The 57,671-nt window shown below is 39.1% G+C and carries 46 protein-coding genes, 2 tRNA genes and 3 pseudogenes (1 of these 51 running past the window's edge); 29 read left to right on the top strand and 22 right to left on the bottom strand.

Annotation, left to right across the window (positions count from 1 at the left end; genetic code table 11):
• The first annotated feature begins 278 nt into the window (after positions 1-278).
• The 5 genes and pseudogenes from ACERCG_RS07325 to ACERCG_RS07345 form a co-directional block, all read left to right on the top strand.
• Positions 279-464 (top strand): filamentous hemagglutinin, encoded by a 186-nt coding sequence (locus tag ACERCG_RS07325; RefSeq protein WP_373611389.1) that lies wholly within the window; start codon positions 279-281, stop codon positions 462-464.
• A 150-nt stretch (positions 465-614) separates the two neighbouring features.
• Positions 615-857, top strand: a complete 243-nt coding sequence (locus ACERCG_RS07330; protein WP_373611390.1) for a hypothetical protein — start codon at positions 615-617, stop codon at positions 855-857.
• A 468-nt stretch (positions 858-1,325) separates the two neighbouring features.
• Entirely contained in the window at positions 1,326-2,024 is a 699-nt protein-coding gene (locus ACERCG_RS07335; protein ID WP_373611391.1) for a hemagglutinin repeat-containing protein, read from the top strand.
• A gap of 59 nt (positions 2,025-2,083) precedes the next feature.
• Complete coding sequence (locus ACERCG_RS07340) at positions 2,084-2,398, top strand: hypothetical protein (protein ID WP_373611392.1); 315 nt, start codon at positions 2,084-2,086, stop codon at positions 2,396-2,398.
• A pseudogene (locus ACERCG_RS07345) lies at positions 2,394-2,571 on the top strand (IS481 family transposase); the annotation flags it as partial. The gene ACERCG_RS07340 and the pseudogene ACERCG_RS07345, both read left to right, overlap by 5 nt.
• Before the next feature lie 136 nt (positions 2,572-2,707).
• Here the strand turns inward: ACERCG_RS07345 and ACERCG_RS07350 are convergent.
• Positions 2,708-3,223: a single-stranded DNA-binding protein gene (locus ACERCG_RS07350; protein WP_006253491.1), complete on the bottom strand. Its 516-nt coding sequence runs from the start codon at positions 3,221-3,223 to the stop codon at positions 2,708-2,710.
• A 158-nt stretch (positions 3,224-3,381) separates the two neighbouring features.
• Between ACERCG_RS07350 and uvrA the strand changes: the two genes are divergently transcribed.
• Together uvrA and ACERCG_RS07360 are read left to right on the top strand one after the other, a co-directional pair.
• Complete coding sequence (uvrA, locus tag ACERCG_RS07355) at positions 3,382-6,210, top strand: excinuclease ABC subunit UvrA (RefSeq protein ID WP_373611393.1); 2,829 nt, start codon at positions 3,382-3,384, stop codon at positions 6,208-6,210.
• A gap of 184 nt (positions 6,211-6,394) precedes the next feature.
• On the top strand, positions 6,395-7,420 hold the full coding sequence (locus ACERCG_RS07360) for a virulence RhuM family protein (RefSeq protein WP_373611394.1): 1,026 nt from the start codon (positions 6,395-6,397) through the stop codon (positions 7,418-7,420).
• A gap of 74 nt (positions 7,421-7,494) precedes the next feature.
• Here the strand turns inward: ACERCG_RS07360 and cls are convergent, their stop codons facing one another.
• The 3 genes from cls to msrB all read right to left on the bottom strand — a co-directional run bounded on the left by cls (position 7,495) and on the right by msrB (position 10,342).
• The gene (cls, locus tag ACERCG_RS07365; protein WP_373611395.1) at positions 7,495-8,976 is read right to left on the bottom strand and encodes a cardiolipin synthase; all 1,482 of its coding nucleotides are present in this window, start codon (positions 8,974-8,976) and stop codon (positions 7,495-7,497) included.
• A gap of 29 nt (positions 8,977-9,005) precedes the next feature.
• Positions 9,006-9,860, bottom strand: coding sequence for an endonuclease/exonuclease/phosphatase family protein (locus ACERCG_RS07370; protein WP_373611396.1), 855 nt, complete (start codon positions 9,858-9,860; stop codon positions 9,006-9,008).
• Between the two features lie 86 nt (positions 9,861-9,946).
• On the bottom strand, positions 9,947-10,342 hold the full coding sequence (gene msrB, locus ACERCG_RS07375) for a peptide-methionine (R)-S-oxide reductase MsrB (RefSeq protein WP_373611397.1): 396 nt from the start codon (positions 10,340-10,342) through the stop codon (positions 9,947-9,949).
• A gap of 222 nt (positions 10,343-10,564) precedes the next feature.
• On the opposite strand from msrB, the gene gap reads away from it, so the two are divergent.
• The gene (gene gap / locus ACERCG_RS07380; RefSeq protein ID WP_373611399.1) at positions 10,565-11,569 is read left to right on the top strand and encodes a type I glyceraldehyde-3-phosphate dehydrogenase; all 1,005 of its coding nucleotides are present in this window, start codon (positions 10,565-10,567) and stop codon (positions 11,567-11,569) included.
• Positions 11,570-12,478: 909 nt separating this feature from the next.
• Here gap and ACERCG_RS07385 read toward each other — a convergent pair.
• The 10 genes and pseudogenes from ACERCG_RS07385 to seqA all read right to left on the bottom strand — a co-directional run bounded on the left by ACERCG_RS07385 (position 12,479) and on the right by seqA (position 24,081).
• The gene (locus tag ACERCG_RS07385) at positions 12,479-12,658 is read right to left on the bottom strand and encodes a ribbon-helix-helix protein, CopG family (RefSeq protein WP_373611400.1); all 180 of its coding nucleotides are present in this window, start codon (positions 12,656-12,658) and stop codon (positions 12,479-12,481) included.
• A gap of 278 nt (positions 12,659-12,936) precedes the next feature.
• A pseudogene (locus tag ACERCG_RS07390) lies at positions 12,937-13,924 on the bottom strand (site-specific integrase).
• A 237-nt stretch (positions 13,925-14,161) separates the two neighbouring features.
• Positions 14,162-14,247, bottom strand: a tRNA-Leu gene (locus ACERCG_RS07395).
• 19 nt (positions 14,248-14,266) lie between these two features.
• A complete protein-coding gene (secG, locus tag ACERCG_RS07400; protein ID WP_373611401.1) occupies positions 14,267-14,593 on the bottom strand; it encodes a preprotein translocase subunit SecG in 327 nt (108 codons plus the stop codon).
• 105 nt (positions 14,594-14,698) lie between these two features.
• On the bottom strand, positions 14,699-16,618 hold the full coding sequence (locus ACERCG_RS07405; protein ID WP_373611402.1) for a DNA topoisomerase III: 1,920 nt from the start codon (positions 16,616-16,618) through the stop codon (positions 14,699-14,701).
• 63 nt (positions 16,619-16,681) lie between these two features.
• The gene (mepA, locus tag ACERCG_RS07410; RefSeq protein ID WP_373611403.1) at positions 16,682-17,509 is read right to left on the bottom strand and encodes a penicillin-insensitive murein endopeptidase; all 828 of its coding nucleotides are present in this window, start codon (positions 17,507-17,509) and stop codon (positions 16,682-16,684) included.
• A gap of 89 nt (positions 17,510-17,598) precedes the next feature.
• Entirely contained in the window at positions 17,599-18,681 is a 1,083-nt protein-coding gene (gene aroC / locus ACERCG_RS07415; RefSeq protein WP_373611404.1) for a chorismate synthase, read from the bottom strand.
• A gap of 2 nt (positions 18,682-18,683) precedes the next feature.
• On the bottom strand, positions 18,684-22,067 hold the full coding sequence (gene mscK / locus ACERCG_RS07420) for a mechanosensitive channel MscK (RefSeq protein WP_373611405.1): 3,384 nt from the start codon (positions 22,065-22,067) through the stop codon (positions 18,684-18,686).
• Positions 22,060-23,490: an o-succinylbenzoate--CoA ligase gene (gene menE, locus ACERCG_RS07425; RefSeq protein WP_373611435.1), complete on the bottom strand. Its 1,431-nt coding sequence runs from the start codon at positions 23,488-23,490 to the stop codon at positions 22,060-22,062. The genes mscK and menE overlap by 8 nt, the downstream gene beginning before the upstream one ends.
• A 21-nt stretch (positions 23,491-23,511) precedes the next feature.
• Positions 23,512-24,081: a replication initiation negative regulator SeqA gene (gene seqA / locus ACERCG_RS07430; protein ID WP_373611406.1), complete on the bottom strand. Its 570-nt coding sequence runs from the start codon at positions 24,079-24,081 to the stop codon at positions 23,512-23,514.
• A gap of 118 nt (positions 24,082-24,199) precedes the next feature.
• Between seqA and ACERCG_RS07435 the strand changes: the two genes are divergently transcribed.
• The 4 genes from ACERCG_RS07435 (at position 24,200) to ACERCG_RS07450 (ending at position 27,465) form a co-directional block, all read left to right on the top strand.
• Positions 24,200-24,982, top strand: coding sequence for an alpha/beta fold hydrolase (locus tag ACERCG_RS07435; protein ID WP_373611407.1), 783 nt, complete (start codon positions 24,200-24,202; stop codon positions 24,980-24,982).
• Positions 24,983-24,985: 3 nt separating this feature from the next.
• Positions 24,986-25,714, top strand: a complete 729-nt coding sequence (gene cmoA / locus ACERCG_RS07440; protein ID WP_373611408.1) for a carboxy-S-adenosyl-L-methionine synthase CmoA — start codon at positions 24,986-24,988, stop codon at positions 25,712-25,714.
• 127 nt (positions 25,715-25,841) lie between these two features.
• Positions 25,842-26,858: an HTH-type transcriptional repressor PurR gene (gene purR / locus ACERCG_RS07445; RefSeq protein WP_373611409.1), complete on the top strand. Its 1,017-nt coding sequence runs from the start codon at positions 25,842-25,844 to the stop codon at positions 26,856-26,858.
• 1 nt (position 26,859) lies between these two features.
• Positions 26,860-27,465 carry a DedA family protein gene (locus tag ACERCG_RS07450; protein ID WP_373611410.1) on the top strand — a complete coding sequence of 202 codons (606 nt, stop codon included), beginning with the start codon at positions 26,860-26,862 and terminating at the stop codon, positions 27,463-27,465.
• 56 nt (positions 27,466-27,521) lie between these two features.
• On the opposite strand, the gene ACERCG_RS07455 is transcribed toward ACERCG_RS07450, so the two are convergent.
• From ACERCG_RS07455 to ACERCG_RS07465, 3 genes are all read right to left on the bottom strand, one after another.
• Positions 27,522-27,598 (bottom strand) — tRNA-Val (locus ACERCG_RS07455).
• A gap of 63 nt (positions 27,599-27,661) precedes the next feature.
• Positions 27,662-28,474 carry a bis(5'-nucleosyl)-tetraphosphatase (symmetrical) ApaH gene (gene apaH, locus ACERCG_RS07460; protein WP_373611411.1) on the bottom strand — a complete coding sequence of 271 codons (813 nt, stop codon included), beginning with the start codon at positions 28,472-28,474 and terminating at the stop codon, positions 27,662-27,664.
• 53 nt (positions 28,475-28,527) lie between these two features.
• Positions 28,528-30,504, bottom strand: a complete 1,977-nt coding sequence (locus tag ACERCG_RS07465) for an exoribonuclease II (protein ID WP_373611412.1) — start codon at positions 30,502-30,504, stop codon at positions 28,528-28,530.
• Between the two features lie 159 nt (positions 30,505-30,663).
• Between ACERCG_RS07465 and ACERCG_RS07470 the strand changes: the two genes are divergently transcribed.
• Complete coding sequence (locus ACERCG_RS07470; protein ID WP_006248149.1) at positions 30,664-30,942, top strand: Bor family protein; 279 nt, start codon at positions 30,664-30,666, stop codon at positions 30,940-30,942.
• 24 nt (positions 30,943-30,966) lie between these two features.
• On the top strand, positions 30,967-31,263 hold the full coding sequence (locus tag ACERCG_RS07475; protein ID WP_373611413.1) for a Bor family protein: 297 nt from the start codon (positions 30,967-30,969) through the stop codon (positions 31,261-31,263).
• Positions 31,264-31,327: 64 nt separating this feature from the next.
• On the opposite strand, the gene ACERCG_RS07480 is transcribed toward ACERCG_RS07475, so the two are convergent.
• Positions 31,328-32,116: an enoyl-ACP reductase gene (locus ACERCG_RS07480; RefSeq protein WP_373611414.1), complete on the bottom strand. Its 789-nt coding sequence runs from the start codon at positions 32,114-32,116 to the stop codon at positions 31,328-31,330.
• Positions 32,117-32,260: 144 nt separating this feature from the next.
• Complete coding sequence (locus tag ACERCG_RS07485; RefSeq protein WP_373611415.1) at positions 32,261-33,034, bottom strand: FNR family transcription factor; 774 nt, start codon at positions 33,032-33,034, stop codon at positions 32,261-32,263.
• A 226-nt stretch (positions 33,035-33,260) separates the two neighbouring features.
• Between ACERCG_RS07485 and ACERCG_RS07490 the strand changes: the two genes are divergently transcribed.
• The 5 genes and pseudogenes from ACERCG_RS07490 to galU all read left to right on the top strand — a co-directional run bounded on the left by ACERCG_RS07490 (position 33,261) and on the right by galU (position 39,061).
• Entirely contained in the window at positions 33,261-33,686 is a 426-nt protein-coding gene (locus ACERCG_RS07490) for a universal stress protein (RefSeq protein WP_373611416.1), read from the top strand.
• 195 nt (positions 33,687-33,881) lie between these two features.
• Positions 33,882-36,506: an alanine--tRNA ligase gene (gene alaS / locus ACERCG_RS07495; protein ID WP_373611417.1), complete on the top strand. Its 2,625-nt coding sequence runs from the start codon at positions 33,882-33,884 to the stop codon at positions 36,504-36,506.
• An 82-nt stretch (positions 36,507-36,588) separates the two neighbouring features.
• Complete coding sequence (gene csrA / locus ACERCG_RS07500) at positions 36,589-36,771, top strand: carbon storage regulator CsrA (protein WP_373611418.1); 183 nt, start codon at positions 36,589-36,591, stop codon at positions 36,769-36,771.
• Positions 36,772-36,818: 47 nt separating this feature from the next.
• Positions 36,819-38,074 (top strand): annotated as a pseudogene (locus ACERCG_RS07505) (phosphomannomutase CpsG); the annotation flags it as partial.
• Positions 38,075-38,173: 99 nt separating this feature from the next.
• Positions 38,174-39,061 (top strand): UTP--glucose-1-phosphate uridylyltransferase GalU, encoded by an 888-nt coding sequence (gene galU / locus ACERCG_RS07510; protein ID WP_373611419.1) that lies wholly within the window; start codon positions 38,174-38,176, stop codon positions 39,059-39,061.
• A 38-nt stretch (positions 39,062-39,099) separates the two neighbouring features.
• Here galU and priC read toward each other — a convergent pair whose 3' ends face one another.
• The gene (gene priC / locus ACERCG_RS07515; protein ID WP_373611420.1) at positions 39,100-39,630 is read right to left on the bottom strand and encodes a primosomal replication protein PriC; all 531 of its coding nucleotides are present in this window, start codon (positions 39,628-39,630) and stop codon (positions 39,100-39,102) included.
• A gap of 501 nt (positions 39,631-40,131) precedes the next feature.
• On the opposite strand from priC, the gene ACERCG_RS07520 reads away from it, so the two are divergent.
• From ACERCG_RS07520 to ACERCG_RS07560, 9 genes are all read left to right on the top strand, one after another.
• Positions 40,132-41,232, top strand: a complete 1,101-nt coding sequence (locus ACERCG_RS07520; RefSeq protein ID WP_373611421.1) for a porin — start codon at positions 40,132-40,134, stop codon at positions 41,230-41,232.
• A 173-nt stretch (positions 41,233-41,405) separates the two neighbouring features.
• Positions 41,406-42,488, top strand: coding sequence for a 3-phosphoserine/phosphohydroxythreonine transaminase (serC, locus tag ACERCG_RS07525; protein WP_373611422.1), 1,083 nt, complete (start codon positions 41,406-41,408; stop codon positions 42,486-42,488).
• Positions 42,489-42,986: 498 nt separating this feature from the next.
• Positions 42,987-44,705 carry a PhnD/SsuA/transferrin family substrate-binding protein gene (locus tag ACERCG_RS07530; RefSeq protein ID WP_373611423.1) on the top strand — a complete coding sequence of 573 codons (1,719 nt, stop codon included), beginning with the start codon at positions 42,987-42,989 and terminating at the stop codon, positions 44,703-44,705.
• 51 nt (positions 44,706-44,756) lie between these two features.
• Complete coding sequence (locus tag ACERCG_RS07535) at positions 44,757-45,353, top strand: response regulator (protein ID WP_373611424.1); 597 nt, start codon at positions 44,757-44,759, stop codon at positions 45,351-45,353.
• A 145-nt stretch (positions 45,354-45,498) separates the two neighbouring features.
• Positions 45,499-46,842, top strand: a complete 1,344-nt coding sequence (gene mukF / locus ACERCG_RS07540; RefSeq protein WP_373611425.1) for a chromosome partition protein MukF — start codon at positions 45,499-45,501, stop codon at positions 46,840-46,842.
• Between the two features lie 50 nt (positions 46,843-46,892).
• Entirely contained in the window at positions 46,893-47,615 is a 723-nt protein-coding gene (gene mukE / locus ACERCG_RS07545) for a chromosome partition protein MukE (protein ID WP_373611426.1), read from the top strand.
• A 51-nt stretch (positions 47,616-47,666) separates the two neighbouring features.
• The gene (mukB, locus tag ACERCG_RS07550; RefSeq protein WP_373611436.1) at positions 47,667-52,097 is read left to right on the top strand and encodes a chromosome partition protein MukB; all 4,431 of its coding nucleotides are present in this window, start codon (positions 47,667-47,669) and stop codon (positions 52,095-52,097) included.
• 204 nt (positions 52,098-52,301) lie between these two features.
• A complete protein-coding gene (locus ACERCG_RS07555) occupies positions 52,302-53,519 on the top strand; it encodes an ATP-binding protein (protein ID WP_373611427.1) in 1,218 nt (405 codons plus the stop codon).
• A 65-nt stretch (positions 53,520-53,584) separates the two neighbouring features.
• Complete coding sequence (locus ACERCG_RS07560) at positions 53,585-54,763, top strand: sugar transporter (RefSeq protein ID WP_373611428.1); 1,179 nt, start codon at positions 53,585-53,587, stop codon at positions 54,761-54,763.
• A 148-nt stretch (positions 54,764-54,911) separates the two neighbouring features.
• Here ACERCG_RS07560 and ACERCG_RS07565 read toward each other — a convergent pair whose 3' ends face one another.
• Both ACERCG_RS07565 and ACERCG_RS07570 read right to left on the bottom strand, forming a co-directional pair.
• The gene (locus ACERCG_RS07565) at positions 54,912-56,648 is read right to left on the bottom strand and encodes a DUF3413 domain-containing protein (protein WP_373611429.1); all 1,737 of its coding nucleotides are present in this window, start codon (positions 56,646-56,648) and stop codon (positions 54,912-54,914) included.
• A 5-nt stretch (positions 56,649-56,653) separates the two neighbouring features.
• Complete coding sequence (locus tag ACERCG_RS07570) at positions 56,654-56,875, bottom strand: DUF1414 domain-containing protein (protein ID WP_373611430.1); 222 nt, start codon at positions 56,873-56,875, stop codon at positions 56,654-56,656.
• 317 nt (positions 56,876-57,192) lie between these two features.
• Between ACERCG_RS07570 and ACERCG_RS07575 the strand changes: the two genes are divergently transcribed.
• On the top strand, positions 57,193-57,671 hold the 5' portion of the coding sequence (locus ACERCG_RS07575; RefSeq protein WP_373611431.1) for a TetR/AcrR family transcriptional regulator. Its footprint extends 190 nt past the window's final position; 479 of the gene's 669 nt are visible here — the first part of the coding sequence; the start codon lies at positions 57,193-57,195; the stop codon falls past the right edge of the window.

Genomic DNA, 57,671 nt, shown 5'->3' on the forward strand with positions numbered 1-57,671 from the left:
GTTTAAACATACGGGTGGTGAATGGACTAAATTTATTTTGTTGTTTGAAAATAATGAAATAAAGACAAAGTTTGAATATCAACCTCAATCATTAATTTAGATACGAGCCACGATAGCGCTAGCTTCCACGCTAGTGCTATTTACTATAAGTTACAAGTGGTTAATTATGCTAAGTATTTTGCAAATTTTGGTACGAGAGAGGACGCTAGCACCATCGGGGCATAGGCGAGATTGCAGAAAAGGCTTATCAGATTTACACGCATAGTGAGCGTGAAAAAGTGACGGAAGCGAAACTGGCGTTGGGCAAAGTGGAAACCCGTTTGAGAAATGAGGGTAAAACGAAAAAAGAAATCGCTCAACATCCTGAATATCAGCGATTAACACTTGACTTGAGTGATAAACAACAGGCTTATGATAAAAAGTTTGGAACAGGTAAGGGAATATTTATCTGTAGAAAAAGATAAATCATGAAGTGCCTATTAAATAATTATGTCGCTAAATCGGTAAAAGAAGAGAAGATTGCTAGTATAAATAAAAGATTTATTAGGCAGGAGCCCCGATAGCGCTAGGGTCCACAGCTAGTGCTATTTAATATAAGTTACAAGCGGTGAATTATGTTAAGTATTTTGCAAACTTTAGCGGTAAATCTACCGCTTGTTGTGGTACGAGCGAGGACGCTCGCACCATCGGGGGGAGGATTTGAAACGGTGCCGGCTGGATTAAATGGTGCCCTAACAAGATACAAACCAGAAAATGTAATTCCAACTGGGGTAGGAAATGCAATAGATAACGCATTAGGTAAATATATTGAATATAACATTGAAAATATCATAATTCATAATGGAGATAAAAAATGATAAAGTTATTTTTTTATTGTGTTTTTTCGTTGTTATATAATTTTCTTACTATTTATGTTTTTTGGGGTTTTTCTTATAAGAAATATTCTAAATGTTATATATGCAGGAGAATTAATTATATTTAAAAAACTTTCAATTATTGAAGTGGCATTAATAACTTTGCCTACACTTTTTGGAAGTATTGTCTTAGCTATATCAGCAGTGGTAAGTTATAGGAATAGTTTATCAAGAGGAAAAATAATAGAGTGTTATGAGAACACACCCAAAAACAGAAAGTCATCTTTAAAAGAATGGTTAGTCATTATAGTAGGGCTAAATTATATTATGTTTATCATAAATATATATAATAAATAATGGGACTGTAGTAGGTTAGCCCTCGATAGTACTAGCGTTCACGCTAGTGCTATTTAATATAATTTACAAGCGGTTAGTTTTGTTAGGTATTTTGCAAATTTTAGAAAAGTAAATATGAACAAAATCCATCAAGTTATTTTCAACAGGGCAACTCAACAATTCGTTGTGGTTTCTGAACTTGCCAAATCAGCCGGAAAGCCAAAAGCGGTTTCTGCCAGTTCGGTGGATATTGTTTCTATTTTGCAAAATTTTTCTGAAAAAAGACCGCTTGGCACAACAGATACCCAAACCAACCGCTCAGACAACAAAAGCAGCAGTTGGAGTGTGGGCGTGTTTGTGGGTAAATCACAAGGCTCTACCGGCTTTGGCGTGGAAGGTGCAGTAAATGTCGGCAAAGGGTATTCTAACAGTGATTCCACGGTTCAAAACCAGACCGAAATCAACAGCGACAGCCTAAAAATCAAAGCTAAAGAGACGACTACGCTTAAAGGTGCGGTTGCTAATATCAACCACTTAGCACTTGATACGAAAAATCTGCATATTGAAAGTGTGCAAGACACAGAAAAATATGACAGCAAACAGACCCAAGGTGGGGTGAGTGGCTCGGTGGCGATTTATGGTAGCGGTTCAAGTACTTCGTCACAATTTAGCCAAAACAAAGCGAAAGTGGATTACGCTCAAGTTGCTCAACAATCGGGCTTTAATATTAAAGAAAGTTCAAACATTAACGTGAAAGAAAATAATTTATTATCATTAGAGGATGATGAATATGTTTATCAAAAAATAAAGAATTCGAAGAAAAAGATTATTTAACAGAAAAAGATAAGCGAGGTGTTAAGGAGCGTCTATTAAAAGACGTTTATATCAATCATTTGATACAAAAATATCAAAAAGATCCAAATGGTTTAAGTTATATGGAGCGGAATTATCTAAATGTAGAATTATCCCAAATCGTAAGATCGTACGGTATTTCCGTTGAAAGTTTATATAATTGGGATTTTGCAAATACAATAAAAAGAGATGATAGTGCGTTATCTAAGTATTTAATTGCAGATGATCAATTTTGGAATCAATCTTATGAAGGAAGACAAGCAAAATCTTTTGCCGTAGGGATGGCAACTTTACCTTTATTTTATGGTGGAGATAAACTAGTACGTTTCTACCCTGAATTAGCCAAAGGTGTTTAGGAAGAAAATTTATACGGATTTAACGACATTACAAGCGGATTTAGATGAATGGTTAATGTATTATAATCACCATCGAACACATCAAGGAAAAATGTGCTGTGGCAGAACACCGATGGCAACCATTACTTGATGGAAAAAGGATTTGGGTGGAAAAGAATTTAAGCTCAAATTAATCTGACAGACACGGTAATTTTAAACGGGGGACTGTCAGATTAGGTTTGATCTTCTACAAAAAGAAAGAGCCTTGTTTTACAAGGCTCTACCTAGATATTCTATGATTTATTTTGACAGTTTAGATATATACGTATCTCAGAACGGAATATCATCATCAAAATTGTTCATTGCCGGCTCAGGCTGTGGTGCCGGTTTAGATTGCGGTGCAGCACTTTGGGTTTGGTTGTAACCATAATTGCTGTTGCCTTGATTATAACTATTGCCCGCAGGTGCTGAATTACCCCAACCGCCTTGCTGACCGCCCATATCATTACCTTGACGGCTACCTAACATTTGTAATACATCGCCTTGAATTTCGGTAGTGTAGCGATCTTGTCCGTTTTGGTCTTGCCATTTACGGGTTTTTAAACGACCTTCTACATAAACTTGTGAGCCTTTGCGTAAGTATTGACCGCAAACTTCTGCTTGGCGGCGATAGAACACAATTCTATGCCATTCTGTTACTTCACGGCGTTCGCCTGTGTTTTTATCTGTCCAGCTTTCTGAAGTTGCTACACTAATGTTTGCAACCGCTTCGCCATTTGGCATTGTGCGCATTTCCGGGTCGTTACCTAAGTTCCCCACGATAATTACTTTATTGATACCAGCCATAAAATCCTCTGTGTTTTTATTTCAAAATCGGGAGTATTCTACCTGAAAATTCACTTATTGAACATAGAAAAACTGATATTTTGTACAGTTTTATCAAAATATGCGATAATGCTCGAAAATTTAGAAAATAGTGCTGGACATAATTGGATAAAGGAAATATGCAACATATTGATATTCGTGGTGCAAGAACGCACAACCTAAAAAACATCAATTTGATCTTACCGAGAGATAAATTTATTGTTATCACTGGGCTTTCTGGCTCAGGAAAATCTTCTCTCGCTTTCGATACGCTTTATGCAGAGGGGCAACGCCGTTATGTAGAGTCGCTTTCTGCCTATGCTCGCCAATTCCTTTCTTTAATGGAAAAGCCTGATGTTGATCATATTGAAGGGCTTTCGCCTGCGATTTCGATCGAGCAGAAATCCACTTCTCACAATCCTCGCTCAACGGTGGGAACGGTAACCGAAATCCACGATTATCTGCGTTTATTGTTTGCTCGTGTGGGCGAACCACGTTGCCCTGATCACGATGTGCCGTTAGCCGCTCAAACCATTTCGCAAATGGTGGATAGAGTGCTGGAAGAGCCTGAAGGTAAAAGGTTAATGTTGCTTGCTCCTGTGGTCAAAAATCGTAAAGGCGAACACGTAAAATTATTGGAAAATTTGACCGCTAGTGGTTATTTGCGTGCCAGAATTGATGGCGAAATTTGTGATTTATCCGATCCACCAACATTAGAACTTCAGAAAAAACACACGATAGAAGTGGTGGTGGATCGCTTTAAAGTAAGGAACGATATCGCTACTCGCTTAGCAGAATCCTTTGAAACAGCATTAGATTTATCAGGTTCAACCGCAATCATTGCCGATATGGACGATCCAAATGCGGAAGAAATTGTGTTTTCGTCCAGCTTTGCTTGTCCGCATTGTGGCTATTCATTGCAAGAATTAGAGCCACGTCTATTTTCATTTAATAACCCTGCTGGAGCTTGCCCTAGTTGTGATGGATTAGGGGTGGAGCAGTTTTTTGATGAAAAGAAAGTGGTGCAAAACTATGATGTTTCATTAGCCGCTGGGGCAATTAAAGGCTGGGATCGCCGTAGTTTTTACTACTTCGGGCTACTTAAAGCGGTTGCTGAACATTACGGTTTTGATTTAGAAACACCATTTGGGCAGTTATCGAAAAAACATCAAAACCTCATTCTAAACGGTACGAAAGAAGAGATTGAGTTTGTTTACGTTAATGACAGAGGCGATAAAGTTAAACGTAAACACGCTTTTGAAGGCGTGTTGAATAATATGGCTCGCCGTTATAAAGAAACGGAATCTAACTCGGTGCGAGATGAATTGGCAAAATATATCAACACTCGCCCTTGCGTGGAATGTGAAGGCTCTCGTTTACGCCGTGAAGCTCGCTATGTTTTCCTTGATAAAACGAACTTGCCAATGGTGTCTGAAAAAAGCATTGGTGAGGCGTTGGCTTTCTTTGAGGAGATTAAATTATCAGGGCAAAGAGAGAAAATTGCAGAAAAAATTCTAAAAGAGATCCGTGAGCGTTTACAATTCTTGGTAAATGTGGGCTTGAACTATCTTTCGCTTTCTCGCTCGGCAGAAACCCTTTCAGGGGGCGAGGCACAACGTATCCGTCTTGCCAGTCAAATAGGGGCTGGTTTAGTGGGGGTGATGTATGTGTTAGATGAGCCTTCCATTGGTTTACATCAACGTGATAATGAACGTTTGCTGAATACGCTCATTCATTTGCGTAACTTAGGTAACACCGTGATTGTGGTTGAACACGACGAAGATGCTATTCGAGCCGCTGATCATATTGTCGATATCGGGCCGGGAGCAGGAGTTCACGGCGGACAAGTAATTGCACAAGGTACAGCCGAAGAAATTATGCAGATTGAAGAATCGGTAACAGGGCAATTCCTTTCAGGCAAACAGAAAATTGAAATTCCAAGCCAGCGTGTTGCTTACGACCCTGCCAAAGTTTTAACCCTTTCAGGGGCAAGTGGCAATAACTTGAAAAAAGTGAAGTTGGAAATTCCTGTTGGCTTGTTTACTTGTATCACGGGGGTGTCTGGTTCGGGTAAATCGACGCTGATTAACGATACTTTATTCCCACTGGCTCAAAATGCGTTAAACCGTGCGGAAAATAGCGATGTTGCCCCTTATGAATCTATAGATGGCTTGGCTCACTTTGATAAGGTGATCGACATCGATCAAAGCCCAATCGGGCGAACTCCTCGCTCCAATCCAGCCACTTACACAGGGTTATTTACCCCAATTCGTGAGTTATTTGCAGGTACGCAAGAGGCTCGAGCAAGAGGCTATAATGTAGGGCGTTTTAGTTTTAACGTGCGTGGCGGACGTTGCGAAGCCTGTCAAGGCGATGGCGTGATTAAGGTAGAAATGCACTTCTTACCTGATGTTTATGTGCCCTGCGATCACTGTAAAGGCAAACGCTATAACCGTGAAACTCTTGAAATTCGCTACAAAGGCAAAACTATTCATCAAGTGCTAGAAATGACAGTAGAAGAAGCGAGAGAATTTTTTGCCCCTGTGCCGATGATTGCTCGCAAGCTACAAACCTTGATGGACGTTGGATTATCTTATATCCGTTTAGGTCAGTCTTCGACTACGCTTTCAGGCGGGGAAGCTCAACGTGTGAAACTTGCCACCGAGCTTTCAAAACGAGATACAGGCAAAACGCTGTACATTTTAGACGAACCAACCACAGGGTTACACTTTGCTGATATCAAACAGCTACTTGGCGTGTTGCACCGCCTGCGTGATCAAGGCAATACCATTGTGGTGATCGAACATAATTTAGATGTTATCAAAACCGCAGACTGGATTGTCGATCTCGGACCTGAAGGCGGCAGCGGCGGTGGTGAGATTATCGCTACAGGCACACCAGAACAAGTGGCTAAAGATAAACGCTCCCACACTGCAAGATTTTTAAAAGAGATCTTGGCTAAAGGCTAATTCCAATAAGGCTACAAGCGGTCATATTTTTAGAATTTTTTGCAATTTGCAAAATTTGGAAGAAATATGACCGCTTGTTATTCGTATCTAGAAATTTTGTGAACTGCATCGAAAATTTTAATTTTCTTGTTAGATAAGAGCATTCTAAACAGTAGAATTGATTAAAATTTTGCGAGGAAAAATAATGACTAAACTTATCCGTAATAGCACTGCTGAATTTTTGATTTTTACCAATCAAACAGGTGAGCAGAGTATTGAAGTTCGATATGAAAATGGCGAAATTTGGCTTACTCAGAAACGTATAGCTGAACTGTTTGAATGTTCGAGCGATAATGTATCTTTACATCTCAAAAATATCTTTAAAGAAGGAGAATTAGATCCTTTTTCAGTTACCGAGATTTTCTCGGCAACTGCCGCAGATGGTAAAAATTACAACACCAAACATTACAATCTTGATGCTGTTATCTCAGTGGGTTATCGGGTTAATTCCATCCGTGCAACTCAATTCCGTCAATGGGCAACACAAATTTTGCGAGAGTTTTCTCAAAAGGGATATGTGTTAGATCGTAAGCGTATGGAAAATGGGACTTTTTTAGGAGAAGATTATTTTGAACAGCTATTAGAAGAAATTCGAGAAATCCGCCTTTCTGAACGCCGTTTTTATCAGAAAATTACCGATATTTATGCAACCTCCGTTGATTACAATAAAAATGCACCTACAACAAAAGCCTTTTTTGCTACAGTACAAAACAAGTTACATTATGCCATTCATCAGCATACGGCTGCTGAGCTAATTATGGAACGAGCTAATAGTAGCAAGCCCAATATGGGATTAACCACTTGGGCGAAATCACCAGAGGGGAAAATTTTAAAAAGTGATGTGTCTGTTGCCAAAAATTATTTAAATAATGATGAGCTAAAAGATTTAGGTTCGATCGTGAACGCATTTTTGGATTTGGCAGAGCGTAGGGCAAGACGCCAAATTCCAATGACAATGGAAGATTGGGCGAAACGATTAGATATATTCTTAAATGCTGATGATTTGCCTCTCTTAGAGGGTAAGGGAAAAATTAGTTTTGATGAAGCAAAACTCTATACCGAAACAGAGTTTGAAAAATATCGAGTCATTCAAGATAAAACCTTTGAAAGTGATTTTGACAAACTCCTAAAAGAGAAACTTGGTAAGTATAATGCAAGCGGTCATATTTAGAGTATTTTTTGAATTTTGTCCAATATGTCGAAATTCAAAAAATTTCCTGATTTTGACCGCTTGTGTTTAGTTTTTTAGAGTAGTGGGCTCATCAATTTAACAATGTTTTCGACTAATCCCCACAATTTGATACGATAACGCCAGCCTTTCGGGGTAATTAATTCACTTTGTGCTAAGTATTTTTGCTGAAGTTGAGCGATCTCTTTCGTCATCTCTTTATCATAAATTGCGAGGCTGATTTCCAAATTTAGGAAGAAACTTCGCATATCCATATTTACCGTGCCGAAGAGGCTGAACTCATCATCAACCACCAATGTTTTGGTATGGAGCATACCTTGATCGAAGCGAGCAATTTTTACATTGTTTTTGAGTAACAGCGGGAAATAAGCTCTTGAGGCATAATGCACCATTCGGGAATCATTTTTTCTTGGCAAAATTAAGGTAACATCAACCCCACGGCGTGCGGCAGTAGTCAGAGCTAACAGTAAAGGCTCATTTGGCACAAAGTATGGCGTGGTAATCACGATACGTTTGGTTGCAAGGTGGATTGCACATAAAATAGTCTCATAAATAATGCTTTCTTCTTGCTCAGGAGCTGAAGGAATTACCTGTGCAATCACATTGCCCGCTTTAGGAGGGGTTAAGCCATTGTGTTTCTGTGCCTGCTGATTTAAGAAATCTTTGACTTTGTGTAAGTTTTCATCATCTTCTACAGCAATATCCGCATAAAGAACCGCTGCCATTTCAAGCACTATAGGGCCAGTACAACGCATCATTACATCAAACCATCTACCAATACCAATATCGTTCCTGAATAAAACAGGATCGATTAAGTTAAAACTGCCCGTATAACCAATTTGGTAGTCAATCACTAAAATTTTACGGTGGTTACGCAAATCATTACGTCCATAAATCGTTTGCATAATCCCAACAGGCAGGGACGTTTGAATAAATACACCGACTTGCTCTAGCTTTGCTCGCCATTCACTTTTGAAGAAAGGTCCACTTCCTACATCATCAGCGAGAATCACGCAATGCACACCACGTTCTGCAGCTGCTTTTATTGCTTCTAACAGCGGATTAATTTTGCCTTCAGGTTCTACAATATAAAAGGCAAGTAGGCAGCTGTATTGTGCTTGCTCAATATCCTCAATCATAGAATGCAAAATATCCTCTGTGGTACTGAGCAACTTCATACTATTATTAGCACTTGCACCTAAGCGAGTGGTTTTCTCTGCCATTCGTTCAATACCACGAAAAGCAGATGGAATTTGATCATCAGGATTAAAATGCTCACTAGGGAAATATTCTTCTGCAAATTCATCGTAGAACTTAATCATTTTTTTTGTTCGAGCAAGACGACGTTTGCTGACACGAGGCTCGCCGATCAACAGATAAAGAACAATTCCGCCTACAGGTAAAACGAAAAGAATAATGATCCACGCAATTGCTGCACCGATATTACGCTGGGTGTATAACACTCTGGTGGCGAACACCAGCACAATCAGAAAGTTAATGGTGAGTAAGAGTCCACTCCAAGTAAAAGAAAACGGCATAAGATAGTCCTTATCAAAATGGTTTAATACTATTTTAGTGAAAAATCGAGTTCAAGTGGATTGTGGTCGGAGCTTCTCACGGCATAGCTTGTTGCAGAATGCACAATAATATCCCTTGTAAAAATATAATCTAGCGGATAACCGAACGCTTTGGTTCGAGCATCTAGGCTAAGTTGCACTTCGGTTAGTTGCAATTTATCAGTTAATTCAAATAGCTTTTTTTTGCGTTTTTCATTCCAAGTATTAAAATCACCCGCTAAAATGACCGCACCTTGATGTTGTTGAATAAGCTCTTTTAAACCATCTAATTGCTTCTGATAGCTATGGCTCGTCCAGTCAAAATTAATTAAATGGACATTAATGACCAGCAAAGATTTGCCATTCTCAAATGGAAAACGCATTGCAGACATCAATTTAGGTAGTCTAAGCAGCGGCTCTTGAGAGCCATTTAAGCAATAACGATCAGCATCTAAGCGACTTAAATTGAGAATGCCTGATTTTTGTTGTTGGTACTGAAAAGCAAAAATATGCAAAGAACTTTCAAATTGTGAAAGTAAGTCTGAAATTTGTTGCCCAGAAGTGGCTTCTTGTAATAGCACAAAATCTTTTTTCTTAGCGAATTTTTTTAGATCTTCTTGCCAGCTTGGATCTTTGCCTTTATGAATATTCCAATTGAGTAACTGAAAATGTTTATTCGGGGCAGGTGTAACGCCAGTATTTTGATAGCAGTGCCAATAATAAGAAAACTCCATTTCTTTAAAGATACTTTTCTTATAATCTTGAAAAATAACTTTGGGGGGCGTGTAAATGGTTAGACTTCTGTAATTCAAAAATAAAGCACTCCCTAATAAAGTGAGTATTAATAGTAGTAAGCGTTTTTTCATATTTTATCGCCAGTTAAACAAGCGGTTAAATTTGGATAATTTTTTGCAAATTTTTTATCCAGAATTAACCGCTTGTATCACGAACCTTAGCCGTCTATTTCCTCACCTGTTTCAGTCCACTTAAAATTTAATGCCACAGAATTTAGGCAAAAACGTAATCCTGTTGGTGGTGGGCCATCAGGGAAAACGTGTCCCATATGCGAATCACAATTACCGCAACGGATCTCTGTCCTATGCATACCTAAGCTATAATCATCTAAATAGCGTAACGATGTGTCGGATACTGTTTCATAAAAACTCGGCCAACCACAACCTGCATCAAATTTAGTATCAGAATGGAAAAGCTCGTGATGACATCTGGCACAACGATAAACTCCCACACGGTTTTCATTTAAAAATTTGCCTGTGAAAGGGCGTTCTGTACCGTGATTTATTAAAATCTCAACTTGTTTTTCTGTTAGAGCAGAAATCGGCTTAATCATTAATATTTCTCCTAAAATTAAATAGAAATATTGTAGCTTTTTTTGTGTGATAAATCGCCATAAATTTCAAAATTTGACATAGATCACAAAAAAATTATCTGTTATATTGAGCAAGTTCTTTTTAGCTTGTCAGGAAAGTGAAAAGATGTGTTATAATTCCTACATCTTTAGTAGTACATAAAGAACAAATTTTGTTTAACTTTAATATAGGTAGAAAAATCTATGGCAATTAAAATTGGTATTAACGGCTTCGGTCGTATCGGTCGTATCGTATTCCGTGCTGCACAACAACGTGATGATATCGAAGTTGTGGGTATTAACGACTTAATTGATGTTGATTATATGGCATATATGCTTAAATATGACTCAACACACGGTCGTTTTGACGGCACTGTTGAAGTTAAAGACGGTCAATTAGTAGTAAACGGTAAAGCAATCCGTGTAACTGCTGAGCGTGATCCAGCTAACTTAAAATGGGACGAGATCGGTGTTGATATCGCAGTTGAAGCAACTGGCTTATTCTTAGATGATGAAACTGCTCGTAAACACATCACAGCTGGTGCGAAAAAAGTTGTTTTAACAGGTCCATCTAAAGACGCAACTCCTATGTTCGTAAACGGTGTAAACTTTGATGCTTATGCAGGTCAAGACATCGTTTCTAACGCTTCTTGTACTACAAACTGCTTAGCTCCATTAGCGAAAGTGATTCACAACAAATTTGGTATTAAAGAAGGCTTAATGACTACAGTTCACGCAACTACTGCAACACAAAAAACAGTAGATGGCCCATCAGCGAAAGACTGGCGTGGTGGTCGTGGTGCATCACAAAACATCATTCCTTCATCAACAGGTGCAGCGAAAGCAGTAGGCAAAGTATTACCAGCATTAAACGGTAAATTAACTGGTATGGCTTTCCGTGTTCCTACAGCTAACGTTTCTGTTGTAGATTTAACAGTAAACTTAGAAAAACCAGCAACTTATGCTGAAATCTGTGCTGAAATTAAACGTGCTTCAGAAAACGAAATGAAAGGTGTTTTAGGCTACACAGAAGATGCAGTAGTTTCAACAGACTTCAACGGTGCAAAAGAAACTTCTGTATTTGACGCAGCTGCAGGTATCGCATTAACAGATACATTCGTTAAATTAGTATCTTGGTACGATAACGAAACTGGTTACTCAAACAAAGTATTAGACTTAGTAGCTCACGTTTATGACTACAAAGGCTAATTGCTAATTTAATCAATTTAAAGGATCAAGTTGGAAGACTTGGTCCTTTTGTTTTATTTATTATAGAAGATAAGACTTTATCAAGTATCAAGGGAAGATAGCTATATAAATTGAAGGAATAAATATGTATTTGGGAAAAGAAAAGCCTTGAATTTTATTATTTAAGGCTTTTTAGCCGGTTCCTGTGCGAGATCTGAATTTTATAGCTTTAAGTATTGATAAATAAGGTTTCTTTCTAATTTGATTTTTCAGGATATAACTAAAATCCAAAGTGCCTTATTAATTAGGTTGTTTTATAGACAGATATTTCGAGCTATCGCCGTAGCTAAAAATTAGTTCTTGAGAAATTTTATTTTTGAATAAAAGAAAAAATTTAAAACTTTTTGAAATTTAACCCACTTTACCCACTGATTTGTTGGAAACCTTGATATATAAGGCTTTGTAAGTAGTGGGAAGCAAGTGGGTTAAGTGGGTAACTTTGATTTTTACCCACTGTTAGCTACTTTTAGAGGGGAAATATTAGCGGTTTTGGTAGTGGTTAAAGGGCAAAAAAGGCCTTAATTCTCATCAACGGCTTAAGGTTCGGCTACACTAAAGAACACACCAGCCGAAGTGTGGTATCTAGTCCACATTTTCCGAAACCGATTGCCCTTGACGGCTTACGAGGCAAGGGCAGGGGGGCGAAGAAGGAAGTAGTACAGTTTTGTTTAAGATGGAAAGTGAAATAATGGAGAGTAGCAAAGATAATTTTTGGGGAATAATTGGTGCAATATTCAATCTTGGGACGGCACGCAAGAAGATTGCATAAAAGTAACATTTGAGCTAGGTAATAGTGGGAAATCATTGGATTTTGTTTTTCCAAGACCTAAAGAATAAGTAGATAAAGGCGTATTAAATACGCCTTTATTTTTACTGACTTTGTTTGAATTGTTGAACAGCCTGAATAATTAGCTGATTTTGTGGAATGTTGAGTTTTTGGCTAAGTGTTTCGATTTCTGCGATCACATCGAGGGGCAGTTTAAAGGATTTTTGCTTTATTCCTCTTTTGGCTTCGCTTTTAGCCTGAATTTCATTTCTTGACATTACCATAATTAAACCCTATTATAAATTCGTTTGAAGAGCTGGGAGCTTTCACCCCCAGCGAGTTACTTCAAGTTAATAAGCCGGCAAGCTGAACATTAACAGGAAGATAACTAGGATAATGTATTTAAACATTTTCTTATCCTTCTTCATTTTGTAAGGTTTAAGCCTTACACTCACTTTCAAGCTATCCCTTGAAAGTGAGATTATTATAATATAGGATATCCTATATTTCAACTAATAAATACAAAAAAGCCGATAAATTTTACTATTTATCGGCTTTTATTTTATTGCAATTTTTTCACAAGCTCTGAAATATCAGGGTTGTAATAGGTATTTTGTAAAATGCTTAAATCCCTATGCCCTGATACTTTGGCAAGCTCCATTACCGTGAGATATTTAGACAAACGTGTGAGTGCCTCTCGCCGTGTGTCGTGAAAATGCAGATCAGCGTTGTGGAGGTTTGCCCTTTTCTTTAACTCTCTAAAGGTGCTTTCCAAACTTTGAGTTTTTACCTGAAAAACAGTTGGGTCATTTTCAGACTTGAAAAAAGACAAATGCTGAATAATTTTCATCGCCTTTAATGATAATGGCACAGTTCTAGGGTGACCATTTTTTGTCTTCGGTAAAAAAGCCGTTCTTTTTTCAAAATTTATGTTTTCCCAAGTAAGCGTCTCAATTTCACCGGCTCTCATAGCAGTTTCGATCGCAAATAAGAACATTGCACCAACACGATTTTGTATCGTCATTGGTTGATAACGTTCATCATAACCAGAAACAAGTACGATTTGTTCAATTTCCTCGTCAGAATATCTCCGTGTTCTAGGTGGTGGAGTTTTTGGTTTCTCAAGCGTTAATAGCGGGGTTGTTTTTAGATAATCCCACTCAATAGCTTTACTCAAAACAGCAGATAAAGAGGTACGTTCACGCATAACGGAGTTAGGTTGTGCTTCTTGCAATCTCTGGTTTAAAATGCTCTTTGCTTAAATCGGGTAGTAGTATGTCACCTAAGAAAGAGCGACTTACCCGTAAGAGCCGATAGCGCTCTTCTCTTGCACCGCCTTTCAAGATTATTTCCTCTTTGAGGTATTTATCAATGAGGTCTGAAAAAGTAATTGATGGGATAGTGTTATACTCTCCGGCATCAATTTGGCTTTCGAGCCATTGAGACCATTTGACAGCCTCATTTCGTGTTAAGAAAGTTTTGCTTTTAGTTACGCCTTTTTTACGAACTTGAGCTCTCCATTTTTTACCATTTTTAATAATTGTTGCCATAGTGTGCATTCCTTTTGATTTGTGCATTTTTGTGTGCAATGTGTGTGCAAAGGAATGTTAATAGAGATCATAAACGATCAGCAAATACCCAATTTTCATATTAAATTGGGTAACTTGGGGAGAGATTTTTCACATTTGGGGCATAGTGAAAAAATTGTAAGGGATTGTTTTATTTGAGGTTTTTTATATTTTATTTGTAGTAAAAGCAGATTTTGGGGAAACCTACTTTTAAAGTATTGGTGCTCTGGGCGAGACTTGAACTCGCACGGGCCACGCCCACCACCCCCTCAAGATGGCGTGTCTACCAATTCCACCACCAGAGCTTTTATTTTTTATTTGCGATTATTGAGGGATATCGCTATTTTCTGTTTTTACAGGTTCTACTTGTTTTTGTTCAACACCACTTAAGTCTTCAAATTGGCTTGTTGGTGCTTTCGTATGTGAACTTAAGTTGCCAATTACTAAGCTAATTGCGAAGAAGATTGTTGCTAATAAAGCGGTTGTTCTTGATAAGAAGTTTGCTGAACCAGCTGAACCAAAAACAGTTGCTGAAGCACCAGCCCCGAAAGAAGCACCTGCATCAGCACCTTTACCTTGTTGCATTAGTACAAATGAAATTAATAAAATTGCAACAACAAGATAAACAATGGTTAGTACGTTAATTAACATTATTTATTCTCTATTTATTCTTTATGCTAAATTTGCAATGGCGTGAATAATATAGAATTTACGCCCATTTGACAAGAGGCAAACGCTGATTTTTAAACGCTTGATTTAATTTTCAGCAGTTAGTGCTTTCTTTTTCGCATATTGCCGCTTAGGCTTAGTTGCAAGCGGTGTGATTTTCGCTAAATTTTGCAAAACTTGGCGGTTTGGGCTTTGTAATAAATGAGGTAGCTGCTGGTTTAGCTCAAGCATAAATTGCTGATAACTTGCCTCTTTTTTACTGATTTGATTGAGCTGCATTTCCCAATGAGCTGTCATATCAGGTTGTGTTACAGAATCGGGCAAGGCGTGAATGAGTGTTCTGCCTGCTTCGGTACTATGAATGTTTTTACCCTTGCGGATTAAGAAGCCTCGCTTAAACAGTAATTCGATAATGCCTGCACGGGTCGCTTCTGTGCCTAAGCCATCGGTTTCTCTTAACACTTTTTTCAATTCTTTATCTTGTACAAAACGGGCAATGCCTGTCATTGCAGAAAGTAGGCTACGATCGGTAAAATGACGAGGTGGCTGCGTTTTTTTACTCACAATTTCGCCATTCTCGCAATGTAAAACTTGCCCTTTTTTTACGATAGGGAGTAGCGGTTCTGCATCATCAAAATTATCTTCTTTACCCAGTAAGGCTTTCCAACCAGCAACCGCTAAGTTGCGAGCTTGTGCGGTAAATTTTCCGCCTGCAATTTTAAGATCAATTTTACTTTTGCGATATTCTGCATCAGGGCAGAATTGCATTAAATATTGACGAGCGATAAGCAGATAAATTCGCTTTTCATTTTCAGTCAAATGCACAGTGCCTTGTCTGGCTGTTGGAATAATAGCGTGGTGGGCTTCCACCTCTTTATCATTCCAGCAACGATTTCGGTGGTTAGGATCAACCACCTCAGGTTTTTCTTGATACTCAGGCAAATGATGAGCGATAGCCGCCATCACTTTGAATCGATCGTTAAAATGCTCGGTTGGTAAATAGCGATTATCAGAACGAGGGTAAGTGATCAGCTTATGCGTTTCATAGAGTTTTTGGCAAATATCGAGTATCGCTTGTGCGGAAAGTCCATATTTCCCAGCTGCTTCCATCTGTAAAACAGAAAGCGAGTAGGGAAGTGGAGCAGTTTCCTTTTCAATTTTATCTTGATAGTCGGTTACATTTGCAGGTTGATTGGTAATGCGTTTTACCACATTTTCTGCCAGTGGACGAGATAAAACTCGACCATCTTCATCTTGATAATCTTCACAGGCCTTACTTGGTTGCCATTGGGCTTTAAATTTTTCTTGCGTTTCAGGCACAAGAATATGAGCGAATACTTCAAAATAATCTTTTGGAATAAAGTTTTCGATCTCCAGATCTCGGCGAACGATTAAGCCAAGCACAGGGGTTTGAACTCGCCCAACAGACAGCACGCCTTTGTAGCCAGCCCAACGCCCTTGTAGGGTGTAGGCTCTTGTCATATTAATGCCGTAAAGCCAATCGGCTCTAGCTCGAGCAAGGGCAGAGGTTGCAAGCGGTATAAAATCACTATTTTTTTGCAATTTTTCAATCGCACGGTTTACCGCAGTTGGATTGAGATCGCTAACCAAACAACGCTGAATTTGACTTTTACGTTCAGGCGATAAGTTGAGATAACCAAACACTTCATCAACTAAAAGTTGTCCTTCACGATCAGGGTCGCCTGCGTTTACTAAAATATCCGCTTTTTTGATCAACCTTTCGACCACTTTAAATTGCTTTAGGGTTTCTTTTTTAGGAATGAGTTTCCATTGCTCAGGCACAATAGGGAGGTGTTCCATTCGCCACATTTTAAAGCGTTCGTCATAGGCATCAGGCTCGGCTTGCTCTAATAGATGACCGATACACCAAGTTACAGTGTCGTGTTCTCCACATTGAATAAAGCCATCACCTCTGGTATGAGGTTTGGGTAGTACATCAGCAATGGCTCGGGCGAGACTTGGTTTTTCAGCTACAAATAAACGCATAATGGTAAATTTTTGAAGAAATTTAACCGCTTGTAAAAGCGGCTAAATGAATATTTTCGTAAATTAATTCAAACCGTATTCGGATAAAATCATCTGGCATTGAACTGGCGGTGTTGGTAATACTTTTGCTCTAGGTGTACCTGTATCCGTCTTAGGCTCGAACCAAGAGTAAAGTTCTTCACCACAACCATCGCCTGCTGGAACTGGGGATTGATTCTCACAATTTGCCGCATCAGCAGGGCAGGTTAAGCGAACGTGGAAGTGTGAATCGTGTCCATACCAAGGGCGGATTTTACGCAACCAGCCACGATCAGAGCCTGCTGTCTGGCAGAGCTTCACTTTAATTGCAGGGTTTACGAAAATGCGATCAACACGATGATCCGTAGCAGCAATTTTAATTAAGTTGGTATGGTGCTGATTCCATAAATTGTCATCAACTCGTTGTGTATTACGATTAACCATAATGGTCGCAAGCCCAGCAGGATTGCGAGCGGTGGCATCGTCCATTGGACCAAATCTCAGCCAAATATCGGCATCAAGCCCTGTTTGGTGAGAGGCATGTCCTGAAGCAAAGCGTCCGCCTGCAGGCATACCCATATCGCCGATTAAAATAGTTGGGATTCCAGCTTCTTTGGTTTTTTTACCTAAATTAGTAAGATAATCGAGCAGCTGTGGGTGACCATAGTAGCGGTTACGAGCTGAGCGAATGACTTGGTAACCATCGCCTTTTAATGCTAATGGCTCTGCTCCGATAATACAGCCGTTGCTATATCCACCAATAGATTGTGCTTTACCTTGAACAGGAGTTTTGATTTTTTCCCATTGTGTTGCGGTAACCGTAGTGCTTGCTAGTGCAAGGCTTGAGATAAAAAGAGTGTTTAATAATTTCATTTTTAATATGTAGGGGCAAAATATTTTTTGCCCTATTTATGTGTTCTGTTTTTAGGGGCAAATAATTATTTGCCCCTACGAATAAAATTTTAGCGGCACTGTGCCTTAAATCTTAAGAGGTGATCTAACAACACAATCGCCATCATTGCTTCTGCAATCGGCACGGCACGAATACCAACACAAGGGTCGTGTCTACCTTTGGTAATAACTTCAACAGGCTCGTTATTTTTGTTCACGCTTTTTCCCGGAATGGTAATGCTTGATGTCGGTTTGAGAGCAATATTCGCAATAATCGGCTGACCAGAGCTGATTCCGCCTAAAATACCGCCTGCGTGGTTAGACAGAAAACCTTCCGGTGTCATTTCATCACGGTGTTCGCTACCACGTTGTTCAACAACGGCAAAACCATCGCCAATTTCAACTGCTTTTACTGCGTTAATAGACATTAATGCGTGGGCGAGATCAGCATCTAATCGGTCGAACACTGGTTCGCCTAAGCCAACAGGCACATTTTCTGCAATTACAGTCAGTTTTGCACCAATCGAATCGCCTTCTTTTTTCAGTTCACGAATTAACGCATCAAAACCTTCAATCGCGACAGGATCAGGGCAGAAGAATGGATTACTATTGACTGCTTGCCAGTCAATTTGTTCAATATTTTCAACTGTTTTTGGATCAATTTTGACTTTGCCAATTTGAGAAAGATAGCCTCTAACCTCAATGCCAAATTGCTCACGCAAATATTTTTTTGCAATAGCACCAGCCGCAACACGCATTGCGGTTTCACGAGCAGAGGAGCGACCACCACCACGATAATCACGAATGCCATATTTTTGTTGGTAAGTGTAATCAGCGTGCCCTGGTCTAAATTTTTCTGCAATATCGCCATAATCTTGTGAGCGTTGGTCGCCATTTTTAATGATTAAGCCGATACTTGTACCCGTTGTTTTACCTTCAAATACCCCTGATAAAATTTGCACTTCATCATCTTCACGGCGAGGGGTGGTGTAGCGTGAAGTACCGGGTTTACGGCGGTCTAGATCAGGCTGTAAATCAGCTTCGCTTAATTCCATATTAGGTGGAACACCATCTACAATACAGCCTAATGCAATACCGTGAGATTCGCCAAAAGTGGTTACTTTAAATAATTGTCCAATGCTGTTGCCTGCCATCTTTAATCCTTTTCTTTTGTTGTTATGTTATTTGGTAGTTCAAAATCAAAGCGTTTTGAGCCTACTTTAATTTCATCTTGTGTATCGTTGTTTTTGATATACACATCTAATTGGTTAAACGCAATATCAATATTATGCTCATTAAAGAGCTGATGGATATGGGTATTAAGTGCATCAATCGTTGGATTACGATCAGATAAATCATTCACATAAGCTCTTAATTCGTGATCCAATGTACTTGCACCGAATGTGAGGAAGTAAGCTCTTGGTTGAGGATCTTTCAATACTTTCGGATTTTCTTCCGCTACTTGTAGTAACAAGCGTTTAACTAACTCCACATCAGACCCGTAAGCAACACCAACTTGAACAATAATACGGGTTGCTGTGCTACTTAACGCCCAGTTTACTAAGCGTTCAGTTACGAATGCTTTGTTTGGTACGATAACTTCTTTACCATCAAAATCAATGAGGGTTGTTGCACGAATACGAATTTTTGAGACTGTGCCACTATATGTGCCAATGGTAATAGTATCGCCAATACGCATTGGGCGTTCAAATAAGATGATAATACCTGAAACGAAGTTTGCAAAGATCTCTTGCATACCGAAACCCAAACCAACGGAAAGTGCGGTGAGTAACCATTGGAGCTTACTCCAAGACATTCCTAATGTGCCGAAGGCAAAGATCGCACCCAATGCAATAATCATATAGGTAAGAAGAGTAGTAATTGTGTATGGTGTGCCTTGAGATAGTTTAACGTGTGAGAAAATCAAGGCTTCTAACAGACCACTCAAGTTACGAATTAATACCACCATTACTACAATAATGAGAATAGCGGTCAGTAAATTCAGCAATGTGATAGATTCCATCACAATGCCTGCTTCTGTGGTTACGCTTTGCTGCCATAAGGTTACACCATCTAAGTAGAGAGCAACGGTAATTAAGTCCGACCACACCCAGTAGAACAGTACAAATAGACCAATCCAAAGCACGAAATCGGTTAATTTCAGCATTTGGTCTTTCACTTCGCTAACAGCAATAGAATCCTCTTTTAGCTCGAAAGGAATTTCAACACCATCAGGGTTTTCATTATTTTGTTCTGCTTTAGCACGAGCTTTAGCTTCTGCCGCTTCTCTTTTCTCCTGTAAACGACGATAAGCAAGACGACGAGCAGAAATAGAGAAAGCACGATAGAGAATATTACGGACAATAATCCAAGTAATAATGGCAAAATAAGAAGCAATTAAATGCTCAATAATCACTAACGCCGTGTAGTAATAGCCCAATACAATCAGGATAATGAGAACCACAGGGGCAATCAGCAAGACTAATTTCACGATTGTTAGCAGAACACTTTTCGATTCTTTAGTCTGCTCGTGCGTTACATTTTCATAAGTTGAAATAGCTTGTCTAAAGGCTGGAGCAATCATCCAGATCATTAAAATCAAGACGAAAATAGTCATTGTTTGCCCAAGTACATCGTAAGCAACACCAGTCTCTAAATTAGTAAAAATAGAAGTGTTGAGCAATAACGCGATGAGCCAAACTGAGCGTCTTAAAATATTACGGAAAATTTCATTACTTTTTTGTGGCATATTAAAGTGGATATGCCCGATACCGTGTGGGCGTAGCATCGCCACCAAGAAGGCAAAATAGAGCCAATAGGCTGCCATTTTTAATCCCCAAGTCCAAACTTCTTGTGGATTTTCTAAAGAAATATAAGTAATGGCAATGAAACTTGCTAAGAAAACGAGAGTACTTGGCAAACAAAGCACCACAGTCCAAAAAATAGCAAGTGGTGTATTCCATTGACTATCTGTTGCAATAATTTTTAATCGGTTATTGATATGGTGGAGTTTTTGTTTAATCTTATCTTTTTGACGATTAATAAAGGCGGCAAGCAATAATAAAATAGTCACTAAAATCCCTGCTGGCACAATATTATCACTCCAGTTTGAGAAATTGAGTTTTTTACCAATATCAAGAATTTGATAGTGAGCGATATCAATAAATTTACTGAACCATTCTAAGTCCATCGGGCTATTACTTTTTACCCAGAAACTTTGTTGCTGGAGCTTTTGTTGCAAAGTATCGCTAATGGTTTGAACCTGCTGTTGGTTTAATTCAATATTAATCAATAAATTAAGCTGACTATTCAAAGATTTAATTATTTCAGACAAGGTGGCTGAACGCTCTTGCAAAATCGTTGTTAGTTGTGATTTTTCTTCAGCAGTAAAGGTAGTTTTCCTATCTTTTTCTAATTTAGTAATATAAGCATTGATATTTGAGAAAGAATCTCTTAGCTCTGTCATATCAAAAACACGCACACGCAAATCGGTAATTTGTTTAGAAATGCCCGAAATCATCTCATCTTGCGGTAATGATTGTTTTTGCTTATTGATAATACGAGAAAGCACCAACGTACCTTGTAATGAGCTAATTTGCTCTTCAATATTACGTTGAGTTTGTTGAAGATTATCAAGCACGCTTTTAATACGTAAATTATCTTGCGATAACTGTGTCATATCTTTGGTTTGCTCAAGCAATTCCTGTGTTATTTTAGTGTTTAAATCCAATTCACCTAAAATAACAGGATTAGTTGTTGCATTATTTTGCTGATTTTGAACTGCTTGTGCTTGCTCTAATTTATTTTTTGATTCCTCTACGATCTGATTGTTGATTGCCGTTTGTAAGTTAGCAATTTCAGCCTGTAGATTTTGCTGTTCTTGTCTTTTTTCCTCTAGTTGGGAAGAATACACCGCAGCTAAGCTATCACTGCCATTTAGTAATGTTTGGTTATAAGTATTTTTTAACTCAATCAGTTCCAGTTCTGTTTCTAGCTTAGAACGAAGTTCGCTTTGAATATTGGCAGCAGAAAGCTGGGTATTAATTTCCTGCTTACGTTTTACCATTTCAGTTAATGCAGCTTGAGCTTTATCCGGTGCAGTATTTTGAGCCACCAAATTATTATTGATTAGGCTTAAATCGTGTTGTACCGTTTCTAGCTTAGCTTGTGCTGCGGTAAGTTCTTTTTGTAAATCGGTGGTTGTTTTTTTTGCCAAATCTTCCACGCTTGGGACAACAGTCTCTTTTAATTTTTCAAGATTACTTTGGCTGGTAGCTAAGGCTTTTTGAGCCTCTTGAATAGATTTATTCAAAGCTTCATTATCTACCTTCTGTTTCTCAATTTGAGAGAGAAACGACAGAGTATCCTCAAGTGTTTGCACTAAGGCTTTATTGTTTGCATCCGCTTGATCTAATTTTTTAGCACTATCAAGCTGGCTCTGAACGGCTTTTTGAAGTGGAACTTCAGCTAAGACAGAGCTATTTGCAGCAAATATAAGTCCTAAGCTGAGAAAAAAGGTTTTTAGTATTGGTTTAAACATAGATTTCCTTTATTTTTTTATTCTGTATATCTTGTTGTAATTGCTTGCGTGAAATTTTGATTGTCCCTTGCGTTTGGTATTGTTCAATATCCAGTAAGTAATACGCAACAGGCTGTTTAAATTTTTCTAATTTATCAGACAACCAAATTTTTAATTTATTAACTTCTCGTGCTAAATTAGGTTGTTTGAATTGTACAACGGCGATTGGTCGTTGCCCAAATTCGTTATCATTAATAGGTAGAACAAATACTTGTTCCACAAGGTTAGAGCGAAAAATGATCAGCTCGATCTCTTCAGGTTGAATATTCTCGCCGCCCGAAATAAACATATTATCCAATCGCCCTTTTATTACAAGCTGTTTTTTACTGTTCCATTCGCCTCTGTCTTTGGTGGCAAACCAGCCTTGTTCGTTTACAAGCGGTCGAATTTGCTGATTATTTTGCAAATAGCCTTTTTGCCAATAACCTAAAGCAAGTGGTTTGCCTTTTACCCAAACTTCGCCGTTTTCAAGTTTGACTTCTCGATGATTTAAAGGATAACCCACATTATCCAATTCATTTTCTACGGCACAAACGGTAGAAGCCATTTCTGTCATACCATAACCACAAAAGGTGGTAATACCTTGCTGTTGGGCTTGAGCCACAAGTTCTGCAGGGATAGCTGTGCCGCCTAATAAGCATTTTTGCTTCATTGGGTAATTTAACTGAGTTAAATAACGTTGTAATTGTGTTGGCACAAGTGATGCGTGGCTGACTTGTTTGAGCAACGTAAAGAAGGCATCTTTGCTTTCATTTACATAAAGCGTTGCCCCTTTGAGCAACCAACGCCACACAATGCCTTGCCCTGAAACGTGGAATAAGGGCAAACTCAATAGCCAAGCGTGCGTTTTTTCAAATCCCATCAATTCACATACACCTTCGGCACTATATAAATGAGCAGAAATTGAATGCACAGCCGCTTTAGGCATACCTGTTGAGCCAGAAGTTAGGGTTAGTGTTGCTGCTTGCTCAAAATCAAGACTTGGTAATGGGTTACAAGCGGTTATTTTTGCTGAAAAATTTGCAAATATTTCATCAGTAATAAACACATCAACGCCTGTTTCTTCTAAGATAGCTTGTTGTTGTGCTTGAGTTTGTGCAGGGTTGAGCATTAAGATTTTTGCTCCTAGTGATAACGTGGCACAATAAGCCAGTAATCCACAAAAACGATTACTGCCACAATAAGCTACTAAGCATTCAGAAGTAACGTTTTGAGTTTTTAAAACAGAACAAACTTGTTGAAGCAAATATTGACATTCCGCCCAATTCAATTGAGCTGGAAGATGAGGGAAATAATCGGTTTCCCCTTTTTCTCGTATAATGGCAATATCTTGGGCTGTGTTTTCAGCCCAAAATTGAGTAGGAAATAGGGGAGAATGAAGCAGCATTGATGTATACTAAGGGCTTTATACAAAAAGAGCTTGAATACGCTCAATCAATTTAGCAGGCACTTGCATAGATTCCATCACGCCTTTTAAAATAAGCCCTTTACGAGCTGTGTTATTATTGGTAATCACCCAAAATGGTGAATCAGGAATCTGTTTAGCTTTTACACCGCTGCCTGTTGCTAAAATTTCTTCTTCGCTTTTTGAAAAATAGATACGTTCGTTACCCCGCACTTTTTCTGTAGCTTTAGCGAACGCAGTAGGATTAGAACGGTAGAGAGCGGCTAATAGCATAATAAAACGCACAACATTTTTATTTTCATTCATAAAATGCTCTGAATTTAAAATGTCTTCCAACTTAGCAACGGTTTTCTCCGCATTGGATTCATCTTTCTTGGTTGCCGCACGAGAAGGTGTTTTAACCAACTCTTTTAATTCGTTGATCATATGCTCTTGCACTAACACAAAAGGCTGAGGCGATTGCGGTAATCTGAGTAAACGACGCAAAATATCTGATGCCGTTTCACCAATAGATTGTGTACGACTGGCAATATATTGATATAATTCATCATCAATTTCGATTTTTTTCATCGGGATCCTCATTCTTTTTGAACATAATATAGCATTAATTATGTGTGCTATTATACGCATTTCTAAGCGTTTTTATAGAGGATCTTAATTGAAAAATTATGCTAAAAACGACATTTATATGACAAAAAAATCAGGTTTAAATTTTCTTTACCAGCCAGCCGTAAATAACCCAAACGCCCAAACAATGGTGTTCTTGCACGGATTATTTGGCGATATGAATAATTTAGGCATTATCGCCAAGTCATTTACCGAAGATTATACCGTGTTGAGGGTAGATCTTAGAAATCACGGTGGATCTTTCCACTCTCCCGAGATGGATTATGCGTTGATTGCTCAAGATTTAAAAGAGCTGTTTATTGAACAAAATATCCAAAATGCCATTATTGTAGGGCATTCTATGGGCGGAAAAAGTGCAATGGCATTAGCCAATCTTGCTCCAGAATTGGTGGATAAATTAATTGTGATTGATATTGCCCCTGTAACCTATACGCAAAACCGCCATAAGCAGATTATTGCAGGCTTATTTGCAGTAAAAGCAGAGAAGCCTCAAACTCGCCAACAGGCAAAAGTGGTAATGGCAGAGTATATTCCCAATGAAGGGGTTCAGCAATTTATGTTGAAATCCTTTGATGCAAAAAGCGAGCAATCCTTCCGCTTTAATTTAACTGCATTAGCGCAAAATTATCAGAATTTAATGGATTGGAATGAGGTGTTTGTTGATAAACCAACACTGTTTATTAAAGGTGCGTTGTCGGATTATATTCTGGCAGAACATACGGAAACCATATTGAAACAATTTCCGCAAGCCAAATCCTTTATTGTTGCCAATGCGGATCATTGGGTTCACGCTGCAAAACCGGAAGCGGTTGTACGAGCTATTAACAAATTTTTAGAGAAATAGAAAATGCAAAGAGATACGTTATTTTCCGCACCTATTGAAAAATTAGGTGATTTTACTTTTGATGAATCGGTGGCGGAAGTTTTTCCTGATATGATCCAACGCTCTGTACCGGGCTATTCTAATATTATTACTGCTATTGGAATGTTGGCGGAACGCTTTGTAACTGATAATTCAAGGGTTTATGATTTAGGTTGCTCAAGAGGGGCAGGGATTTTATCCATTCGCCGTAATGTAAAAGTGAAAAATGTACAAATTATCGGAGTGGATAATTCACAGCCAATGGTAGAGCGTTGTAAAACGCACTTGGGTGCTTATCATTCGGATATTCCTGTTGAAATTCTACTCGATGATATTCGCCAAATTGAAATTAATAATGCCTCAATGGTGGTACTTAATTTCACGTTACAATTTCTGCCGAGAGAAGATCGTCTGGTTCTGTTACAAAAAATTTATCAAGGATTAAATTCAAAGGGGATTTTGGTGCTATCCGAAAAATTTACTTTTGAAAGCGAAGCGATGAATGAACTATTGATCGATCTTCATCATACATTCAAACGAGCAAACGGCTATAGTGAATTAGAAGTCAGCCAAAAGCGTAATGCACTTGAAAATGTAATGCGGACCGATAGTATTGAAACGCACAAATCACGCTTAAAACAGGCAGGCTTTGAACAAATAGAATTATGGTTTCAATGTTTTAATTTCGGCTCAATGATTGCAATTAAATCTTAACAAGCGGTGATTTTTTATAAAAGTTTTGCAACTTAAAGGAAAATAAAAACAGCGTGCTCTTTTTTATTTACAACAAAGCTGAGAATAATCAGTTATAATGATCCGATAATTATTTGGAGGTAAATGTATGGCAACCATAAAAGATGTCGCCAAACAGGCTGGAGTCTCAACCACAACGGTTTCACACGTTATCAATAAAACCCGCTTTGTGGCGGAAGACACTACCAAAGCTGTTTGGGAGGCAATTAAAACATTAAATTATTCTCCTAGTGCGGTGGCTCGCAGTTTAAAAATTAATACGACTAAATCGATTGGTATGATTATCACCACTAGCGAATCGCCATTTTTTGCAGAAATTGTGTTGGCAGTGGAGGAATTTTGCTACAGCAAAGGTTACTCACTGTTTTTGTGTAATACACAAAATAAGTCAGAAAAGATTCAAAACCACTTAGATATGCTCATCAAAAAAAGAGTGGATGGTATTTTAGTAATGTGTTCGGAATATACAGCTAATTCATTCGATATTTTTGCAAATACACACCTCCCGATGGTAATTATGGACTGGGGCAGAAGTGATGAACGTTACGATGTGATTTTAGATCACGGCTTTGATGGTGGTTATTTGGCTACTCAACATCTCATTGAAAATGGGCATAAAAACATTGCGGTCATTACAGGAAATTTAGAGAAAGAACTTGCCCGCAGGCGTTTTGAAGGGGTGAAAAAGGCATTATCCGATGTTGACTTATCTATCCGTAATGAATGGATTCAAGAGGGAGATTTTGAGCCTGAGGGTGGCTATGAATGTATGAATAACCTGCTTAAAAATAGAGATCTACCGACAGCAGTATTTTGCTTTAATGATGTGATGGCATTAGGGGCAATTTCTGCTATTACGGAGAAAGGCTTAAATGTGCCGCAAGATATTTCTGTGATCGGGTATGATAATGTACATAGCTCACGCTTTTATGCACCGCCACTCACTACAATACACCAATCAAAATCACGTTTGGGGGCTGCTGCTTTAGAGCTATTACTAGAGCGTATAGAGAATAACGAAAAAGCGAAAGAGCCTAAAGTTTTAGAGTTTTTCCCAGAATTAGTAAAACGCAAATCAGTAAGAAATTTAACAATTAAGGAGTAATATGGAAACGTTAATTGAATTTTTTAGTAGCTATGGATACTGGGCAGTATTTTTGGTTTTACTTGCCTGTGGATTTGGTTTACCTATTCCAGAAGATATCACCTTAGTTTCGGGTGGTGTAATTTCAGGGCTAGGTTATACCAACGTGCATTGGATGTTGGTTGTGAGTATGCTTGGTGTACTTATTGGCGATAGCACAATGTACTGGCTAGGTAGAATCTATGGCGAAAAAATTCTACAGTTTCCATTTATCCGAAAAATTGCCACGCCTGAACGCTTTGCTATGGTGCAAGAGCGTTTTGAAACACAAGGCTGGAAATTACTCTTTATGGCTCGATTCTTACCGGGTTTACGTGCGGTAGTCTATCTAGTATCAGGTATTACTCGAAAAGTGAGCTTCGTAAAGTTCTTACTTGTTGATTTCTTTGCTGCGATTATTTCTGTACCAATTTGGGTCTATTTAGGCGATTATGGTGCATCTAACTTAGGCTGGTTAAAAGAACAGGTTAGTAATGGTCAGCACGCTATTTTTGCTATTCTAGGTATTGTTATTTTATTTTTCGGTTGGAAATGGTATAAAAAGAAAAAAGCAAAATCAGCGGAATAAATAGAGATGAAAATGACAAAAGGCTATCAACGTTGATAGCCTTTTGCTTTGGAATATGGTGCGACTAGCTGGACTCGAACCAGTGACCCCCACCATGTCAAGGTGGTGCTCTAACCAACTGAGCTATAGTCGCATTAATGGGAAGCATTCTATTGGAAAAAAGAGGACTGTGCAATATGCTTTTTCTTGAATGCTCTTATTTTAAACGCTTTTGCGTGAAAATCTGTTTATCTTCCCAGCGGAGCATTGTTAAATGGCTTCCCCAAGCACAGCCAGTGTCTAAAGCGTGAATATTTCGATAAGGGCATTTACCCATTAAACTTGCCCAATGTCCAAAAATAATTTCTTGTTCTTTATAGAGAGGATTATCTAATTCAAACCAAGCCACAAGATCTTTGGGGGCTTCTTCAACTGGTAATTTACACTCAAAATCTAACCGCTTGTCGGTGTAGCAAAAACGCATACGGGTTAGCACATTAATGATATAACGCCAGCGTTCAATTCCTTGTAAATCTTCAGACCATCGTTGCGGATTATTTTCATACATTTGAGCGATATAATCAGCGTATTCTGAACTTTGTAGCACTCTTTCGGCTTCTTTCGCACAATTTAATGTGGTAGCTAAATCCCATTCTGGGCTAATGCCTGCGTGAACAAGGAGAAATTTATGCGTTGGGTGATGGATTGCAAGCGGTCGATTTCTTAGCCAATTTTGCAATTCCAGACGATCTTCTACTTGGAAAATAGGAGCAACTTTATCATTCGGCTTTACTCGTTTGATACCAAGCAATGTAGAAAGTAAATGTAGGTCGTGATTACCTAAAACAGTTTTAGCATTATTGGTAGGATCTTTTACAAAACGTAGGCAAGCTAGAGAATCTTCACCACGAGCAACTAAATCGCCCGTTAAAAAGAGTTCATCTTGCTCAGGAGTGTAATTGACTTTTTCCAATAAAAGCTGAAATTCCTTAAAGCAACCGTGCAGGTCGCCTACAATATAAGTTGCCATTGATGATTTCCCTAAAATAGGCTAGGGGCAAATTGCAATTTGCCCCTACAACACTAGATAATATTTCCCACAATAGAACGGGTTTCTAACCGTACTTCGGTTAATTTAACGCGTACAGATTGTCCGATTTGGTAGGCTTTTTCGCCCTTGATGTAAATTGCCAATTCTTCTTGGCGGTATTCCATCTCATCTTTATTGTCGTGTAAAGTTGAGAATGGTACGAAAATTTGAGCACCATTTTGAATGACTTTAGCACGCAAACCACCTCGAGAAACATCTGCAATTTCACACTCAAATTCGATCGCGTGTTCTACCATTGGGAAAAGATAGCGAGCATAGAGCCAGTCAGCAATATCACGTTCTACTAATCGGTTTTGGCGGCGAGCTTCTTGCAGACGAGTAAGTACGTTTTCTTCCACCGTTGAGGATTGTTTACCTAACAATACTTGCTTGATTAAACGGTGATTTACCATATCGCCATATTTGCGGATTGGCGATGTCCAAGTGGCATAGTGACTGATCCCCAAGCCAAAATGAGGGGCAACCTCTGATCTAAATTCCGCAAAAGTAAGGTAGCGGCGTAAGCGAAGTTCCAAGAATTTCTCCGGGAAATCTTGAATATCACGCTGCATTTCACAATAGCCTTCTAAGGTTGCTAAGCGTTCAGCAGAATAGCGTTCTGCCAGTTTATTACGGTTTTCATCTGTTGCTAAGGTTTGCAGTAAAAATGATTTAACCAATTCATAATTTTTCGGATCAAAACCTGAATGCGTGTTGAATACACCTGTTCGGGCGTGTTGGCTTAGGAATTTGGCACAGCTGATGTTAGCAATAATCATTGATTCTTCAATCATTTGATTTGCAATACGGCGATATTCAATGTGAATATCTTTAACAGAACCATCTTCATTTAGCTCAAATTTATAATCGCCTTGCTCTTTGAATAATAAGGCATTTTTAGCACGCCATTGGATACGCGCTTGTGTGAATTGGTGCAACCAGTCGATTTGTTGCTTAGTTTCTTCCGATTCTGGCTGCCACGCATTTGCTACGCCTTCAAGGTAATCAGAGACATTGTCATAAGCCAGTCTGTCTTTCGATTTAATCCAAGCAGAGGTGAAGGTTGCTTCTTTAGTGAAATTGCCTTCTAAATCGGTTTCTATAAAGCCTACTAATGCAGGGCGTTTCTCATTCGGTACAAGTGAGCAGAGATCATCAGACAATTCACGAGGTAACATTGGAATGTTAAAGCCCGGTAAATAGTTGGTGAAGCAACGCTGGCGAGCCGCTTTCTCAATATTAGAGTTTTCAGGAATATAGGCAGTTGGGTCTGCAATCGCCACCACTAAACGCCAGCCTATTTGCATATCGTTCTCTTTGATTGGCTCGATATATAACGCATCGTCCATATCTTGCGTGCTTGGGCTATCGATTGTTGTGAAGTAAAGATGAGTTAAATCTTCACGTTCTAATTCATTGTGCAATTCATAGCTTTTTTCATTGGCAACAGGTTCACGAGGTTGTTCGTGGCGAGCAAGCGTTACCCACCAAGGAGCGAAATTATCGTCCTTTTTACAAATAAATTGCGTTACTTGAGCAAAGAAAAAACGGTCATCACGCAAAGGGTGCTTTTTTAATTGTGCCACAACCCAATCGCCATTTTCTAATTTTTCAGTTACTTTTTTGTGCGTATTGGCAGGAATAGTTTGCTTAATGCTTGGGTGATCAACGGCTAATTGTAATTTACCTTCTTTATTTAAACGCACTTGAGCGATAAATCTATCAAGCATCGGTTCAAGTAGAGAATCAATTTCCACTTGTTCTTTGTCGCCATCACGTTTGACTACGGCTTTCACTGAATCACCGTGCATTACTTTTTTCATTTCCGCAGGTGGAATAAAATAGCTTTTTTTATCACATTCTAGAAAACCGAATGCTTTGTCTGAGGCTTTGACAACGCCTTCTACATATTCTTTGCTGGCTTCAATTTGTTGTTTGAGCTGGGCTAAAAGGGGATTGTTTTGAAACATAATTTCTCATTTTAAAAATAAAAAAAGGTGCTATCGTTGCACCGAAAAAAACAATGGCATTATAACGGATTTGAACCAAGTTCAGCAAATAAATGCTGTTGCTATAACTTATAAAGGTTAGTAGAATATAATCCATTTAAAAATAATGGAGACTTTTCAATGAAAAAATTACTTGCAATTGCAACAGTATTTTCTTTAGCAGCCTGTTCTACTCAAACACTTGAACTATCTCCTGCTAAGGAAGCTCAATATGATCGTGTTCAACACTTCTTTGTTTCTGGGCTTGCTCAAAAACAAGAGATAGATGCAGCAAAAATTTGTAATGGTGCAGATAAGGTAGGAAAGGTAGAAACTGAAACTACTTTCTTTAATGGCTTGTTAGGTACAATTACTTATGGTATCTATTCACCTCGCCAAATCCGTGTATATTGTAACTAATCCTAGTAATTTAAGGAGTTTAAAATGAAAAAATTGCTTGCTATATCTGTATTAACAGCCCTGCTGACTACGGCATGTACAACACAAACTGCCCATATTAGCGGCAAAGTTACTGATAATATTAAACCAACTAAGAGTGTAACTCAGTCGTTCTTTATAGGCGGGATTGGACAAGAAGAAACATTGAACGTTACCGAGATTTGTGGTTCGACAGATAAAGTTAATCAAGTAGAAACTGTTTTATCTGGTAGTAATATTCTAGTTGGTATTGTTACTATTGGTATTTATACTCCTCGTACAGCAAACGTATATTGTAAATAATACTAATAAATGTAGAAAAAACGGACTTAAGAATTAAGTCCGTTTTTTCTATTAATTAATCGTTTTAATCATCACCTAATTCGCCCATTGCCATTACGCTGAAACCGGCATCAACGTGTAACACTTCGCCTGTTACGCCTGACGCTAAATCCGAGCATAAGAAAGCAGCAGAGTTACCTACATCATCAATAGTCACGGTGCGACGTAGAGCAGCAGTTTTTTCAAATGCAGCAAGCATTTTCTTGAAGTTTTTAATGCCTGATGCTGCTAATGTACGGATCGGACCGGCTGAAATCGCATTTACACGAATACCTTCTTTACCTAAATCGGCTGCCATTACACGGGTTGCAGCTTCTAAAGAGGCTTTGGCTAAGCACATTACATTGTAGTTAGGGATTGCACGCTCTGCACCTAAGTAGCTTAAGGTTAAAAGAGCGGCATTTTCATTTAAGAACGGGCGAGCAGCTTGAGCCATTGCGACGAAGCTGTAAGCACTGATGTCGTGTGCAATACGATAACCTTCACGGGTTGCGGCATTCACATAATCGCCGTCTAATTGGTCGCCCGGTGCAAATGCGATAGCGTGAACAAAACCGTCAAATTTCTCCCAGTGTTTGCTTAATTCAGTAAAACACTCAGTAATGCTTTCATCGGTTGCTACATCTAACGGAAGTATAATTTCTGAACCAAATTCTTTGGCAAACTCTTCAACACGCGGTTTTAATTTATCGTTTAAGTAGGTGAATGCTAATTCTGCACCTTGTTGTTTCATTGCATTTGCAATACCGTAAGCGATTGAACGATTACTTGCTAAACCTGTAACTAAAATACGTTTGCCAGTTAAGATACCCATAAAAAATTCCTCTATTTGTATTAATCGGGGTCAAAATTGTGTCGATTATAGCGGATATAGAGAGTACGGGCAAATAGAGTTGATGGCTCATCGGATCAGAAATCCCTTCTTGATTGTTCATCAAAGAAGGGATTTTGAGAGAAGTTATGCAGTAGTTTGAGCAATAATATTTTGTTGTGGCTTAATTGCCCCTGTTAATTCGGCTAATTCTTCCATACGGTTAATATGAATATATTTGCCTTGTACGGAAATCATACCGCTTTTCTGGAAACGCCCAAGTAGGCGGCTGATGGTTTCAATGGTAAGCCCTAAATAGTTGCCGATATCGCCACGAGTCATTGTTAATCTAAACTCTTTTGCTGAAAAGCCTCGAGCGGAATAACGTTGGGAAAGGTTATATAAGAAAGCAGCTAATTTTTCTTCTGCATTCATTTTAGAGAGCAATAAAATCATTTCTTGGTCGCTCTTAATTTCATTACTCATTAAACGCATAATTTGATGACGGATTTTCGGCATTTTACCTGCGAGGTCATCTAAAATATCAAAGGGAATTTCGCAAATCATCGAAGTTTCTAATGCTTGAGCATAACCTTCGTGTTGCATATTGGTAATAGCATCAAAACCAATTAAATCACCAGGTAGATGAAAGCCTGTAATTTGCTCTTCACCACTCTCACTTAACGTATAGGCTTTTAATGTACCAGAACGAATAGCATAAAGAGAACGTAGCTCATCGCCAGATTTAAAAATCACTTGTGATTTTTGAACAGGCTTTTTACGCTCAATAATATTATCAAGCTGTGTTAGCTCTGTTTCATTTAGTGTAAAGGGTAAACATAGCTGGCTAATGCTACAATTCTGGCAATGGATTGTACAAGCGTGGCGTCCTGAGGGTTTTAATTCTGAGACAATTTTCATCTATTCAACCTTAGAAGATTAGAAAAATATTTCTAAATTTGATTTAGAACAAAGTTTACCATTAAATTTTAATGAAGCAAAGTATAGGCAAAAAAATTAATACTTCAAAAGGAGTAGAAAAAATAATAATAAATTTCCATTTTTGCGATCTACTTCAAGTTTTTATTTTTCAGGCTGTGTTAGTATGCCCTAAACCATTAAGATAAGTCTAAATAAGGAGATTATTATGTATAAACATATTTTAGTGGCAGTTGATCTTTCAGAAGAAAGTTTGGTGCTAGTGCGTAAAGGTGCAGGATTAGCCGCACAATGTGGTGCTAAACTTTCACTTATTCACGTTGATGTTAATTTCTCTGACTTATATACAGGGCTAATTGATATTAATATGTCTTCAGTGCAAGATAGTGCCGCTGCGGAAACCAGCACTGCATTAGCAGAGTTAGCAGCAAAAGTGGATTATCCTGTTTCTGATTGCTTAAATGGTACAGGCGATTTCAGCCAAGTGCTACAAGAAGCGGTAGAAAAAAATAACGTAGATTTATTGATTACAGGCCATCATCAAGATTTTTGGAGTAAATTTATGTCTTCAACACGTCAAGTAATGAATAATATTACAATTGATATGCTTGTTGTACCATTATCAGAAGAGTAATTTGTAATTTTTTAAACAAAATAAACCGCTTGCGGAGTGGTTTGCTCTGCAAGCGGTTATTTTTTAGCAAAATTTTACAAAAATCTTTTCATTATCTAACAAATAAGCTGAACTAAACTAACAATATGGCATAAAAAATGTGTAAAATAGAAGGCAGTTCAATGTTTAACTTCTATTTTCAAAAGAGTATTTTTAATGAAAACAACATCAGAAATCAGACAATCATTTTTAGAGTTTTTCCAAACAAAAGGACATACCATTGTTCCAAGCAGTTCACTTGTGCCTGAAAATGACCCGACATTACTATTTACGAATGCGGGTATGAACCAATTCAAAGACGTTTTTCTCGGTTTGGAAAAACGCCCTTACACTCGAGCAACTACTGCTCAACGTTGTGTGCGTGCAGGCGGTAAACATAATGACTTAGAAAATGTAGGCTATACCGCTCGTCATCATACTTTCTTTGAGATGATGGGGAATTTCAGCTTTGGCGATTATTTCAAACAAGATGCGATTAAATTTGGCTGGGAATATTTAACATCACCACAATGGCTAGGTTTACCAAAAGAAAAATTATACGTTACGGTTTATAAAACTGATGATGAAGCCTACGATATTTGGCATCAAGAAGTAGGAGTACCTGCTGATCATATTATTCGTATTGGCGATAATAAAGGTGCCCCTTATGCCTCGGATAACTTCTGGGCAATGGGCGACACAGGGCCTTGCGGACCTTGCACAGAGATTTTCTACGATCATGGTCCTGAGCATTGGGGGGGATTACCGGGTAGCCCTGAAGAAGATGGCGACCGTTATATCGAGGTTTGGAATATCGTATTTATGCAGTTCAACCGTTTAGCAGACGGCACAATGGAAAAATTACCAAAACCATCTGTTGATACAGGTATGGGCTTAGAGCGTATGACGGCGGTAATGCAACACGTAAACTCTAACTATGAAACCGATATTTTCCAAACCCTCATTAAAGAAACAGCAAATTTATTAAATGTACAAGATTTAGATAATAAATCACTGCGTGTTGTGGCAGACCACATTCGTGCTTGTTCATATTTAGTTGCTGATGGCGTTATGCCATCTAACGAAGGTCGTGGTTATGTGCTACGTCGCATTATTCGCCGTGCTGTTCGACACGGAAACCTACTCGGTGCAAAATCAGCATTTTTCTATCAATTAGTGCCGACATTGGCGAAAGTGATGGGAGCAGCTGGTGAAATTGTTGCACAAAAGCAAGCTCTTATTCAGAAAACATTAAAAGCAGAAGAAGAGCAATTTGCCCGTACATTAGAGCGTGGTTTGAACTTATTAGAAGATGCTTTAGCGAAAGTGGAAAACAACACACTTTCCGGCGATGTAGCCTTTAAACTTTACGATACTTACGGCTTTCCGCTTGATTTGACTGCTGATGTTTGCCGTGAGCGAAACATTGTGATTGATGAACAAGGTTTTGAAGCAGAAATGACGGCACAGCGTGAGCGTGCAAAAGCCAGCAGCAATTTTGGTGTAGATTACAATAATGTAATTAAAGGGGAAGGCCAAACCAAGTTTTTAGGCTATGAGCAAACAGCATTTAATGCGAAAGTCGTAGGCTTATTCTGTAATGGTGTTGCGGTTGAGAAAATTGAGTCCGGCGATAATGCAGTTGTGATTTTAGACCAAACGCCATTCTATGCTGAATCAGGCGGTCAAATAGGTGATGCTGGTGAAATTAGTTCACCATTAGGGTTATTCCAAGTCAATGACACCCAAAAATATGGTCAAGTTTGGGGGCATATCGGGCAATTAAATGGAGGTGTTTTAGCCATTGGTGATGTAGTTTCAGCCCTCGTTAATGTTGAACGCCGTCAGGCAATCACATCAAACCACAGTGCAACCCATTTACTGCACGCAGCACTTCGCCAAGTATTAGGTGACCACGTTGCCCAAAAAGGTTCTTTAGTGTCTGAAGATAGCTTGCGTTTTGACTTCTCTCAACCGGAAGCTATTGCAAAAGCAGATTTAGAAGAAATTGAGCGTATTGTGAACGCGAAAATCCGTGAAAATATCCAAGTTCAAATTGAAACAATGGGTATTGAACAAGCCAAAGAAAAAGGAGCAATGGCTCTGTTTGGCGAGAAATATGGCGATGTGGTTCGTGTAGTTGAAATGGGGCCATTCTCAATCGAGCTATGTGGTGGTATCCACGTTAGACAAACGGGCGACATTGGCTTATTTAAATTTGTCTCTGAAGGGGCAGTCGCCGCAGGTATTCGCCGTGTAGAGGCGGTAACAGGCGGAAAAGCAATTGAATTATTACACAGCCAGCAACAGGTGCTAAACCAAATTGCTGATCTTTTAAAAGCAGATCAAGCCTCAATTGTAGAGAAAATCCAGCAATTGCAAGAGAAAGCGAAAAAAGCGGAGAAAGAGCTTCAAAGCCTTAAAGAAAAACAAGCTGCACAAGCGGGCGGAGAATTGGCAAAATCGGCAAAACAGATTAATGGTGTGAATGTCATCATTGAAAAACTGGATAATGTAGATAGCAAAGCACTCCGCACAATGGTGGACGATTTGAAAAATCAACTTGGTTCAGGCGTGATTGCCTTTGCGACTGAAACCGAAGGTAAGGTAAGCCTTATTGTGGGGGTAACTAAAGATTTAACGACAAAGCTAAATGCGGGTGAATTAGTTGGTTTAATGGCGACAGCTGTTGGCGGAAAAGGCGGTGGTCGCCCGGATATGGCTATGGCAGGTGGTTCTGAACCACAAAATATTCCGCAAGCTCTTGCGTTAGCACAAGAATTCATTACTACAAAACTTTAATAATAAAGGCGGGCTAGGCTCGCCTTTGAAATTTTACTCTATGTTAGCAATAGAGTTTTTTAACCCGGTCAAGGAGACAATTATGCTTATTCTAACTCGCAAAATTGGGGAGGTTTTACTCGTAGGAGACAATGTTGAGATTTCGGTGCTTAACATTCGAGGAAACCAAGTGAAACTAGGTGTGAATGCACCAAAAGAAATCTCAGTACACCGTCAAGAGATCTATGAAAGGATTAAAGCCTCAACAGAAGAGGGGAAATTCTAATTATTCATTAACCTCACAAGGAACATACTATGGGAAACTCACTTGTTTTAAAGCTAAAATCAATCGTAGTAGGTGGGAGATATTCGTTTAACCAGTAACGAGCTGAAAAGTACAGTTACAAACGGATTATTGGATTCAGGTGTTGATGTTATCGACTTAGGTTTAACTGGTACAGAAGAGGTTTATTTTGCGACTTCTTTCTTAAAAACCGATGGCGGAATTCAAGTAACGGCAAGCCATAACCCGATGGATTATAACGGTATGAAATTAGTCCGTGAAGGCTCCCGTCCAATTAGTGCTGATACAGGCTTAGCCGATATTCAACGTTTAGCTGAGGAGAATAATTTTCCGGCGGTTGAAAAACGTGGCAAATACACACAAAAATCGGTGCAAGGCGATTATGTTGAACATTTGCTTTCCTACATTGATTTAACTAAGCTCACAGCTAAAAAATTAGTCATTAATTCGGGCAATGGGGCAGCAGGACAAATCATTGATGCGATTGAAGCCCAATTCAAAGCCCAACAAGTGCCAGTGGAATTTATTAAAGTCCATAATAATCCAGACGGCAATTTCCCAAATGGTATTCCTAACCCAATTTTGCACGAGAACCGTGAAGATTCCATTAAAGCCGTTTTAGAAAATAAGGCGGATATTGGTATTGCCTTTGATGGCGACTTTGACCGCTGTTTCTTCTTTGATGAAAAAGGTGGTTTTATTGAAGGTTATTATGTTGTCGGCTTATTGTCTCAAGCGTTCTTAGCTAAAAATAAAGGGGCGAATATCACCTACGATCCTCGCTTAATTTGGAACACAGAAGAGCTTGTGCGTGAAGCAGGTGGCGAGCCTGTAATGTCTAAATCTGGGCATTCATTTATTAAAGAGAAAATGCGTGAAGTTGATGCGATTTATGGCGGCGAAATGTCTGCACACCACTACTTCCGTGATTTCTTCTATTGCGACAGCGGTATGATCCCTTGGCTATTAACCTTAGAGCTATTATGCACTACAGGTAAATCGCTTAGTGAATTAGTTGGCGAGCGTTTAGATAAATTCCCATCACCGGGCAAAATCAACAGTAAATTAACTGATGCACAGGCCTCAATTGCCCGAGTAAAAGAAGCTTACAAAGACGGAAAAGTAGAAACTTTAGACGGCATTAGTGTTGAATTTGACAACTGGCGTTTCAATTTACGCAGTTCTAATACCGAACCTGTGGTTCGCTTAAATTTAGAAACTCGTGGCGACAAAGCCCTAATGAAACAAAAAAACTGATGAAATTTTAGCCTTATTACGCCAATAATGCTTAAAATTTTGTAAAAAAATGAAAAAAGATGACCGCTTGCGATATACTACAAGCGGTCTATTTTCAATAAAACTTCACATATTATAAGGATTTCAAATGAAAGTGATTATCCCCGTTGCTGGTCTTGGTACTCGTATGTTACCCGCAACAAAAGCTATTCCTAAAGAAATGCTTACCCTTGCAGACAAACCCTTAATTCAATATATCATTAATGAATGTGTAGCAGCAGGGTTCAAAGAAATTGTGTTGGTAACACACTCTTCAAAAAATGCTATCGAAAACCACTTTGATACTTCTTTTGAGCTTGAAACAATGCTTGAAAAACGTGTTAAACGCCAATTATTAGATGAAGTTCGTTCTATTATTCCGAAAGATGTACGCTTAATTCACGTTCGTCAAGGGCAGGCGAAAGGCTTAGGACACGCCGTTTTGTGTGGCAGAGCAGTAGTAGGTAATGAAGCTTTTGCAGTAGTATTGCCAGATGTGCTGCTTGGAGATTTTACTGCTAATCAAAAAACAGAAAACCTTGCAGCAATGGTTAAACGCTTTAAAGAAACAGGACATAGCCAAATTATGGTTGCCCCTGTACCAATGGAAAATGTAAGTAGCTACGGTGTGGCAGACTGCAATGGGGTTGATATTCCATTAGGTGGCTCAGCACCAATTGCAAAAATAGTAGAAAAGCCGAGTGTGGAAGAAGCTCCTTCAAATCTTGCAGTTGTGGGGCGTTATGTATTCTCCGCCAATATTTGGGACTTGTTGGAAAAAACACCTGTGGGTGTAGGCGATGAAATTCAGCTTACTGATGCAATTGATATGCTTATTCACCAAGAAACGGTTGAAGCTTTTAATATGACAGGTCGCTCATTCGACTGTGGCGATAAAGTAGGCTATATGAAAGCCTTTGTAGAATATAGTTTAAACCACGATAAATGTGGAAAAGAGTTTAAGGCATTTATTAAAGAGTTAGCAAAATCGTTATAGCTAAAATTTGTGAGGAAAATAGACACTATTTGTGGTGTCTATTTTTGTTTAAATAACAGCTCTTGCTCCAAATCTTCAATCGCCTTCATACATTTATCTTTACGATATTCTGTTTCCAGAATTTGATTTTGCAATTCTTGCTTTAATGCTTCATTTTCATCGTTATAATTCTGTTCCATTAACCAACTCATTTTCTCATTTAAGGCTCGCAATGCTTTACGATATTCTTGTAGACGTTTATTCGGTGAAAGTGTGTGAATATTTGTAGAAAATTGAAAAGAAGATTGAAATTGAACCGTATTCTTTTTTTGTTGTTGGGCTTTATTAATTGCACTATTAAGTGTATCAAACTGTTTAATCAGCTTTTCAGCATAAAACTCACTATATGGAACATCTTCTTGAGTAAGTAATTGCTCTGCTGTTTTCTCAATTTCGGCGACAAAGAATTTTACTAATCCAGATTGCTTAGAAAAATAGGTCGAGCTGACATTGATTTTATTTTCAGAAAATGGAGCTAAATCAGCTAAATTTAGCTTCATTTGAGTAAGGAAACGGTGTTTTTGCATCATTCAATTTCGTAATTAATAATTTAGAAGCAGTTTTATTTTATATAAATCTATCAGAAAAACAAAGTTACAGGGATTATAAGCGGTCTATATTTTGCTATTTTTTGTAATATTCAGGTTAAAAATAATCTTATTTTGTAAAAAAATCCTAAAATTGTGATCTATGTCACAAAATAAATGAACTTTTTCCAAATTTAATAATTTATTGAGTTAATTGTTTAAAAGTATTTTATTTTCAATGGGTTATGTCTGTTTTAAATCTGTGGTAAAGAAATGTAAAATTCTCCAAATGAAACAGTAAATATGTAACTAATTGATTTTTATAGGTATTTTAGGGCGCGCGGATGGTGTTTAAACTATTGACAACAACTTTTGTTTTTGCAATTATGCTCGTGAAAACAGTGTTAGGCATTATAGCTGATACATTGTGATTTGGAGTATTGCTCTTACACCTTAATGAGGGCAATTACTATTATACAACATATAAAATCTAAGGTGAAAATTATGAAAAAAACATTAGTTGCATTAGCAGTAACAGCATTCGCAGCGTCAGCATCTGCGGTAACAGTTTATGATGCTGAAGGTTCAAAAGTAGATATCGACGGTTCTATCCGTATGGTTGTTGAAAGAGCTAACTCTGAAACAAAAAATAGCCTTGGTACTATCACAGAGAAAAAACGTACCCACACTGGTATTCGTAATGCAGGAACTCGTATTGGTGTTACAGCTAGACATCAATTGGCAGAAGATTTCTATGCATTAGGTCGTGTAGAAGTTCGTTTTGACAAAGTTGACAAATTTGACAAAGATGGCAACGATCTACCTTCAGAAGATGGATTCGGTAGTGCATATGCAAAACGTGCTTATGTTGGTTTAGGCAGCAAGCAATATGGTCAGGTAACATTTGGTCGTCAAGTAACAATTGCTGATGATCTAAGCCAATCTGTAGACTATGAGTACGGTATTAACCCTAAAGGTGATTACATCGTAGATGCGGCTAGCCAAGTGGTACGTTATGACTACAATGGTATCGAAAACCTACAATTAAGTGCTCACTATGCTTTTGCTCAAAAGCGCGATGCTAATGGTGAAGTATTAGTAGATGAACTTCAAAATGCTTTTGGTGTAGGTGCATTATATACAGTAGATAACTGGGATTTACGTGCGGCTTATGGTCACTCAAGCTTTAAAACGCAAAATGGTGATGATAAAAACCGTAAAGATGGTGTGTTAGCATCTGTTGGTTATACAGCAGGTGATTTAACATTAAGTGTTGATGGTGGTTATCGTCATGAGAAAAAATTAGGTGAGAAAGGTAACGCATTCTATGTTTCTCCAGGCTTTGCTTACCAAGTAGTTCCAGCGTCTAAAGTATATGGTAACTACTTATATGAGCGCGCAAGCATCAAAGATGTGAATAAAGAAAAAACTCACGGTTTCTTACTTGGTGTTGATTATAAATTCCACAAACAGGTTGTAGCTTTTGTTGAAGGTAAATATATTCGTACTAAAGGTTTCGACAAAAATGCAACAGGTGAAGGTTATACTTACAATGGTAGAACAACTGATAAAGCTATCGGTGTAGGTATGCGTGTATACTGGTAATCTATAGATTACGAATAATGCTATAACCCCTAGCAATTGTGCTAGGGGTTTTATTTTGCAAATTTTTCAGAAAATATAACCGCTTGCTGAGTAAAATAATTTCCTAATCTCTCTATCATTTCCCTATTTTTCGGATAGAATATAATCACTATTTTTAATACAAGAGGTGAAAAATGACAGAGGTTTATAACTTCAGTGCAGGGCCGGCAATGATGCCGAAAAAAGTGTTAGAAAAAGCACAACAAGAATTATTAAATTGGTTAGATCAAGGCACTTCGGTAATGGAAGTCAGCCATCGAGGTAAATTGTTTATGGAATTGGCGGCTCAATCTGAAGCGGATTTACGTAAACTTTATAATGTGCCAGAAAATTACCATATTCTCTTTTTGCAAGGTGGAGCGAGAGGGCAATTTGCTGCTATTCCAATGAACTTGATTGGCAAAAAAGGCAAAGCACTTTATTTAAACTCAGGGCATTGGTCGGCAACTGCTGCGAAAGAAGCTCGTCATTTTGCTGAAATTGATGAAATTAATATTTTAGAGACCGAACCACAATTAAAAGTAAATCGTTTAGATTTTAGCGATATTAGCGAACAATACGACTATGTACATTACTGCACAAACGAAACCATTAGTGGTGTGGAAATTTTTGATATTCCTAATGTGGGTAACACGCCACTAGTAGCGGATATGTCATCAAATATTCTATCCCGTGGCATTGATATCAGTAAGTTTGGCATAATCTATGCCGGTGCGCAGAAAAACCTAGGGCCAGCAGGGATTACGATTGTTATTATTCGTGATGATTTAATAGGTAAGGCACGTAAAGACACCCCATCTATTTGGAATTATGCGATTCAGCGTGATGCGGATTCAATGATTAATACGCCACCAACATTTGCGTGGTATTTGTGTTCATTAGTATTCAAACACTTATTGGCAGAGGGTGGATTAGAAGCAACTGAAGAGCGTAACTTAGCGAAAGCATCGCTATTGTATGATTATTTAGATAGCTCAACATTCTATTACAACACGGTTGCAAAAGAAAACCGCTCGCTGATGAATGTTACCTTTACCACAGGCAATGATGAGTTAAATGCAAAATTTGTAAGTGAGGCGACCGCTTGTGGCTTACAAGCCTTGAAAGGGCACAAAGTATTAGGTGGTATGCGTGCTTCAATTTATAACGCAATGCCGATTGAGGGAGTGAAAGCATTGATTGAATTTATGAAAGTATTTGAACAACGTAATACCTAGTAAAAAGCAGAAGAGCCACATTTGTGGCTCTTGTAGTTTGTTTTATTAAATGGACAAAAAACAGATTTTAGATGCTCATAAGAAAATCTTAAGTGAATTGCCCCTATGATTCATTGCTATATTTTTCTCCTGGTTAAACCTAAAAAACGGAATCTCATAAACAGATATAAGATGTGTAAATTGTAACGATTTTATAGTATTACTAAGTTTTTCTGGTGCAATTTTCTCTAGTAATATAATTACTTTATGTAAGTGATATACTGAATGCCCTTTACTCTCTCAGAACCGACCATTATCATAGCTCTACTTAATTTTATAACAGTCTCTATATTGAAAACTATATGCAGACTCACACTATAAAATAACCACCCTTAACATCTTCCCTGATTTAAGAATGACTTTAACTGTTCAGGGTAAATCTGCATATATGACAGAAAAGTATAATTTCTTGAGTAATTTATTAATAAGCAATTCAAATTTTTGAGGGAGGATTCTCTAGTGAAATTTGTTCCTTACACATTAATCCAATTAATGATGAAATCTCCATCCTTAAAAGACGGTTTAGCTCATATTGCCCTAATATTTCTTCTCTTTCTATCCCACAACATCTGGGCATCCACCTATCACATCGGTATTCTTGCCCAACGAGGAGAAGCCTACACTCGCACGCATTGGCAGCCGTGGGTTGATTGGTTGAATGAGCAGCTTCCGAATGAGCAATTTGAGTTGGTGCCGCTTGGGTTGAACGAGGCAAATCGGCATTCAGAGCTGGATTTTCTGCTGACTAACCAAGCCCAATTTTTCTATTTGAATGCTCAAAATGTGCGTTGGTTGGCAACGCTGAACAGCCCTTATTCGGCGAATGCAGAGCAGGGGGCGGTGGGCAGCAGTATTTGGGTACGGGCGGAGAGTGGTTATCAGCAGTTGGCGGATCTGAAAAATCAGACGATTAGTGCGGTGGATAATCACGCTTTTGGCGGTTATCTGCTCGGCTTGCATCGTTTTTATCAGCTTGGAATGCAGCCTCAGCGGGATTTTTCGGTGCGGTTTAGCGGTTTTCCGGTGGAGCAGGCGTTGCAGTTGTTGGCGGATAAAACAGTGGAAGCGGCGATTGTGCCGGTCTGTTTGCTGGAAGAGTTAGTGGCTGAGGGTAAATTTGTCCGTTCGGATTTCCGCTTGCTGTCGCCGCAGCCAAGCTCAATCGCCTGTGAAAGTAGCACCGAGCTTTTGCCGAACTGGTCACTGGCGGCGATGCCGAGTGTCTCGAATCGTTTGGCAGTAGAGCTTGCCACTCAACTATTGCAGAGCGAACGGGCGGATTTGCCCCGTTGGACACCGCCATTTTCCTCTGCACAGGCGGATCAGATTTTGCGGGAACTTTATCGCCACCCACAGCAAAAAAGCCTATGGGCAACGGTGCAGGATTGGATCGTGCTAAATAAATTCGGGCTGTTGGCGGTGCTGGTATTTATTCTGCTGAATTTTGCGGCGTTACGCTATCAGGTCTATCGCAAAAGTAAGGCGTTAAATACCGCTCATCGTAAAATGCAGCAGTATCAGCAGGAGCTGACCCGAGCGGATCGGCTCACGCTGTTGGGCGAGATGACGACCGGCTTTGCCCACGAGTTGAAACAGCCGTTGTCGGCAATTAGAATGTACGCCGAAGGGCTGAAAAGCCAGAGCCAAGACAGCTATCAACAGCGGATTTTGGAGAAGCTGATTGCACAGGTGGATCGCTCTACTCAGACAATGCAAACCATTCGGGATTGGGCGAAAAGCCGTCCAAGCAGTGAGTTGCAAGCGGTGGTTTTGAATGAATTAATTGCAAAAGTGATCGAGTTTATCAGCGTGGAGAATCGCCAAAATGCCAAGATTTGGCTGATTGCCGACTGCTCTTTTTCGCTTAATTTGAATGCAACGGCGTTGGAGCAGGTGATGACAAATTGCCTGCTTAATGCCCTGCAAGAGGGAGCCACAACGATTGCTGTTCGGTTACAAGCGGTTGAAAATGAGATAAACATCACTATTGAGGACGATGCCGGTGGTTTTTCCCAAACCCAACTTGATTTCCCGTTCGTCCCGTTTCGCACCGATAAACCACAGGGGATGGGCTTAGGCTTGGTGCTGTGCCAAAGGCTGATGCAGTCGCTCGGCGGGTCGATTGAATTGGCGAATGGGGAGCGAGGGGCGAAAGTGATTTTAACCCTACCAAGTTAATAACAAATGTATTTTGATGGTGCGTTAGCAAACGCACCCTACGGAGAAAAAATGCAAATTCATATTCTTGACGATGAAGAACCGCTGTTAGACGCAATGGCTTTCCTGCTTGCCCCGTTGGGCTTGGAACTCCACACTTGGCAGAACAGTCTCGATTTTTTGGCACAGGCTGATTTACACCAAAAAGGCGTGCTGTTGCTGGATATTCGTATGCCCTATTTAGATGGTCAGCAGGTTCATCAAAAACTGCGAGAAGCGAAGTCCACCCTTGCTGTGGTGATTATGACCGCTCACGGTGATGTGCCGATGGCGGTACGAGAACTGAAAAACGGGGCGGTCGATTTTCTAGAAAAACCGGTTTCGTTCGAGCAGTTAAAACAGGTCATTGCTCAGGCGGAAGTGGTGAGCGAACAAGCGGTGAAAATTCACGAAATTAGGCGAAATTATGCCAAACTTACCAAAAAAGAACGCAATCTTGTGCCGTTGATTATGCAAGGTATCACCAACAAACAGATCGCCGACCGATTGGCGATTTCCGTCCGTACGGTGGAAGTCCATCGGGCAAGCGTGATGGAGAAAATGGCAGCGGAGAGTTTGGCGGGGTTAGTGCAAAAGATCGGGCAGTTGCAAAAAATCGGGGAAATTTGACCGCTTGTAGGGAATAAAAATGGTATGGTCGGGTATTTTACAAAAATAACCGCTTGTATTTTATCCTTCCATTCCCATTTCCCTGACATTCAGTTACAATAACCACTATTTTTCTAATTTATACACAAACCAAAGATAAGCCATTATGCAAAACAAATTGGCACAAACTATTCCAGAACTCATTTCGTGGACGAAAGATCGTGAATTTTCGCTTTCGCTTTCTTCCGACCGTTTAGCTTTCTTACTTGCAATTTCTATCTATAACCAAGAACAGACAGATGGCGAATTGTTAGAAAGCGATCTTGTTGATCTTTTCCGTTATGTTTCAAATTCGTTTGAGCAGCCTGATGCAACCTTTACTCAGCGTGCAAATAATGCGATTAATGATTTAGTTAGACAGCGTTTGTTAAATCGCTTTAGTAGTGAATTTACCGAAGGATTAGCGATTTATCGTGTAACGCCGTTAGGAGTAGGCATTTCAAACTATTATGTTCGCCAGCGTGAATTTTCCACACTTCGCCTTTCTATTCAGCTTTCTATTGTGGCGGATGAAATTCAGCGTGCTTCGGTGTCAGCTGAAGAAGGAACGGCAGAGGCGAAAGATGAGCGTTTTTGGCGAAATAATGTGTATGCACCACTTAAATATTCGGTGGCAGAAATTTTTGACAGTATTGATCTTTCACAACGCATTATGGACGAAAATCAGCATCAAATTCGTGAGCGAATTGCAGAGCTTTTAAGCCAAAACTGGCACGAAGCGATTATAAGTTGTGAACAGTTATTAGATGAAACCTCAGGTAATCTGCGTGAGTTGCAAGACACGCTGAATGCCGCAGGCGATAAGTTACAAGCTCAATTATTACGTATTCAAAGCTGCTTGCTTGCTCGTGATGATTTAGATTTTATCGACCAGCTGATTGTGAATTTACAGAATAAATTAGACCGTATTATTAGTTGGGGACAACAGGCAATCGATCTTTGGATCGGTTACGATCGCCACGTCCATAAATTTATCCGGACAGCGATTGATATGGATAAAAACCGTGTGTTTGGGCAGCGTTTACGTCAATCTATCCAAGATTATTACAACAATCCTTGGTTTCTTTACACTGCTAAGGCGGATTCATTGCTTGATTTGCGTGATGATGAGGCGATGTTAAATGAAGCAGAATCAGTGGGTGAGTTACCAAGCGAATTAGAGTACGAATCCCTTTCTGATGTGCAAGAACAGATTGTTTCTGCGATGCAGGCTCATTTAGCCCCATTCCGTGCGGAAGGCAAACCGATAGATTTAGGTATTATCTTGCGTGAACAGCTGGCTCGCTTCCCAGAGTCTCGCCATTTTGATGTGGCTCGCATTATTGTCGATCAGGCGGTGAAATTAGGTATGGCAAGCCAAGATAGCCAAGCGGTTTACCCACAATGGCAACCGATTAATGAACAGGGTGCAGAAGTGCAAGCGAATGTAATCGACCAATACAACAAGTAACAAGCGGTCGTTTTTGTGTAGAATTTTACAAATTTAAAAGAGAATAGAAGATGACAGACAATATCCAAGATGTGATTTCGCCAAAATTGGCACTCGCCATTGCAAACCCCATTTTTCCAGAGTTGGACAGCCAACTGCGTGCAGGGTGTCATATCAATACTGAACAACTTGATCAACACGCCTTTTTGATGGATTTCCAACTGGAGTTGGAGAGCTTTTATCGCCGTTACCACGTTGAGCTGATTCGAGCACCTGAAGGCTTTTTCTACCTACGCCCGAAAGCCTCAACGCTGATTGCTCGTTCGGCAATGTCTGAAATGGAAATGTTGGTGGGGAAAGTATTATGTTATCTCTATTTAAGCCCAGAGCGTTTAGCTCAGCAAGGTATTTTCAGCCAAGATGATGTGTATGAAGAGCTATTAAGCCTTACTGATGAAAGTAAATTATTAAAAGCGGTAAACCCACGTTCAACAGGCTCAGACTTAGACCGTGCCAAGTTAGCGGAAAAAGTAGGTGGTGCATTACGTCGTCTAGCTCGCATTCGCATTATTACCCGTGTAGGGGAACAAAACAGCAAGAAATTTGTGATTTCAGAATCGGTATTCCGCTTTGGGGCTGATGTACGCACAGGCGATGATCCAAGAGAAGCTCAACTTCGCTTAATTCGAGAGGGTGAAGCCACCAAGCCTGAATTATTAAAAGAACAAGCGGTTGAAATTGATGAAAATATTGCAGATGAAGTGGAAGACGTTGAACAGGCTGATGAGGAATAATAAAGAATGGAAAACATTGAATTAACACAAAACACAGTGGAACAAGCAAATATGCCAATTCCAATGATGTCACGCCACGAAGGTGTACAACGCGGTAAATTCCTCTCTTTAACCTTAATCAACTGGAACGGTTTTTTTGCTCGTACCTTTGATTTAGATGATCTAGTTACCACCCTTTCTGGAGGTAACGGAGCAGGTAAATCCACCACAATGGCGGGTTTTGTTACGGCATTAATTCCGGATTTAACCTTACTGAACTTCCGTAATACAACGGAAGCAGGTTCAACTGCTGGCTCTCGTGATAAAGGTTTATACGGTAAATTAAAAGCGGGTGTCTGTTATGCGGTGTTGGAATCGTTAAACTCTCGTGGGCAACGTATTATTACTGGTGTGCGTTTACAGCAAGTTGTTGGGCGTGATAAGAAAGTGGATATCCGCTCGTTCTCACTGCAAAACATTCCACAAGAACAGAGCATTATCAGCCTTTTAACGGAACAAGTGGGTGATAAGGCTCGTGTGTTGCCATTAAATGATCTGAAAGATAAATTTGAAGGCACAGAAGTTCAATTTAAACAATATCATTCAATTACCGATTACCACAGCTTTATGTTTGACTTGGGTGTGATCCCAAAACGCCTTCGTTCATCAGCAGACAGAAGCAAATTCTATAAATTAATTGAAGCCTCACTTTACGGTGGTATTTCAAGCGTAATTACCAAATCATTACGTGATTATTTATTGCCAGAAAATACAGGTGTTCGCCAAGCGTTCCAAGATATGGAATCGGCATTGCATGAAAACCGAATGACGTTAGAAGCGATCAAGGTTACTCAATCTGATCGTGATATGTTCAAACGCTTGATTACTGAATCGACCAACTATGTGTCGGCAGATTATATGCGTAATGCTAATGAGCGTCGTGGCAATGTGCAGGCAGCGTTAGAGCAGCGTAAAGAGTGGTATGCGGCGAAATCGAAAATTGTGGTTGAACAGCAACGTTTTGTTGAATTCAGCCGTGAAAGTGCCGACATTGCAGAGGCAGAGCAGTCGCTAGAAAGCGAATATAATAGTGCGAACGATCATCTAAATTTAGTGATGAATGCGTTGCGTCATCAAGAAAAAATTGAACGCTATCAAGATGAAGTGGAAGAGCTGAACATTAAACTTGAAGAGCAACAAGAAGCTTTAGAAGAAATTGCTGAAATGGCAGAAAATGCCCAAGCTCGTGCAGATGAAGCAGACGACCACGTTGAAGAATTGCGTTCACAAATGGCGGATTACCAGCAGGCGTTAGATGCACAGCAAACTCGAGCATTGCAATACCAACAAGCGGTAAATGCGTTAGAGAAGGCGAAACAGCTCACAGGTTTAGCGAATTTAGATCTCAATAATATTGAAGATTACCACGCTGAATTTGCTGCTCAAGCTGAAGATCTTACCGATAAAGTGTTTGAGCTTGAACAGCGTTTAAGCGTATCAGATATGGCGAAAACCCAGTTTGAAAAAGCCTTTGAGCTAGTTTGCAAAATTTCGGGCGAAATTGACCGCTTGCAAGCGTGGGAAGAGGCTCGTTCGTTGCTTTCAGCATTCCCAGAACAGAAAATGCAGGCTCAACAAGCGGTGAGTTTACGCCAAAAACTTAACGATTTAGAACAGCGTTTGCAACAACAGCAAAATGCCCAGCGTTTAGTGGCGGAATTTAATCAAAAATCGCAACAGCAGCTCAATTCAGCGGAAGAATTGGACGCCTATTTTGAAGAGCAGCAAGCTCGCTTAGAAGATTTGGAAGCCGAGCTTTCGGACTTTGTAGAACAACGTTCAACCCAACGCCAACAGCGTGAACAGCTTAATCAACAATATCAGCAGTTAGCGAAAAATGCCCCTGCTTGGCATACGGCACAATCAGCCCTTGTTCGTTTAGAAGAGCAATGTGGCGAAAAATTTGAGTCAAGCAAAGCGGTAATGCAGTTTATGCAAAATATGCTGAGCAAAGAGCGTGAAGCTACCCTTGCTCGTGATGAGCTTGCTCGTAAAGAGCAGTTGCTTGATGAGCAAATCAACCGCTTAAGCCAACCAGATGGATCGGAAGATGCTCGTTTAAATCAATTAGCCGAACGTTTTGGCGGTGTTTTATTATCAGAGCTTTATGATGATGTGTCGATTGAAGATGCTCCTTATTTCTCGGCATTATATGGCGAAGCTCGCCACGCAATCGTGGTGCGTGATTTAGAAGCAGTTAAAGCACAGCTTGAAAAATTAGATGACTGCCCAACGGATCTCTATTTAATTGAGGGCGATCCTTCAGCTTTCGATGATGCAGTATTCAGTACTGAAGAGCTAGGCGATGGTGTGGTGGTGAAAGTATCTGACCGTCAATGGCGTTACTCGAAATTCCCTGAAGTGCCGTTGTTTGGTCGTGCTGCTCGTGAAAAACATTTAGAAACGCTTAAAGCAGAGCGTGATGAAACGGCAGAAAAACACGCAGAACGTGCTTTTGATGTGCAGAAATGCCAACGTTTACATCAATATTTAAGCCAATTTGTGGGTACGCACTTAAACTTAGTATTCCAAGATAATCCCGAAGATCTGATGCAAGAAATTGCAGCAGAGCGTGCGGAGATTGAGCGTGAATTAGCACAATCAAGCGGTAATGAACAACAATTACGCCATCAATTAGAAAGCGTAAAAGCCCAGTTGCAAATGTTGAACAAAATTCTACCGCTTGCAAACTTGTTAGCAGACGAGACCTTAGCTGAAAGAGCAGAAGAGTGCCGTGAACAGCTAGAAGTGGCGGAAGAAGATGAAATGTTTATTCGCCAATTTGGTTCAACATTAACTCAATTAGAGCCGATCGCCACAGCCTTGAAGAGCGATCCTGCATTATTTGAACAGCTTGAGGCGGATTACAGCCGTTCTGTTGCAGAACAAAAAATCTTACAGCAAAAAGTGTTTAGCTTGGCGGATGTAATGAACCGCCGTTTACACTTTAGCTATGAAGAAACTGTAGGTACGGAAGGTTCAGCACTCACTGAACAGTTACGCCAACGTTTAGAAAACGCACAGCGTGAGCGAGAGCAGGCTCGAGATCAACTTCGTCAAGCACAGGCTCAATTATCTCAATATAACCAAGTTCTAACAGGTTTACGCAGCTCTTACGATGCGAAAAACCAAATGTTACAAGAGTTAATTCGTGAAATTGATGATTTAGGTGTGCGTGGTGATGTAAATGCCGAAGAGCGTGCAAGATTCCGCCGTGATGAATTGCAACAACGCCTAAGCCAACAACGATCTCGCAAAGGTTATTTAGACAAGCAAATTGCCGTGATTGAAGCGGAAATGGATAACCTCAACCGCACCTTACGCAAAGCCGAGCGTGATTACCATACTCAACGTGAATTGGTGGTACAAGCAAAAGCAAGTTGGTGTATTGTTCAGCGTTTATCTCGCAATAGTGATGTAGAAAAACGTTTAAATCGCCGTGAGTTATCCTATCAATCTGCGGAAGAGTTACGTTCAATTTCGGATAAAGCATTAGGTGCATTGCGTACGGCAGTGGCAGATAATGAATACTTGCGTGATAGTTTAAGAGCGTCGGAAGATAGTCGTAAACCAGAAAATAAAGTGGCATTCTTTATTGCGGTTTACCAGCACTTGCGTGAACGTATTCGCCAAGACATCATCAAAACGGACGATCCGATTGATGCGATTGAACAGATGGAAATTGAGCTTTCACGCTTAACCAATGAATTAACCAGCCGTGAGAAAAAATTGGCGATTAGTGCGGAAAGTGTGGCAAACATCTTACGCAAAACAATCCAGCGTGAGCAGCAGCGTATTCTCCAACTCAACCAAGGCTTACAAAATATTGCCTTTGGTCAGGTAAAAGGGGTGCGTTTAGTGGTAAATATTCGTGATACTCACGCTATTTTACTCAATGCATTATCCAATAATCGTGAGGAACACAAAGACTTATTCGACAGTCAAAAACTCAGTTTCTCTGAAGCATTAGCAATGCTCTATAAACGTGTAAACCCACATATTGAAATGGGGCAACGCACACCGCAAACTATCGGTGAAGAGTTATTGGATTACCGCAACTACTTAGATTTAGAGGTGGAAACCTTCCGTGGGGCAGACGGCTGGATGCGTGCAGAAAGTAGTGCATTATCAACAGGGGAAGCAATCGGTACAGGTATGTCCATTCTCTTGATGGTAGTACAAAGCTGGGAAGAAGAAGCTCGCCGTATGCGTGCGAAAGATATTCTGCCAGCTCGTTTACTATTCCTTGATGAAGCGGCTCGACTAGATGCAACCTCAATTAATACGTTATTTGAACTCTGCGAACGTTTAGATATGCAGTTATTAATTGCAGCTCCTGAAAACATCAGCCCAGAACGTGGTACAACCTATAAATTGGTGCGTAAGATTACCAATAACCAAGAGTATGTACATGTTGTTGGTTTGAAAGGGTTTGGCAAGTAATCGGAAAAAAATGCCATAATCAGTATTATTAAAAGATTGTTAGTAGAAATACTAGCAATCTTTTATTCTTGGAAAACTAAAAATAGCTTAAATATTTTTAACTTATTTTTAAATTTTTGAAAATTTATATGATTTAACTTGATTATTTTATAAAATTTGAAAATAAATTAATTTTGAATTACACTAGAAACAGAGGTGAATAAAATGAAATTAGTTTCTAGGCCCGATTATTTAGCGTTTTTAAGACGACATAAAGATAAAAACATCATCAAAGTGGTGAGCGGTGTTCGACGTGCAGGAAAATCTGTTCTCTTTCAGCTATTTAAAAATGAGTTAATAGCTCAAGGTGTGGCGGAAGATCATATTATTTCGGTTAATTTTGAAGATCTGAGTTTTTATGATTTGAGAGATTTTCGCTTATTGAATCAATATATTACGGAAAGATTGAGAGATGAGCAGAAGCATTATATTTTTCTTGATGAGATTCAACAAGTTGAAAAATTTGAACTGGTTGCAGATAGTTTATTTATCAAGCCTAATGTCGATCTCTACTTAACTGGCTCAAACGCTTATTTTATGAGCAGTGAACTTGCTACAAATTTGACAGGTCGCTATGTTGAAATTGAAGTACTACCGCTTTCTTTCCAAGAATATCTGCAAGGCGTTGAAAGTAGCAATGTAGCAAATGTAGGTAGACTGTTTAACGAATATCTATTTAGTGCTTTCCCTTATTTGCTCCAAACAGAAAGTTATGTTGAGCGGGTGGAGTATTTAAGAGGGATTTATCATTCTATTTTGCTCAATGATATTGTACCGAGAATTGGTAATCCTAATCCCTCAGTTATTGAGCGAATTGTGAGAACATTGCTCAGTAGCATTGGTAGTTTGATTTCAACCAATAAAATCCGCAATACATTAGCGAGCCAGCAAGTTACTTTATCACACACCAGTTTGGAAAATTATTTACAAGCATTAACGGATAGCTTGCTATTTTATGCGGTGCCTCGCTTTGATGTAAAAGGTAGAGTCTTGCTTCAACGTTTGGAAAAGTATTATGTAGTCGATTTAGGGTTCCGGAATTTGTTATTGCCCGATCATCAAGAAGATTTTGTGCATTTAATTGAAAATCTCGTTTATCTTGAGTTACGCCGCCGCTATTCAAAAGTTTACGTTGGTAACATTGATAAATTTGAAGTGGATTTTGTTGTAGTAACGGAGGTTGGAAATTATGAATATTACCAAGTCAGTGAAACAACACTTTCTTCAGAAACGTTAGAAAGGGAACTTCGCCCTTTACAAGCTATTAGCGATCAATATCCAAAATATCTTTTAACAATGGATACTATCCAGCCAAATGCTAACTACAATGGTATTCAAAAGAAAAATATATTAGATTGGTTACTTGAACAAAAAGCATTATAATTTTTGACCCAAAAGCTATTTCGGCTTTTGGGTTTTCCTTTTTCCTTTTTCTCGGATTTATAATTATGAAACTTGCCCGAAAAGCTCAGCGGAGATTGTCTTTCCTAAGAGTATTTACCCTCGCGTTTGCAGCCTTTATTGTGATTACAACAGAATTTATTCCTATCGCCTTACTTTCGGATATCGCCCAAAGTTTTCAAATGGAAAACTCAAGCACGGGGATTATGATCACCGTCTATGCGTGGGTGGTGTTTGGATTATCACTGCCGTTAATGTTACTGACAGCCAAGATGGAGCGAAAGCGGTTGTTAATTATACTGTTTATCGTTTTTACCCTTAGCCATATTTTATCGGTGGTGGCTTGGAATTTCTGGGTATTATTGATTTCTCGTACCATTATTGCGGTCTCCCACGCTATTTTCTGGTCGATTACGGCTTCATTGGTTATTCGGGTTGCTCCAAAAGATAAGAAAAGACAAGCTTTGGCTATGTTAGCTCTAGGCAGTTCACTTGCAATGATTTTAGGATTACCGCTTGGACGAATGATCGGGCAAGCCTTAGGTTGGCGAGCTACTTTTAGTGTGATTGGGATTATTGCTTTTATTGTCCTTTTAATGCTCTGGCGGTTGTTGCCTTATTTACCAAGTAAAAACGCAGGCTCAATTAAAAGTTTACCCATTTTATTTAAACGCCCGTTGCTAGTTGGAATTTTCTTACTAGTAATGTTGATTGTTTCGGGTCATTTTACCGCTTACAGCTATGTTGAACCCTTTATGGTTCAAATCAGTGCTATTAGCCCGAAAACAACCACATTGATTTTATTAGTATTTGGTTTAGCAGGTATTACAGCTAGTTTCTTATTTGGCAAATTATATGGCAAAGCACCAAATAAATTTATTTTAGCTGGCATTGGCATTATTATGCTAAGCCAGTTCTGCTTATTATTGCTAAGTGGCTCTACTATTGCGATGTTTGCACTCGCATTTATATGGGGGATAGGCATTACAGGTATGAGCATTGCCCTGCAAATGAAAGTGCTTGAGCTTGCCCCTGATGCTACTGATGTCGCCGCAGCGATATTTTCGGGAACCTATAATTTAGGCATTGGAACAGGGGCGTTACTGGGCGGAATTACCATCAATCAGCTAGGGTTAGCTAACATAGGGTTTATTGGTGGAGGCTTAGCTTTTATTGCGATTTTATGGTTTATTTTTATTACTTTGAAATATAGAAAAGTAAGTTGATAGAAGACAAGCGGTTACAAAAAGCACCGCTTTTTGAACGTTGGTAAAGCCTGCGGCAGCGAAGCTGTGAGCAATCCTTACAAAGGATTGTGAATAAATTTTCTGAAAAATTTGCAAAAATTAAAGAAAATATGACCGCTTGCTTGTATTATTTCGCAATAAACTGATTGCTTTGTTGGATCATTTGCAAGAATAATGCAAGTGGTGGGCGAGTACCTTGCTCTATTTCCCCGTTAGCATTGAAATGTTTGAAATTCCCTTTGTGATCAATATGATACTGCTCGCCATTTGGCATTACTGCAACGTTCCATTTATGGTTAGAGCTAGATACCCAAAGGCGTTGGCTCTGGGTGCTTAAATCGATGCCTTGTGCATAATCGCTAATCGGATTTTGCACTTTAAAGAAGCCGTTTAATAGCGTTGGCATAATATCTAAATGGCTTGAAAGGAAATTATACTCTTTGCTTTCGCCTTGCCAATAAAAGAGCATTGGTACTTGAATGCGTTGCTTAGCAAACGGATTTTCATTGGTTGCTTCATTGTTAGTAATATCAGAAGTGATCATAACTAACGTATTACCTAATAACGCATTTTGTGTTAAGTGCTGCCAAATTTCAGCAAATTGCGTATCTAACAGTTTTTGTTGAGCGGAATTAGAGCTTGCTGATGGCAAACTTAAATCTAAATAGCTAAAGAATGGATTACCTAGCGAACGGCTACTAATCCAACTCTTCCATTGTGAAATTGCACTAACATTGCTGTGAGCTGTCGGTAATAAAATACCGGAGAAAATGGCCTGATGATAAATTGGATCAGCAAATCCATTATGAGAGAAAAGCCCTAACTGGTAATTCGATTGTCTGAAAATTTGAATTAATGGCGAAACGGTTTTGTCTGCCAATACAGAATCTAAATATTTTCCGCTTAAACTATAAAATAAGCCTAACGCACCTGCCGAATTGCTATCGCCACTGCTATAGTGGTTCATAAAACGGTAAGAGTGCTGACTGATTTCAGAGAGGCGAGGCATATTTTCAGCATTAATCATCTCTTTAGATAAGCCCGAGATATTAATTAATAAAATATTAGTATTCGATTGCGTTGTTGCAACCAAAGAAGCCTTAGGGTAATTTAAGAAAAAGGTGTCTAAACGCCCACTTTCTTCAATCTCTTGATCGAATTCCGCTCTATCAATAAAACCGTGTTTTTCTAAAAAGTTACGAGCTGTCATCGGGTGTGATAACGGATAATTCGCTTTTTGGGCGGTAATAGGGCGATAGGCATTCATATCTGCCCACGCATAAATTAAGTGAGTAGCGGTAAAGCTCACTAAGAAAAATAACGCAACATATTTCCCCCATTTTTGGCGACTAAAGCTACGTAGCTTTTGCCAACACCAACGAGAGTAAATCATTTCTGCCAATAAAATAAGTGGCATTGGCACAAATAGCAGCTGCCATTTTCGAGTAAGTTCACCTTCTTCAGGATTGACTAATAAATCCCATACAAGCGGTGATAAATGCAAAGAAAATTGCTTAAAGACCTCCGTATCCACTAATAAAACAGTTTGCCCGATGGTGGCAAGAATCACCGAAAGCCCTCGATAGGTTCGATCATTTTTAATGATAAAACTAAGTGGAAATAAAATTAACAGAAAAGTCGCAAACACGACAAAACTGAAATGCCCAAATAAGCTGACAAAAAAGTAAAGTTTACCAACAAGGGTATTCGGCCAGTCTGCATTGAAGGCATAACGGGAAGAAATGAGCAACGCCAGCACAATGTTAAATAGTGCAAACCAATGCCCCCACGTTATTTTTTGTGAGGTGGCTTCCCGATATTGGCGGGAATTGGTTGGCAATAATGCGTGTAGGCGTTTAAACATAATAGTTATTTAGCTTTTAATGATTGTTTGAGTGCGCCTGCAAATGCTTCTGCGAGGGCTTCACGTTGCGTAGGGTTTTGAATATTTTCGCTTAAAATATTCGTTACCATATTACCTAACGCCATTAAAGATAAATCAACAGGAGCTTTATGCTGTTCAATGGTTGTAATGAGATCGGCTAATAATGCATCAAATTGTTTTGTATGATATTTAGATTTTGTTGCCATAACAAATGGATAAAATAATAAAAATAATATGTGAATAGTAGCATAAAAATGAGTGGAAAGTAGCATTCGGTTTTATTGTTTGGCTGATTTTTGCAAAGTTTTGGCAAAATTTATTCACAATCCTTTTTAAGGGGGGATCATAGCTTCGCTACCGTTGGCAAAGCTAATGTTCAAAAATCGATGCTTTTTGTAACCGCTTGTTCAAAAAAATTTAAATTTTTCAAGGTGTTTATTCACTTTTTTGATGATTTTTCTTCTTCCCTTTTTTATAAAAAAAGATAAAATGAACGACCGTTCATTATAGGCTAGGAGATGATATGTCTAGGCGGATTGAGCCAAAAGAAGAAATGATAAAACGTATTCTCTCAGCAACAGAAGTACTTATTGTGNTTCATTATAGGCTAGGAGATGATATGTCTAGGCGGATTGAGCCAAAAGAAGAAATGATAAAACGTATTCTCTCAGCAACAGAAGTACTTATTGTGAGAGAAGGATTGCAAAACCTTTCAATGCGTAATATAGCAAAAGAGGTAGGAATTGCTTCAGGTACGTTATATCTCTATTTCAAAACAAAAGATGAATTACTGCACTGTTTGGCAGCCAATTTAATAAAGTGCTATCAGGGGTATATGCATATTGAGTTTGAACCGGAGGTTGAACTCTTTCAACAATATAAACAACTTGTGAATAAAAAATGGGCTTTTTTAGCGGAGCGTCTTGCATTAGTAAAACAATTCCAAGCTGTAATGGGGATTGATGAGTTAATTCGAGAAACAGTCGCTGATAAAAATTCTTT

The organism is Mannheimia sp. E30BD, from assembly GCF_041807785.1.
GTDB lineage: Bacteria > Pseudomonadota > Gammaproteobacteria > Enterobacterales > Pasteurellaceae > Mannheimia.

What these genes read in the sequence shown, in the direction of transcription:
- ACERCG_RS07330 (WP_373611390.1), top strand. Translation starts at nt 615, where the DNA reads ATGTTAAGTATTTTGCAAACTTTAGCGGTAAATCTACCGCTTGTTGTG.
- ACERCG_RS07335 (WP_373611391.1), top strand. Translation starts at nt 1,326, where the DNA reads ATGAACAAAATCCATCAAGTTATTTTCAACAGGGCAACTCAACAATTC.
- ACERCG_RS07350 (WP_006253491.1), bottom strand. Translation starts at nt 3,223, where the DNA reads ATGGCTGGTATCAATAAAGTAATTATCGTGGGGAACTTAGGTAACGAC.
- uvrA (WP_373611393.1), top strand. Translation starts at nt 3,382, where the DNA reads ATGCAACATATTGATATTCGTGGTGCAAGAACGCACAACCTAAAAAAC.
- ACERCG_RS07360 (WP_373611394.1), top strand. Translation starts at nt 6,395, where the DNA reads ATGACTAAACTTATCCGTAATAGCACTGCTGAATTTTTGATTTTTACC.
- cls (WP_373611395.1), bottom strand. Translation starts at nt 8,976, where the DNA reads ATGCCGTTTTCTTTTACTTGGAGTGGACTCTTACTCACCATTAACTTT.
- ACERCG_RS07370 (WP_373611396.1), bottom strand. Translation starts at nt 9,860, where the DNA reads ATGAAAAAACGCTTACTACTATTAATACTCACTTTATTAGGGAGTGCT.
- msrB (WP_373611397.1), bottom strand. Translation starts at nt 10,342, where the DNA reads ATGATTAAGCCGATTTCTGCTCTAACAGAAAAACAAGTTGAGATTTTA.
- gap (WP_373611399.1), top strand. Translation starts at nt 10,565, where the DNA reads ATGGCAATTAAAATTGGTATTAACGGCTTCGGTCGTATCGGTCGTATC.
- ACERCG_RS07385 (WP_373611400.1), bottom strand. Translation starts at nt 12,658, where the DNA reads ATGGTAATGTCAAGAAATGAAATTCAGGCTAAAAGCGAAGCCAAAAGA.
- secG (WP_373611401.1), bottom strand. Translation starts at nt 14,593, where the DNA reads ATGTTAATTAACGTACTAACCATTGTTTATCTTGTTGTTGCAATTTTA.
- ACERCG_RS07405 (WP_373611402.1), bottom strand. Translation starts at nt 16,618, where the DNA reads ATGCGTTTATTTGTAGCTGAAAAACCAAGTCTCGCCCGAGCCATTGCT.
- mepA (WP_373611403.1), bottom strand. Translation starts at nt 17,509, where the DNA reads ATGAAATTATTAAACACTCTTTTTATCTCAAGCCTTGCACTAGCAAGC.
- aroC (WP_373611404.1), bottom strand. Translation starts at nt 18,681, where the DNA reads ATGGCAGGCAACAGCATTGGACAATTATTTAAAGTAACCACTTTTGGC.
- mscK (WP_373611405.1), bottom strand. Translation starts at nt 22,067, where the DNA reads ATGTTTAAACCAATACTAAAAACCTTTTTTCTCAGCTTAGGACTTATA.
- seqA (WP_373611406.1), bottom strand. Translation starts at nt 24,081, where the DNA reads ATGAAAAAAATCGAAATTGATGATGAATTATATCAATATATTGCCAGT.
- ACERCG_RS07435 (WP_373611407.1), top strand. Translation starts at nt 24,200, where the DNA reads ATGACAAAAAAATCAGGTTTAAATTTTCTTTACCAGCCAGCCGTAAAT.
- cmoA (WP_373611408.1), top strand. Translation starts at nt 24,986, where the DNA reads ATGCAAAGAGATACGTTATTTTCCGCACCTATTGAAAAATTAGGTGAT.
- purR (WP_373611409.1), top strand. Translation starts at nt 25,842, where the DNA reads ATGGCAACCATAAAAGATGTCGCCAAACAGGCTGGAGTCTCAACCACA.
- ACERCG_RS07450 (WP_373611410.1), top strand. Translation starts at nt 26,860, where the DNA reads ATGGAAACGTTAATTGAATTTTTTAGTAGCTATGGATACTGGGCAGTA.
- apaH (WP_373611411.1), bottom strand. Translation starts at nt 28,474, where the DNA reads ATGGCAACTTATATTGTAGGCGACCTGCACGGTTGCTTTAAGGAATTT.
- ACERCG_RS07465 (WP_373611412.1), bottom strand. Translation starts at nt 30,504, where the DNA reads ATGTTTCAAAACAATCCCCTTTTAGCCCAGCTCAAACAACAAATTGAA.
- ACERCG_RS07470 (WP_006248149.1), top strand. Translation starts at nt 30,664, where the DNA reads ATGAAAAAATTACTTGCAATTGCAACAGTATTTTCTTTAGCAGCCTGT.
- ACERCG_RS07475 (WP_373611413.1), top strand. Translation starts at nt 30,967, where the DNA reads ATGAAAAAATTGCTTGCTATATCTGTATTAACAGCCCTGCTGACTACG.
- ACERCG_RS07480 (WP_373611414.1), bottom strand. Translation starts at nt 32,116, where the DNA reads ATGGGTATCTTAACTGGCAAACGTATTTTAGTTACAGGTTTAGCAAGT.
- ACERCG_RS07485 (WP_373611415.1), bottom strand. Translation starts at nt 33,034, where the DNA reads ATGAAAATTGTCTCAGAATTAAAACCCTCAGGACGCCACGCTTGTACA.
- ACERCG_RS07490 (WP_373611416.1), top strand. Translation starts at nt 33,261, where the DNA reads ATGTATAAACATATTTTAGTGGCAGTTGATCTTTCAGAAGAAAGTTTG.
- alaS (WP_373611417.1), top strand. Translation starts at nt 33,882, where the DNA reads ATGAAAACAACATCAGAAATCAGACAATCATTTTTAGAGTTTTTCCAA.
- csrA (WP_373611418.1), top strand. Translation starts at nt 36,589, where the DNA reads ATGCTTATTCTAACTCGCAAAATTGGGGAGGTTTTACTCGTAGGAGAC.
- galU (WP_373611419.1), top strand. Translation starts at nt 38,174, where the DNA reads ATGAAAGTGATTATCCCCGTTGCTGGTCTTGGTACTCGTATGTTACCC.
- priC (WP_373611420.1), bottom strand. Translation starts at nt 39,630, where the DNA reads ATGATGCAAAAACACCGTTTCCTTACTCAAATGAAGCTAAATTTAGCT.
- ACERCG_RS07520 (WP_373611421.1), top strand. Translation starts at nt 40,132, where the DNA reads ATGAAAAAAACATTAGTTGCATTAGCAGTAACAGCATTCGCAGCGTCA.
- serC (WP_373611422.1), top strand. Translation starts at nt 41,406, where the DNA reads ATGACAGAGGTTTATAACTTCAGTGCAGGGCCGGCAATGATGCCGAAA.
- ACERCG_RS07535 (WP_373611424.1), top strand. Translation starts at nt 44,757, where the DNA reads ATGCAAATTCATATTCTTGACGATGAAGAACCGCTGTTAGACGCAATG.
- mukF (WP_373611425.1), top strand. Translation starts at nt 45,499, where the DNA reads ATGCAAAACAAATTGGCACAAACTATTCCAGAACTCATTTCGTGGACG.
- mukE (WP_373611426.1), top strand. Translation starts at nt 46,893, where the DNA reads ATGACAGACAATATCCAAGATGTGATTTCGCCAAAATTGGCACTCGCC.
- mukB (WP_373611436.1), top strand. Translation starts at nt 47,667, where the DNA reads ATGCCAATTCCAATGATGTCACGCCACGAAGGTGTACAACGCGGTAAA.
- ACERCG_RS07555 (WP_373611427.1), top strand. Translation starts at nt 52,302, where the DNA reads ATGAAATTAGTTTCTAGGCCCGATTATTTAGCGTTTTTAAGACGACAT.
- ACERCG_RS07560 (WP_373611428.1), top strand. Translation starts at nt 53,585, where the DNA reads ATGAAACTTGCCCGAAAAGCTCAGCGGAGATTGTCTTTCCTAAGAGTA.
- ACERCG_RS07565 (WP_373611429.1), bottom strand. Translation starts at nt 56,648, where the DNA reads ATGTTTAAACGCCTACACGCATTATTGCCAACCAATTCCCGCCAATAT.
- ACERCG_RS07570 (WP_373611430.1), bottom strand. Translation starts at nt 56,875, where the DNA reads ATGGCAACAAAATCTAAATATCATACAAAACAATTTGATGCATTATTA.